We start from the raw sequence: 57,671 nt of genomic DNA, 5'->3' as shown, positions 1-57,671 counted from the left end.
ATGACGACTAATTCTCCATTTGCTTTGTACTAGGCGTAAATGAGCGACAATAGGATTAACGAAACATTCATATCCAATGCTTTGAACAACTTCTTTCGTCAACGCATGCGGTACAGCTAATAAAGAATCAATCTTTAATTCTTCGCGCTCTAATATTGCATTTAATATTTGGCGCCATACTGTCACGGCGTGCGGTTTTTGTTTCTTTAAAAATAATGCGTCCAAATTATTTAAAACGATGTCGGCCTGATCATGTAAAATCGGATTAAGGAATAATTGTAATTTTGAAGTTTGAATAGCAAAATCTCCATCTATAAATAGTAATACATCACCTATCGCATGTTTTGCGCCAATCGCACGGCCAACATCGTTCCCTAGTAGCTCTGTATGCTTGATTACTTTACACCCTAAACGATCAGCAACCTCTTCTGTACCATCGTTACAACCGTTTGCTACTACAATAATCTCTATTGGATTTAATCCTTTTGCCGATTGGATAACATCTGAAATCGTTTCAGCTTCATTACATACAGGTATAATGACCGATAGTGACTTAGCCATTATTTTCTTCACGGAACCACTTAATAGTTTCTTTCAATCCTTCTTCCCATGTTACTTCTGCTTGAAACTGAACAAGTTCTCTTAATTTCGCAACATCTGGTCTTCTATTTGGAATTTCTTCAAAGCCATGTGGGTACACCTCTTCAAAAGGAACTTGAACAATCTTTGAAGAGGATTTCGTTAGCTTTTTAATTACTTCTGCCACTTCTTTTATACTCTTTTCATTCTCAGAACCTATGTTAATAATTTCACCATTTACCTTCTCATCCATTGCTCGAATTGTTGCCTCTACCGCATCACTTACATACGTAAAGCAACGTGTCTGCTCTCCATCCCCATATACGAGAATGTCTTCTCCTTGCAAAGCCGCACTAATAAATCGCGGGATTACCCCTGCATATGGACCATCTTTCGCTCTTGGACCATAAATATTAAAATAACGAACAATCGTTACCGGTAAACCTTCTAATGCATATCCCAAACATAATGTCTCTTCTAATGTTTTACACACTGCATAACTCCAGCGTATTTTAGAAGTTGCCCCGTATAATCGATCTCCCTCTTCAGAGAAGGGTGGCTTTGCCTTACCATATACTTCTGAAGTAGAAGCAAAGACCACTTTCTTCTTTTCTTTTAGCGCTGCTTGTAAAATATTTCTCGTTCCATCAAAATTTGTTTCAATAAGCTCTATACTCTTTTCCATTGTCGTTTTCACGCCTAAAATTGCTGCTAAATGAAACACTACATCATGTTGGTTTACTAATTCATAAATAGAATTTTTATCTAAAACACTTATTGGAATAACTCGAATTTCTTTCATTAACTCATCATGATATTTATTTTTCCCTTTATAGAAGTTATCAACGATCGTAACTCCATAGCCTCTTTTCACCAGCTCTTCAGCTAAATGTGAACCAATAAATCCTGCTCCACCTGTAATTAAACATTTCTTACTCATACACTCACCTTCTTTATAATTCCACGTGTATCTATTACTCGCTTCATTCCTTTAAAAAGCTTCCAATCGATATTAGAGTGATCAGTTAAAATTAAAATACAACCCGCTTGTTTAACCACTTGTTCATCCAAAGAAACAGATTGGTACACCTTATCTTCAAACTTTGCAGAAGAAATATATGGATCGTGATATTCGATTTCATATCCTTCTTTTAGTAACAATTCAATAATTGGTAAAGCCGGTGATTCTCTCAAATCATTTACATCTTTCTTATATGCAATTCCTACAATTAAAACTGATGCAGGTGATTGCACCATACCTTTTACTTTCCGGACTATTTTCTCTGGCATTTCTTCATTAATCACATGTGCAGCCTCAATTAATTGACTAATTTCCCCATTTCTTTTTATTCTCCATTGGAAATATAAAGGATCTACTGGAATACAATGTCCTCCTATTCCTGGTCCTGGCCAATATGGGGTAAATCCAAACGGTTTTGTAGATGCGGCTTCAAGCGCCTCATAAAAATCAATTCCTAAACTTTCACATAGTGTGTTTAACTCATTTACTAAGGAAATATTGACTAGGCGCTGAATATTTTCAAATAACTTACACATTTCCGCTACTTTCGGAGAACTAACTGGAACAACTACATCAAATGTAGTGCTATACAACTCCTGAACTTTTTGTTTACACTTTTCTGTTTGTCCACTAATAACTTTTGGAATCGTTTGAACAGAATAGTGACTGTTAGCCGGATCAATTCTCTCAGGGGAATATCCGATATAGAAATCTTCTCCTACCTTTTTACCTGTTTGAGAAATAATAGGAATGATAACTTCCTCGAGTGTACCTGGATATGTGGAGCTTTCAAAAATGAAGGTTTGTCCTTTTTGAAGGTTTTGTTGTATATAATGTGAGGCTGAAATGAGGGCACTTAAGTCTGGTTCTCTTTGTTCATTAATCGGAGTCGGGACAGTAACAATAACATAATCACTATTTTGAAAATCAGCAATGCCTTGATCCGGTGTGTTCACTATTAATTTTTTTTTTACCAATAAACTTTGTAACTCTTTAGAAGAAACATCCGGAATATAGCTTTCTCCTTTTATAATTGATTCTATTTTTCTAATATCTTTATCTAACCCAAGTACTGTATGCCCTCTCTCTGCAAAATGGACTGCTAAAGGAAGGCCAACATACCCTAAGCCAATAATAGCTACTTTACTACTATTCATTTGTATTCTCTTCTTCCCTTCTCAATTGTTGAATGATATCTCTATCTCTATCTCCATCTGTAAAGCCACCGCGTTCGTCTGTACATTGTAATAAATACGCAATCGCCTCAATTTGATCACCGAAAATACGATCAAATGCTGAAATACGCCCATTTACAAATTCGTGTTGCTCTGGACGTACTCGATTTGTTTTTATAACATCTACTAACTCTACTGCTGTAATAGAGAATCCTTCTAAAATAGCTTTCACCTGAGCTAATGGAGGAATCACAAGAGAATCATAACCAATTTTCTCTATTACTTTTTTATGCATAGCGTGTGGTACTGCTGTTAATGAGTTATTCCATAAATCTGGTCGCTTCGCTATCAAATTCACAAAATATTTTCCCATGCTAATTGGATCTGCTGGATGAAACATATCTAATAAACACTGTAAATCATTTAATGCCACATCACTTCCATCTTCAATAGCACGCAAAAATAGAATTAAATTTGTTGCTGGAATAACAAAATCACTATCAACAAATAAGCAAATATCTGCCGTAGCATACATGGCCCCTATCGCCCGTGCTACATTATGCCCAAGCACTTCCTCCAACTCAACAACAATAACATTCTCTAGCTTTACTTGTTTAATGGTCTTTACGGCAGCTCCATTCACAACAACTATAATTTCATCTACACCTGCTTTTTTCACTTCTTGTATAACAGACCTTATAGTTGTTTTCTCTTCTGATACTGGGATAATGGCACTATATTTCGCTTTTTTCTTTTGTAATAAAACTGGTTTATACTTTCCTACAAACTCCCTATCTTTATTGCCCTCTGAAAAACCACCGCGATTACCGTATGTTTCGATTACATATTGTAAAGCTCGCAAATGATCACCCATAATACGACTAGTCGCTTTCGGATAAGGAGAGCCAGGTGATGTGCCCGTATGGACAGGACGAACTTTATTTGTGTAAATGACATCAACTGAAGCCATATCAGAAATATCTACTCCTCTAGACATCGCCATCGCTTGAAATAGTGCTGGATCCGCTAAATTCCACCACCCTAGTTCTTCAATCACTTCACGACTTATCGCATGTGGTATCGCAATTAAAGATCCTACAACAAATTCTTTTTTGTTCAAATAACGGTTTAACATATATTTTCCAACCGTCGTATAATGCGGTCTCATCTTCAAATAAACGGACCATGTTAAATTATTTAAAACAATCTCATGTCCTTGCTGTATTCCTTTAATAAAATTGTATAATTCTTCACTTTTCATGACGATATCGCCATCTAAAAATAAAACAATTTCACCTTTTGCTTCTCTAGCACCAATTGCCCGTCCCACATCATTACCAAGAGAATATCTATAATAAATCACACGGCAATTATGCTGTAACGCTATTTCTTTCGTACCATCTGTCGATCCATTATCTACTATGATAATTTCATATGGTTCCAACTTCCTTACTTCTACTAAAACTTTTGATAAAGTACTTGCTTCATTATGCACTGGAATAACAACTGACACTCTCATACTTGTATCACACTTACCCTTCCAAGCGAACATAAGCAATAATCGGAATACGTACAACTACATCTTCTGGTGGTCCATAAGAAGGAGAAGTACGAACAATTACTGCCCCATCCGTCACAGATAAAAGAACGCCTGCAATGATTTCTACAGCTGTCACAACTTGCACTAGTTCACCAACATGGTTACGTAATTCATCAGTAAATAACATATATAACTCTCCTTTCTTACGCTTCTTTAATTGATATAATACTTGTAAATGGTAATAAAACTTCTGTTCCTATTCCTTCTTGCAGTGTTAAGAAATCATCACCAACTGCTACAATCACACCCGTTAACTGTCCAACTGTCACAGTAATCTCTACGTTTTTACCCAAATACTGCTCTGCAATTTCTTTAAAAGGTGATGTATTACATTCTTTTAAAATGTTACAAATAATAGATTGAAATCTACTTGATTCAATAACTTCTTCCGTAGCTTGCTTAGAGTTTCTTTGAATAAATCTCGCGAAGTTTTGTGAAAATAAAAGTCTCTCCACAGCAGGCAATAACTTATTATCTAAAAAATAATCTAATTGTCTATTAAACAATCTCGATAGCTTTTTCCAATACTTACCGAACAAACACATACACTTCTCCTCCTATTATTTTTAAAGTATAAAAACACATCCATACATCTTAATGTATACAGAGCAGGCTTTTTTTGTGATAGGTAAGGCATACATTTTTCAAAGAAACCATCTTTTCTAGTCACACAAAAAAGATAGATGGTATCCCATCTATCTTTATGTATATTTTAATTTTTAATTGTAACAATGGCAGCTGCACTATAATAAACCGCTCGTGGTAATTCTGCCTGTTCACTTATAGAAGCTGTAACAAGTGAACCACCACTTGCCGAGAAATACTTAACAGCTTCTAAAGGAATACCATCTTCTTTTACATCAATATGCGTTCCATCTCGCCAATCTATTTTCTGCATTGTTGCTGAAAAATCGCCAGCCACTTTACCAATTTCTTCACCATCCATCCCTAAAAAGGTCCATTCCCACTTTGTTAAACTTAGTACTTGTTTCAACTCTCCAATTTTCTTTCCATCTATATTAGAAAAAGTATAGAAGTTTCGTACTCCCATCTCCTTTTGAACACGCAATAATCTTTCTCCCGATTGATTATATAAATAAAATTGTTGCTTATGTAGTCCCTTTAAAAGAAAAGAAAGTACAACTTGCCATACACGTTGAATAACAAAATCATACTCTTCTTTTAAAAACCCTACTGTATTTCCATCTAATCCAAAGTACGTTATTACTTGAAATACCCCTACCTCTTTACGAACAACAAATTTTTTTTGCTCAAATAATTCAGAAGTCTCTATATTATAATTTTCCTGTTTAAGCATTTTCGACCTTCGTTTTTCCATAAAACTATATATTAATAATCCAAATGCTGGTAGTACAACACTTATTAATTTGAGATTTTCTTTCTCAGAAGTGAATAGCATCCCTTTTTTATATTCCATCACTAATACAATTGCGACGATAATCCATACAATGACAGATACAAAAAATATGCGTTTTGCATTACGTGCGTGATGCTTATGTATACTCATATCCCTCCCCCTTTTCCATTTATCCCGCTATTCGCCGGGCAGTAAGACCCCCACTTCAAAATTCGGCGAAAGCAAAGAAGTTAGGTGGGGGATCGACTGCCCGTAAAAGCCCGATTGGTGAGGGCTAATAATCAGTGGGGATGAAGAACCCCCCCACTGATTAAAGTTTCACTTTATTTCATTATCTCATTGCCCCCTACACTTCCTCAATAAAAAAAGACTATCCAAAAGGATAGCCTCTTACACTTCAATATTTCGCAACATTGTGTAAATGTCGTTATTCACTTTACCAAATGATTTAATGTTGTTTTGAATGTTAGATAATAAAACGACATACACACTTCCGTTTTTACTAAATCCATTTAAACAATTCCATCCTGGCATTACACCGTGATTCGAATAACTTCCCGGATCTACATACCAACCAAATCCGTAATCTTTTTTTCCGCCTGTAAACATTTGATCATAGCTCTCTTTTGAAATTAACTTTCCAGAGAAGAGTGCTTCATTAAATAAATATAAATCATGTGCACTTGTATATATATCACCACAACCATATAGTTGTGACATACTTGGAATATTAGGTGTTGTCATATTGTTATTTACTATTTTATAACCTGTCGATGGAAACCTTGTTTGCTCTAGCGCTTTGCCGAAACCAGACTGCTTCATACCCGCAGTAGCAAAAATATGTTGTTTAATATATTCTTCTAACGGTTGTCCACTTACCTTCTCAGCGATGTAGGCAAGTATCGAATAGTTCGAATCGGAATACTTCCATTTCTCTCCTGGACCCCCAACACGCTTTTGCTTTCCTATTCGTTTTATCAATTCTTCATGAGAAATATCCTCTGTTCCCTGCTCATACTCTGGAATTCCTGATGTATGTGTTAGTAAATGTTTTAACTGAATACCATTACCTTGAGGGAAATCTGGAATATACTTTGCAATCGTATCCTCTACGTTTAATTTATTTTGATCCTTTAATTGCATAATAGCAGTCGCTACAAATGCCTTTGAAATAGAACCAATATAAAAAGTTGTCTCTGAATTATTCGGTACTTGTTTCTCTTTGTTCGCCATACCGTATCCTTTATTCAAAAGAACTTTTCCGTTCTTCACAATAACAGCCGTCCCGCTAAATCCTGCGTTTTGTAAATATTGATCTAATTGAGCGTTTTCATTAATTTCTTGAGGTGGTCCCTCAGCAGGCTTCTCCACAGCTTGTACTTGCTTTACTTGTTCTTCCTGCTCTTTTTGTTTTTGTACTTCTCGCTTCTTTTTTTCTTCTGCTTTCTTTTTTAGATCTTCTTGTTTCTTCATTTCTGCCGCTGCTTTTAAAGTTTCTTCTTTCTTATTATGCGCAACAATTTTTGTATACATGAAATATACAAGTGAAAATAGTAAGACGAGAATGATTGTTCTTTTTATGTATACAATCGGCCGACGTGCTTTCCCATTCGCATTATTTTTTTCCTGATCCATGATTGCTTTTTTCCCCTTATTTACCGATAATTTAATTCCACTACACAAGATTCATTCCGTATCTTTTTCATAGATTTTTGACATTCCATTCGACGTCATCCCTACTTTATCACGCACTGCACATATTACCAACCTATATGTATAAAAAAGAAAAAGAAAATTTACAAAAGTAAGATTCCCGTTAAATTGTTAACAAAAAAAGAGGATATCCTCTAAAAAATGATGTTATCAATCTTTTGGGATATCCTCTTATCTCATTATTTATACGTGTTTTTTCATATCATCGGCAACAGATTCAACATTTGTACCTACGATAACTTGGACACTCGTGTTACTTAATTTCATAACACCTTTTGCACCAGCACGTTTTAATGCTGCTTCATTTACTTGACCAGCATCTTTCACTTGTAAGCGTAGACGTGTTGCACAGTTATCAATAACTGTTAAGTTTTCTTTTCCACCTAAAGCTGCTACGTAAGTTTCACCAATTGAACCTGCAACAGGTGCGTCACCCTCTTCAGCTAGCTCGTCGTCATCTTCGCGACCAGGAGTTTTTAGATCGAACTTCTTAATTAAGAAGTAAAATACAACGAAATAAATTACTGCGTAAATTAAACCGACTCCCGCTAGTAATACTGGTTTTGTTGCAATACCGAAGTTTAAGAAGTAATCGATTGCACCGGCACTAAATGTGAAACCATCGTGAATGCCAAGAGTTGTTGTAATAAATAGAGACAGACCTGTTAATACAGCATGAATACCATATAATACTGGTGATAAGAACATGAATGAGAATTCAATTGGTTCTGTAATACCAGTTAAGAATGAAGTTAATGCTAGACCACCTAACATACCTGTAACCATTTTACGTTTTTCTGGTTTAGCAGCCGCAATCATTGCGAAACATGCTGCTGGTAAACCGAACATCATAACTGGGAAGAAACCAGTCATAAACATACCCGCTGTTTTATCTCCTGCAAGGAAGCGAGCAATATCACCATTTACAACATTACCTGCTGCATTTGTAAAGTCACCAAGTACGAACCAAAAGTATGTGTTCATTACGTGGTGTAAACCGATTGGAATTAATAGACGGTTTAATAAACCAAATAGACCTGAACCAACTGCCCCTAAATTAACAATTCCATGAGCTAATGCATCGATAGCATTTTGAATTGCTGGCCAAATTTGTGCGAATAGAATTCCTAATAGTAACATCACAACCGATGTAACAATCGGAACGAAACGTTTTCCAGCAAAGAACCCTAACCATTCTGGAAGTTTAATCTTATGGAATTTATTATAAAGAAGTCCTGCTATAACACCGACAATAATACCACCTAAAACTTTCATATCCACTTTAGTCGATAATTCGGCTGCCTTAGATACCTGTGTCATTGTATCTGCAAGCTTAGATGGATCTACATTAGCGCTATTACCTATTAAATCTTGAACTTTGCCTAATTTATCTTGTAATTCTACAGTAGAATATCCCTTACTAAGTGCATCAATACTGTTTTTCATAACTAGATAACCAATTGCACCTGCAAGACCTGCTGCACCACTACCATCAACAGACAAACCGATTGCAATACCAATTGCAAAAATAAGTGCTAAATTATCAAAAACTGCTGCACCGGCCTGTGCCATAACAGGAATATCAAATACATCTGGTTGTCCTAGACGAAGCAATAATCCTGCTGCTGGTAGCACTGCGATTGGAAGCATTAACGCTTTACCAATACGTTGTAGAAACTGCAACATTTTAATTCCCCCTAATTCAATTTATGAAATCGTTATCATTATAAGTACGCCTTAGAAAACGCTTTCTATTTACATAACCATAATAACATATAGTTGTATAGATGTGTAGTTTTTATTTTTGAATTTTTTATGGATAAATCTCCTATTTCCAAACTGTTATATAAAAGGAAAATTCTCCTTTTTTAATATAGAATACTCGAAACGAAATACCTACTATAGAACATGTAACTTTCGTTTTATCATTCCACCTTTTCATGTTATTATTTATTTCCGAGCATATCGGGAAAAGTAAACGTAGTTAATTCGAAATAGGAGCGTTGGTACTATGCAGTGCATTGAAACAAACAACTTACAACAGTTGTTAGAACAAGTAAAACCATATACGAAAAAAGGAAAGCTTGCTACTTATATCCCCGAACTAGGAAATGCAAATCCAGACGATTTAGGGATTGCCATTTTCCATAAAGAAACAGAATATATCCATGCTGGCAACTCACAAACACTATTTACTCTTCAAAGTATTTCAAAAGTAATTACACTTGCACTTGCTCTTTTAGATCGTGGTGAAGAATATGTATTTTCTAAAGTTGGAATGGAACCAACTGGTGATCCATTCAACTCTATTATTAAGTTAGAAACAACAAGTCCATCCAAACCACTTAATCCAATGATTAATGCGGGAGCACTAGCTATTACAAGCATGTTAACAGGAAAAGATAATGAAAAAAAAATGGAGCGCATCCTTCATTTTGTACGTGAAATAACAGATAATCCTACCATTAATTATTCTTCTAAAGTTGCCAATTCAGAATTAGAGACAGCTTACTTAAACCGTTCACTTTGTTACTATATGAAACAAAACGGAATTATCGATTGTGACATCGAAGAACTTATGGATTTATACACTCGACAATGTGCAGTTGAAGTAAACTGTATCGATTTAGCACGTATCGGCTTAATTTTTGCGATGGATGGATATGATCCATATAAGAAAAAACAAATTATCCCTAAACATATTACAAAAATCTGTAAAACATTTATGGTTACGTGCGGTATGTATAACGAATCTGGTGAATTTGCGATTCGCGTTGGTATCCCCGCAAAAAGCGGCGTAGCTGGTGGCATTTTCGGCTGCGTAAAAGGAGAAATGGGAATTGGCATTTTCGGACCGGCTTTAGATGCAAACGGAAATAGTATCGCTGGTTTTAAAATTCTTGAACTTCTTTCTGCTCAAGAAGGTTGGAGCATTTTTTAATTCAGAGTTATCCTGCTATACTAGCAGGATTTTTTTCATTTCATAAAAACCTCAACTTTATCCGCTATCCATCCCCTTACAAAACAGTACTAAAAGTTTCTCTATATCATGCATATTTGCTCCCCCCTCCTGAATAATATAGTACAACCTAGCGCTATATGTGGAGGTGTGAAAGATGAAACTAATATTTCAAATGGAAAAACAGCCTGTTCTTGAAAAAACGATTCTTCTTTTTATATTGAGTATTGTAGAAAGCTTGAAGTTAAAAGTGGTTTCACTCGATGAAGCTCACCGATACATATTCAATTTAGAAGTACTTGAACTACTAATGGATCGGAACATCGATGATCAAGTACTTGAACTTATTCATTTCGGAATGGGACTTGAAGACATTCATCATGTGCTTCCTGAAGAACTTGAACATACTATCGAAGAATTAAAGTGGCTCTGTATTCAAGTTTTAAGTGAGTACAGTATGCATGAAGAATCGGAACAACTAATTGAAGATATACGTTGAAAAAGCACCTATGTAGGTGCTTTTAATGTTTTTTTAAACTATTTTTATACGCCTCAATATTTACTGGTAGCTCTTCCTCTTCTAAAGTATGTTCATTTACATCTTTATGAATAAACGCACCTTTAGGCGGTTGATGGTCATGCCCTTTTTTCTTATGATCAAACGCTTTTCCGCGTCCCATACGGATCCCCCTTTCTTTAAAAGAAATCCGTATTAGTATGGAGAAAAGTACGTCGATATATGCAATCCTTTGCCATATTTCCAAGGAAATACTCGAACATTATTTTCTGTTCTCCTCACAATAACTGATCTATCCCAATAAGAATTAATAGTAAGCCCGCAATAACAGTAGCCCATTTCCCTAAGTATTCTGCTAAAAATCGTTTTCCTACATAAGCAAAACCACTAATACAAATAAAACTAAACACCCCAGAAATAGTTGCTGTAAGCCACAGATTCAAGTTTGTTACCCCAGCGTCAAATCCACCTGCAATATTATTAATAGACAACGCAACCCCTAAAACAATTGCTTCTGAAAAACTAATTGTTTTAGAACCATCAAAATCTGCTTTTTCTGGATCACGTAAAATTCCCATAAGTACATTACCATCTTTAGAACCTACAGTATTTCTTTGCCCCAAGAAAGGCTGGCACAAAATAAACACACCGATTATACCTAAAACGATTGCTCCAATTAGGTTTGCAGTAAACTCTGAAATAAATAACGCTATCCAGTTCCCAAAAAAGCCAGCTAATAAAGTAAATAAAAAACCAAAAAATGCGATGATAAAATTGTTAAGCCACGAAATTCGAATTTTACGAATGCCATATGCAATCCCAACACCTGCATTATCTAAATTAGAAGCAATACCGATTAAAAAAATTGAAAATAGACCTGCCGTACCCATAAACAGCCACCCCTTTTTCTCACTTTTCAATGCATATTATGAAAATGTTGAGCAACTGTGCCTGTCTGTTTCATATACATGTAAGAAATGCTCAACATTTTTTCAACAATAAAAAAGGAGTGCCTTCACTATGCCTAAAGAAAACCCAAATGAGCGGCTTAGTACATTAATAAAAAAACTTTTAAAAGAACGTGCCTTATCCATGCGTCAATTAGGAATGCATACAAATATTGATCCCGCAACAATCTCAAGAATTATGAATGGTAAACAACCGCCAAAACAAAAACATCTACAAAAATTTGCAGAGTGTTTGCAAGTTCCACCCCAATTGTTATTTGATGAAATGTATCCTGATTCTCCTCACATTAATAAAGAAAAGACGGATATGTACACATCTCTTGATACAATTCAGCAAACGCTGCAATCCTCTAACTTATTCGATTTCGACTATACAACAACTCGCGTAAAACAAGAACTTGAAAACTATGAACGCTATGCTCAGACAACAGAAGGTGAAAAACGTATTCATGAAAGTTTCGCGAGTAAATTAGAACAAATTGATAGCGCTGGTCCTTTTATTGAACAATTAACCGATATGTATCAACAATTTTGCAATGAAACTATCTCAAAAGAAGAGCGTGCAGTTCTTGGAGGCGCATTACTGTATTTCATTTTATCGACAGATATTATTCCCGACTATCTCTTTCCAATTGGCTATTTAGATGATGCGATTGCTGTTGAATTAGCGAAAGAGAAATTAATCGAACTAAAACGAAAGACATAGAAAAATAAAGAACTATTTCAGTTGTTTCTGTTCAACTCTGAAATAGTTCACTAAAAAATCGTACAAGTATACATACCTGTACGATTTCAACACACTAATCTATTTTTTCGTGTGACACCATTCATATATAAATGCTGTTATTACTTTTGTAAATTCAATTAACTGTTCTACTTCAACTTTCTCATTTATTGAATGAGCTTCTTCTAATGTACCTGGCCCGTAAATAACAGCTGGAATATGAAATTCACTAAACCAACCACCATCCGTTACCGTTGCAGACATATCTAAAATTGCATTTTTAGATAGAATTGATTCGTGTACTGAGCTAAGAGTTTTTACTGCTGCATGTTCACGATCTACTTCTAAAGAAGGGAAAATTTCGCCACGGTCCACAATCATTGATTCTCCGCCCCACTTAAATTGTGGTGGATTTTCACTTAACCATGGATCGGCAGCCGCTACTTTCTCAATATACTCTTCAATTTCTTTTATTATTTGTTCATGTGTTTCATTCGGATAGAAGTGCACCGTTATCCATAACCGGCACTCATCCGCAATAAACGCTGCATGCCGTCCGCCTTCAATAACAGCTGGGTTAATTGTTGTGGTTCCAGATGGATAACCTTCATATGTTTTCATAACTGCCCAATGACGCTCTAATTCTTGTAAACTTTGCACAATTTTCATCATTTTTTCAATCGCACTCGCTCCGAATAAACGTCCTCCAGCATGAATCATTTGCCTGCGTGTTGCATCATGAAACGTCTGGGGGCTTTTCACAGTAATCCATCCAGTAATTACGCCGCCCTGTCCTTGCATATGTAAATCACTTGTATCCACTACGACTGCAAAATCAGCATCATAACCTCTTTTGCAGCATTGAAGTGTACCTGCTTCTCCAACTTCTTCCCCAATTACTGATTGAAAGATTAAATCTCCAGGTAATTCAATGCCAGCTTCTTGTAAAAGTTGAATAGCAAATAGTGCTCCAGCCAGTCCTCCTTTCATATCCGCCGCACCACGTCCAACTAACCAACCATCTTTTATAAATGGCTCAAACGGATTGGTTTCCCACGCTTCATCTGCTGATACTTCAGCTACATCCACATGTCCATTAATAATAAGACTTTTATGTGTGTCACTTTCTAGCCCTTTTCTCACCCCAACAACGTTCGGGTCATTCGGATATACATCCCATTTATCAACACTAAAATTTCGTTTTTTTAGAAAATCTGCAACAAATTCTTGCGCCTCATTTGTGTTTCTCGCCGGCGGTGCTGGTGTTTCAAAACGAATTAAAGTCTTTGTAAGCTCTAGTAACTCATCTTTTCGTAAATCAATCTGTTCTAATAGCTGTGAAACTTCTTGATTCATCGCTAGTTCCCCTTTGCATACATAGTATGTTTCCAGCTTTATTGTCACAAAAAAAGAGACTGTTTACAATTTTACAGTCTCTTTTTTTAGCATAAGTTTCTAATATATTTATAAACTTTCTGCCTCTGTTGTATTTGTTTTTTCAATATGTTCTACCTTACGTGCCTTATTTCTTGTCGCACGGTAAAACAGTAAACAAACAATCATAAATGGAATACCACAATATAATGCCATTCTTTGTTCTGGAATAAAAGCCATACCAACAATTACTGTTACATTTAATACTAACGCAAGCAGTGGTACGAATGGATACAGCGGTGTTTTAAATTTCAAGTCCTTCACATCCCCGCCCTGCTTAATGTATGACCTTCTAGCCAACAAGTTAGATAGAGCAATAGATGCCCAAACTAATATCGCCCCGAACCCGGCAATAGAAAGTAGCCATAAATAAACTGTATCTTCCGCATAAATACCTGATAGTAATGAAAGGCAACCTACAATTGTACTTACAATCAATGCATAAATAGGAACACCATTTTTAGATAACTTACCGAAAATTGGACTAATCATTCCTTGATTAGACATAGACCATAGCATACGAGAAGTTGCATATAATCCTGAATTCGCAACGGATAGAACCGCTGTAATAATAACGAAATTTATAATATCGGCTGCATAAGGAATACCAATTTTATCAAATACAACTACGAATGGACTTTCTATCACTCCCGCTTGCTGCCAAGGGAATAAGCCTGCAAGAATGAAAATAGATAATACAAAGAACACAAGTATACGCCAAACTGTATTATTAATTGCCTTCGGAATCGTTTTCTCTGGATTTTCACTCTCTCCAGCTGCAATACCAACTAGTTCCGTTCCTTGGAAGGAAAAATTAACTGCAATCATCGTAATTAAAATGGCTGATAATCCATTTGGAAACAACCCACCATAATCAGTAAAGCTAGAGAACATCGGTGCTGGTTCATTTCCTTTCATATCTAGAAAACCAAACATTGCTGCCCCGCCTAAAATAATAAATGCAATGATTGTAATTACTTTAATACTTGCAAACCAAAATTCAACTTCTGCAAAACTTCTTGAAGATAACGCATTGATAGCAAAGAGAAGCACCGCAAACGCTACACACCAAATCCATGACGGTACATCAGGAAACCATCGTTTCATTAAAATACTAACTGCAATCAGTTCAATACCTATCGTAGCAGACCAGTTTAGCCATGACATCCAGCCGACTACATAACCCGCTGCAGGGGAAATGTGCTTTGTAGCATACGTTTGATAAGATCCTGCGTCAGGCATCGCAACAGCTAACTCTCCAAGACAGAGCATCGTTAAATACATAACAAATCCTCCAACAAGATACGCTACAATCGCTCCTCCAGGCCCAGCTTCATGAATTGTATACCCAGATCCTAAAAAAAGACCGGTACCAATAACTCCTCCAAGTGCAATCATAAAGATGTGCCTGCTTTTCAATTCCCTTTTTAACCCTTGGTTTTGATCCATCATATAAATCCCCCCTTTTCACTTTGGAAACCCATTTCATGTAAGCGTTTTTAAAAATGTTCATAATAAGAATAATTATTGAAAAGAGCAAAATACATAGTATCAATCACTACCTGTTATTAAAAGATCATCCCTCACTGTTATTAATAACTTTTTATCAGCGATAGCTTGTCCTTCTACTACTTCTAATGATTCGATATATCCACTGATTCCTACTTTAATTTCTACTTTCTGTTTATCTATTGTTTCAATTAACGCTAATTTCTCCCACTCGTATACGTAAGAACTTTCCGTAACAAATAACTTCTCTACTTTCCCGTAACAAGGACTATACACGCCTTCTATAACCATCTTCACTTTATAAACTCCTCCTTCTTATTAATCGGTACTGAAACGTTGCATATCCCTCCTTTAGAGATTTCAACTATTATTTATGCAAAATGCGTACCAATCTCCAATTCCTATTTAAAATGAAGGTTTCTCAAAAAAAAATCTTCATAACCGCAAAATTTTTCTATCATTTGAGAAGTTTTAAAGGGAAAATAGCAAAAAAATTTTGCGATTTTATAAGAATTTTAATAAAATTATAAAAAGTCAGTCTTCATAGGGTGAAATGAGGAGAAGATAATCTATGCGTACAGAAGAAATTAATTTTAAACAGATCATTGAAATGAATATGCTATATGAAACTTTACTCAATGAGCTCGATATCGGGATTCATATTATTAATGAGGAAAGTAAAACGATTATCTATAACCGCAAAATGATGGAAATTGAATCAATGGAACGCTCAGATGTGCTATATAAAAGTCCTTTAGAAGTATTCGCATTTGAAGAAAATAAAAATAGTACTCTAATAGAGGCATTAAAATTAGGAAAAACAAACAAAAATATAAAACAAACGTATTTTAACAATAAAGGGCAAGAAATTACAACAATTAACAATACTTTCCCTATAATAGAAAACGGAAAAATTAAAGGCGCTATTGAAATTTCAACAGAGATTAGCCATTTCAAACAAACAATGAAAACGAACCTTTCTCGAAAACAAAATAATAAGTTTACCTTTGATCACATAATCGGTGATTCTAATGCTATTCAATCTGTCATTACAGAAGCAAAGAGAGTAATTCGTACATCCTCATCCATACTTCTCGTAGGAGAAACAGGGACCGGTAAAGAACTATTTGCACAAAGTATCCATAATGAAAGTCAACGTTCAACAAAACCATTTATTTCACAAAACTGTGCCGCTATACCTGATACACTCATGGAAAGCTTATTATTTGGTACGAACCGAGGTGCATTTACAGGAGCTATCGATAAAGCTGGTTTATTTGAAGAAGCAAATGGAGGAACTTTGTTATTAGATGAGATCAACTCATTAAGTCCAGCACTTCAAGCGAAGTTACTACGAGCTATACAAGAAAAAACAATACGAAGAATCGGAGGCACACAAGAAAAAGAAATTGATGTTCGTATTATAGCAACTATTAATGAAGATCCTCTTGAAGCTATTACACATAATCGATTACGGGAAGACTTATATTACCGATTAAGCGTCGTTACTTTATGTCTCCCGCCTTTACGTGAACGAAAAGAAGATATTCCTGATCTTGTGCAGCACTTTATCGAAAAGTACAACATTCAATTTGGACTTGGCGTAACGGATCTAGATGTACATGTAAGAGAATTCTTGTATGCATATGATTGGCCTGGAAACGTACGAGAATTGGAACATATCATTGAAGGTTCGATGAATTTAGTTGAAGATGAAAATATTATTACAGCGTTTCATCTTCCCGCTCGCTTTCGTGAACAAATAAAAAAAGAATTCAATATGCAACCTTCCCTAACTAATAACGAGGATGATGCACCTAAAACGTTAAAGCACACAATAGAGACAATGGAGAAGAACTACATCAATCAAATTCTGACAGAGTATCACGGTAATATCTCACAGGCTGCAAAGTTTTTAGGATTAAGTAGGCAAAACTTACAATATCGAATTAAAAAATTGCATTTACACATATGAAATGAAACTTTAATCAAATATAGGATGAATCCGCTTCCAAGTGCAAATGAAAATTGGGAAAATATGCTACAATAAACATATAACATACTAGAAAGGAACGATATATATGAGTAATGATAACAAATTAAAGTTATTACAATACTTAGCCTTCTTCCCTACCCTTGTATGTATGATGTTACTAGTTGATATGAATGCTTATCCTTATGCAAAACTATTAGCAACAATTAGCGGCTCCTTTGCAGCTATTATGCTTGCTACTTTTTGGAATTTGAAGATACGTATGAAGAAAGAAAAATCTTCTTAATGCCAAAACAATAAAAAAATCGAGCTTACACAGCTCGATTTTTTTATTGTTTATTAAAATTCAACATTCTCCAAATACAAACCACTCGCCTCAGCAAGACAATTAATTTGATTACGTTGTTTTTCCTCTAAAATATTTGGGATTGCGTCCGCATCTAATTGTCCTAATCCAACTTCAATTAATGCTCCAACAATTTTTCGTACCATGTTATGAAGGAATCCGTTACCACTTACTCTAATTTGTACAAATCCTGCTTCTTCCATCACTTCAAGTGTATATACTTCTCGAACCATAGACTTTTTCTTTGATTTCGCATTTGAAAAAGCAGTAAAGTCATGTGAACCAACTAAATGTTTCGCAGCTTCTTTCATGCTTTTCACATTTAATTTTTTATTCACATGCATGCTGTATTTACGCATAAATGGATTTGTATGCTCTTCATTCCAAATTTTATAAAGATATGTTTTTGCTTTAGAATTATAACGGGCATGGAAGCGATCTTGTACTTCTTCTACATTTGTAATGCTAATATCGTTGGGTAAATATTGATTTAAATATTTTTTCACTTTATGTTCCACTAACTTCTCATCACTTTGAAAGTTAGCAACTTGATTCAAAGCATGTACACCCGCATCTGTTCTACTACAACCGATAATTTCAATTTCTTTTCCGATCATTTCAGATATGACACTCTCGATTTTTCCTTGAATTGTATTATCGTTATTACCGAGACGTTGCCATCCTTTAAAACGTGCACCATCGTACTGAATCGTTAATTTATAATTATTCATTTTACTCTCCTTCATAGAAAATATTCCCTCATATCGTGAGGGAATATGAATACACTTTACTTTCTAACAAGCTTCACTACATTTTCTACATGGGCTGTATGTGGGAACATATCAACTGGTTGTACATATTCCACTTCATAACTCTTCATTAATGCTTGTACATCACGTGCTAATGAAGAAGGATTACAAGATACGTAAACAACTTGTTTTGGTTTCACTTTTAAAATTGTTTCCAGTAATTTATCATCGCAACCTGTACGGGGTGGATCGACAACAATTACATCTGGACGCCATCCTTCTTTTACCCATTTCGGTAACCATTGTTCAGCTTTACCTGCTTCATATTTCGTATTTGTAAATCCGTGACGCTTCGCATTTTTTCTTGCATCTTCAATCGCTTCTGGAATTACATCCATACCACGTACTTCCGCTGCATCATTTGCAAGCCAAAGACCGATTGTACCAACACCACAATAAGCATCTACAATTTTCTCATCGCCTGTTAAAGCAGCTGCTTTTTTCGCTTCATCGTATAAAACAACTGTTTGTTCTGGATTTAACTGGAAGAATGCACGTGCTGATAATTCAAATGATAAATCACCTAGTGTTTCTTGAATTACTTCTTTTCCAGCTAATTTAAATGTTTTATCACCGAAAATAACAGATGTTTTACGCCAGTTTACGTTTTGCATAATTGATTTAACAGCTGGCATCTGTTTTTGTACTTCTGCGATAAATTGATCTTTATTTGGTAATTCTTCTTTTGTTGTAATAAGTGTAACTTGTACTTCCCCTGTTTGAACTGCAGTACGTGTCACAATTGTGCGTACTAAACCTTTTTGTTTTTTCTCATTGTAAATAGAAACATTTAATTTTTCTAATATACGTCTTACAACTTTTGTCGCTTCATTCGTTGCTTTATGTTGAATCATACAGTGAGCAATATCAATTAACTGATGTGAATTTTGCTTATACAGCCCTGTAATAACCTTTTCGTCTTTACGTCCCACTTGTAATTGACTCTTATTACGATAATGCCATGGGTTTTCCATACCAAGCGTTGGACGAATTTTTTCTTCCAAGCTGTTGTTCATATACTTCTCGAATGCTTGTACGACGATATCACGCTTTTGATTTAATTGTTCTTTATAATCTAAATGTTGCAGCTGACAACCGCCACACTCTTCATATACCGGACATGGTGCTTTCACACGATGTGGTGAAGCTTTACGAACTTTTTTCACTTTCGCTTCAGCGAAGCCACGCTGAATTTTCGTTGTTTCAGCAACAACTTCTTCTCCTGGTAATGCCCCTGGAATGAAAACAACTTGTCTCTTAAAATAACCAACGCCTTCTCCGTTAATCCCAAGACGTTTAATTGTCACAGGAAACGTTTGACCAACTTCCAACTTACTCTCATGTTGCTTTTGTATCATTATTACACCTCTACTCTATACTTTTCCATAAATATAACGCTGCATAACTGCAGTATGGTTCACACTCTTGTTTCACTTTTTCTAAAAATGCATCATCAGGTTTATCATCTAATTGAAATACACCTTGCACTGCACGCTGAATCCCAATGTCCGCTTTCGGAAACATATTTTTCCGTCCAAGCCCGAACATTAAAAAATTTTGCACTGTCCATGTACCAATCCCCCTAATTGGTAACAATTGTGCGGAAACCTCTTCATCCGCCCTGGTTTCTATACTCGCTAAATTTAATGTACCGCTGACAATACTTCGACCTAACCCTACTATATATTCAGCCTTTCGCTGACTAAACTTCTGCTCCCTCAATTCTTCTATTGAAATATTTGCTACTATTTCTGGAGTGGGGAAAAAGAATACACCGTTCTTCTCTGTTCCATATCGTTTCACAAACTGTTCTGTTAACACAGTAGCAAATTTCAAATTTATTTGTTGATGAATGATACAGCGAAGAAGACAAGCAAAATAATCAAACTCTAAAATAATTGGAGTATAAGCATATGTTTCAAATAGTGGACGTAATGATGTGTTTAAAAAATGATTTTGTATATCTTGAAACGGTTCATTCCAATGAAAAATGGCCCTCATTCGTTTCATGACTTTCTCTTGATCTCCTGCCTGACTAGAGATCCAAAACTGTGGATTTTGAACAGTACCAATCCCTTGCAAGCGAACAACAATCTGTTCCTCGTCTATACAAAGCGGGACATAAATGACTTTCTCATCTAATTGAATGACGTTAAGAGGATCAAAAGATAAACGTTTTAATACCTCTTCAAAATGATACGGATACTCTAACGTAACATGTTCGCTCCACATACGTTTCCCCATCCTTTTTACACATCATTATAGCATGAGAAAACCGCAAGCATACATGCTTACGGTTGATTGCTTTTTACTAAGTCATCTAGACTTTTAAAATGATACCCTTTCTCGCGCAAATCATCAATGATTTTCGCAAGTGCTTCTGCATTATCTTTTGATATTGCATGAAGTAATAAAACAGATCCTGGATGAATCATCGTCATTACATTATTATGTGCATATTGCCATCCTCTTTGCTCGTCCACTTTCCAATCCAAAAATGCGAGTGACCAAAATACATTATAATAGCCCATTTCTTTCGTAAGAGCCAACGTTCTTTCACTAAATACGCCGCGCGGCGGACGTACATATTTTACTTCTTTTTGCCCAGTTACTTTTTTAATCTCTTCCGTTACACTCGTTAATTCTTCACGAAGTTTTGCATCATTTACCGTTGTAAAATCAGGATGACTCCACGAATGATTTCCAATAATATGTCCTTCATTCTTCATTCTTAATAACAAATCTTTTTGTGTTTTAATATAATGACCCGTTACAAAGAAAGTTGCCGGTACTTTTTTCTCTTTTAATACATCTAAGATTTTCCCTGTGTATCCATTCTCGTACCCATTATCGAATGTTAAATAAATATCTTTTTTCTTTGTATCCCCTAAATAAAACCCACCATTTTTTTGTAGTAAATCTGTGTATAACTTTCCTGCATCTGGTACTGTTTCATTTTTAGGACGCGGGATTCCCCAGTTATGTGGAGTATTTGTATAAGCTAATGCTGAAACTGGAACAAGTGCCATCATAATTGAAAAAATGAGACCGATATATAACCATTTATATTTCATAAATAGTCTCCTTTCCATATATAATCGTACTTGTAGTTTCTGTTGCCGTGCATTCTTTCATGCTGAACATGTTTTTCTATATATACCAAAAAAATGCATCTCGAATCATTCGAGATGCATTTTTGTTTACTTAAATACTGGCTCTTTAAAGCTAGCTAATTTTTCAAGTGATGTTTTATCAACATCTGCATGTAAGCTATTACCATGAGAATCCATCGTTACAACTGCTTTAAATCCTTCGATACGTAAATGCCACATTGCCTCTGGAATACCAAATTGTAAGAAATCAACATCTTTTACTTCTTTAATACATTCGGCATAATATTGCGCTGCACCGCCAATTGCATTTAAATATACACCACCGTGCTCTTCTAAAGCCGCTAATGTTTTTGCACCCATACCACCTTTTCCAATGACAGCGCGAATACCGAATTTCTTCATAATATCGCCTTGGTACGGTTCTTCACGAATACTTGTCGTTGGACCTGCCGCTTTAATTTGCCAGTTTTCATTTTCATCTTTCACGACAACTGGACCACAGTGATAAATAACTTGTCCTTTTAAATCTACTGGACAATCGTTATCCATTAAATGCTTATGGATTGCGTCACGACCTGTATACATCATGCCATTAATTGTTACAACATCACCAACGCGAAGTTCACGAATTTGCTCTTCTGTAATTGGTGCTTGTAATACAATCTCACGTTGCTCTGTTTTTTCTTGCGCTTCTTGCTGAAGTGTATCCTCACCTTCTTGATATAGCCAATCCATAATTTCACCTGTTTCAGGATGGATTGTTACGCCAAGGCGGCGATATGCCCAGCAATTATACGCAACAGATACGTAGAAACTAGCTGGCAGACGATTATACACGCCAATTTTACAACCAAGTAAAGTTGTTTCTCCGCCAAATCCCATCGTACCAATGCCAAGCTTATTCGCATTTTCTAATACGTACTCTTCAAGTTTTTGTAACTCTGGTACTGGATTGACATCATCTAATGTACGGAATAATTGATTTTTTGCTAATTCGTAACCTGATGTGCGGTCTCCCCCGATACCAACACCAATTACACCTGCACTACAGCCTTGACCTTGCGCTTGATATACAGCATGAAGAAGGCATTTACGAATCCCTTCTAAATCACGGCCAGCGCGTCCAAGTCCTTCTAATTCACACGGTAAGCTATACTGAATATTTTTATTCTCACAGCCACCACCCTTTAGGATTAAGCGTGCATCAATATAATCTTTTTCCCATTGTTCAAACTTAATAACCGGTGTACCTGGTCCTAAATTATTTCCACTATTGTCTCCAAAAAGAGAATCAACAGAATTGGGACGAAGTTTACCATCTTTTGTCGCCCGCTCAAGCGCATTATAGATAGCTTCCTTCAAATGTAATTGATTCACACCAACTGGTGTATAAATTTTAAACGTTGGCATCCCTGTATCTTGGCAAATTGGCGAGATGTTATCATCAGCCATTTTAATATTATTCGTAATTGTGCCAAGTGCCATCGCAGAACGAGTCCCTGCATTTTCTCGTTCTTTCGCTTGTTGAATCGCACGACGAACATCTTTCGGTAAGTTCGTTGACGTTTCAACAATTAGTTGATACATGCTTTCTTGAAGCTTTTCCATTGTTACTTCCCCCTCAATTGTGAACGCTACCAAAACGTTATGAGCTGAAAATTCCATCGTTATGCTCTTCAGCTTTTTATTTGTTTCACGCTATTAAAGCATAAATGAAATTTTTCACAACTTGATTATACCTTTTTTTCTACCGTCCTTCTATTATCCATACAGAAAAAGGCTGCCAATTTTGCATTGGCAGCCTTTTTAATATATTATTCGTCTTTTTTAAATTGCTCACATTTTAATTCTAATTCATCTAACATCGCAAGAAGACGATCTACATCTTCTAACTCTACTTCTTCAGGTTCAATTGTATCAATTACTTCAATGAACATATTTAAACGTTCTTTTAAATATACTAGTTGTGAATCTTTATCTTCAATTGCTTTTCCCATGAAGGCACTCTCCTTTTAATTCGAGATGCTTTTATTATACCGCAAAAATGATTGCTATGGGCATGAAATTTCATCAATTTGTCACAGCCATTCATTCAAATGTAAGCCCTCTCTCTTTTTTCACAAAAAAGTTTCACTTTATAAAAAGTACATATTCTTCTATTATAGAGAATGGACAAATTGTTATTTCAATAGTCAAAGGAGTATTTCATATGACGATATCACAAAAAATGAAGCCGATTACTCCTTCTTACGATCCATGGGAAGCGTATATGGACCTTGAAGAGTACGGCAAACTACTATTAACAAACGTTGAGTTTACAACGACAACGTTATGCAATATGCGTTGCGAGCATTGTGCTGTTGGTTACACATTACAGCCGAAAGATCCAAATCCGCTTCCTATGGAACTTTTATTAAAACGATTAGATGAGATTCCTCATTTACGTTCTTTAAGTATTACTGGCGGAGAACCAATGCTTTCAAAGAAATCCGTCGACAACTATGTAACACCACTCTTAAAATACGCTCATGAACGAGGCGTTCGCACTCAAATCAACTCAAACTTAACTATAGATTTAGCACGTTACGAACAAATTATTCCTTATTTAGACGTATTGCATATATCTCATAACTGGGGAACAATTGATGACTTCGTTGAAGGTGGATTTGCAATGATGGAACGTAAACCTACTTATGAACAACGTGCAAAATTATTTGAACGAATGATTACAAATAGTAAAGCTCTATCAGATGCAGGTGTACTCGTATCAGCCGAAACGATGTTAAACAAAAGGACTCTACCGCATATTGAACATATTCATCGTCAAATTGTCGAAGAGATGGGCTGTAAACGTCATGAAGTTCATCCAATGTATCCAAGTGACTTCGCGAGTAATCTAGAGATCTTAACAAAAGCTGAAATTCGAGATGCAATTGAGCATTTACTAGAAATTCGCGATGAAAATGTATGGATGTTATTTGGAACTTTACCTTTCTACGCTTGTAGCGATGACGAGCGAGACATCGCCACATTTAAGAAATTACAAGAAAGCAAAAATGTAACAGTTCGTAACGATCCAGATGGTCGTTCTCGTTTAAACGTCAACATTTTCGATGGAAATATTATTGTAACTGATTTCGGTGACGTTCCTCTTCTAGGTAACGTACAAACAAACACACTACAAGAAGCGTATGACAAATGGAGTGCTTCAAAAACAGCACAATCATTAAGCTGTCACTGTCCTGCAGTAAAATGCCTTGGACCAAATGTTCTTGTAAAAAATAGCTACTATCCGACAGAAGACTTCTTATCAAAAACAGCAAACATAACATTTTAAAGTTCAACTTTAATCAGTGGGGGTTTTGTTCATTCCCCACTGATTATTAGTTGAACCAATTGCCCACAAATAGCGGGATAAATAAAAACGTCAGCTTATAAGCTGACGTTTTTTCATATTATTGCGAGTGAGAAGAAGAAATGAATTTAAAATACAAATGATCATGAATTGGAATAGCAGCTCCGATTCCTTGTGAGGTAATATTTTTTACTACAAGCCTCTTTTGATTTCCTTTTAACACAAGGTACACTTCTCCAAATGTTACTTTTCCTTTTTCATTTACTGCTGGTGTATAAGCGTATAAATATCCAAGTTGACTCGGACTAATATTATACACACGCTCATGTCCAGTACCATAACCAATGGTCGTTTTAAATGCAAGTGGCAATTGTACTTTTTCAAGTGCTTTGAGAAGCATCATTTTTTTCACATCCGCAGTATTTTTCATATCTGCTGTTAAATCACCTTCAACCGTCTTTTGCGTTTCTTGCTTATAGCGTAGCGGATATAAGCGATCTCCTCCGCGATTATCGTACACATTGCGATTTACTTGTTTATATTCCCAATTAATCGACGTATCAACCGATTCATAATTTAAAGCCCATTGACCTAGATAAATCTTCGCTCGGTACCCTACCGCAAGCGGCGCATTCGAAATTGTCGTTTCATTAAACATTCGAATTAAGTCCGGATTTTCAATTTTAATATTTGCTGTTTTCAATAGTTCTTGAGCAAACTTACTCGGTTGTAAGCGCGGCAAATCTTGCGCATCATTTGGAAACGTATTGTCTTTAGAAATATTTAAAACAGATGAAGGCATTTTTGTTTCTACCGTTGTCTTTGCAAAACTCATGTTAGGAAATAATAGAATAAACGAGACCATAGTTGAAAGACATATGCTGTATACTCGTTTCACCTGTCTGGCTCCTTCCTATGTAAAGGTATATATACTACTTTGTTTATTGTTTTCTCTCAATACAATTGTTATGCCTATTTTTCATAATAAATAAAAACCAATTCCCATAATGACATACGCCGCTAATAAAGTACCGCCTTCAAACCAATTTGTATCTCCATCATTTGAAATCGCAATCGTTAAGAAAACAGCTGTAATCATAGAAACAAGTTCTGGTATTGTAAATACTAAAGGCATCCTTTGTGCAAGGAACATAGAAAGCAGTACTAATACAGGAGCAACAAACATGGCAATTTGCAACGTAGAACCGACTGCAATTTCAACTGCAATATTTACTTTATTTTTATACGCCATAATAATTGCAGATGCATGTTCCGCTGCATTCCCAACAATTGCAACGATAATAACCCCTATAAATAACTCTGACCAACCAAATGACTTTGCAACTGTCTCAAATGTATGCACAAGCGCCTCTGACACATAAGCGACCGCAATTGTCGCTATTGCTAAAATGAGTAGCGCTTTACCTTTCGACCACTCTGGTTCTTCCTCATGAGCTACTTCATCCGTTTTATGTTGATATACACCACGATGCGTAACGAGCTTAAATAGCAGTGCAGCAAGGTACATAATAATCATAATGATAGAAACACCGATACTTAATTGATACGTCTTCCCAGCATCCATCTTCATTGAAAAAATCTCTGGAATAACAAAAGCTACTACTACCGCAAAGATTAATAAAGCTGAATTATGCCTTGCATCATATACATTAAAACTTTGTCTTTTGTATTTAAGCCCTCCTATAAAGAAGGATAGCCCTCCTACTAATAATAAATTCCCAAGTACAGAACCCGTTAAAGAGGCTAATACAACCTCAATTAATCCCGCCTGAAGTGCAAAAATCGAAATAATTAGTTCAACAGCATTACCAAAAGTAGCATTTAATAATCCGCCTATTCTAGGTCCAGAGACAATTGCCAAACTTTCTGTCGCTCTCCCCATAAAACCCGCTAAGGCGATAATAGTAATGCAATACACAGCGAACATAATTGTTTGAGGCCAATGAAGCATTTTTCCAAGTACAGAAAGTGGTACCCCGATCAGCGCTACTATAAGAAATATTTTATTAAACATGCTTTTCATCCTTCCATCGTATGTATTTCTCCTCGATATTATTATTATTCTTCTCCTAACTTGTCCGATTTCATCACAATTACGTTTAAAAAATCGGATTGAAGAAAACAGTATAAAAGATATTTAAATTATCTTGTTTAAACGGAGAAAACAATAAATTATGAACAGGGGTTAAAAGCATGCATTTAAAAGAAAAAATTGAAACTATTATTTGCGGTCAACGAACTGGTGTATTATCTACTGTACGTGAAAATAAACCTCATAGTACCTTTATGATGTTTTTCCACGAAGATTTTGTGTTATATGTTGCAACAGATCGGAAATCAAAAAAGATAACAGATATCGAAAACAATCCAAATGTACATGTACTACTTGGACGTGAAGGAAAAAAATTAGATGAAGATTATATTGAAGTTGAAGGCTTAGCCTCCATCGAGGAAGACTCCACATTAAAAAACAAGTTTTGGAATAATAGCTTAAAACGCTGGTTACTTGGTCCTGAAGACCCTAATTACGTATTAATAAAAATCAATCCCGACACAATTTATTACATCGATGGTGCTGGTACGACGGAGCCCGAGTTTTTACGACTATAAAATAAAACAAGCCCCCTTTAGGTGGGCTTGTTTTGTCGAAAAGTTCTTCTGAAAAAAACAATAAAATAGGTGGAACTTTCTAAAGATTCTGTTATATAATAGCAGTAACTTAAATAAACTGTATTAAAACAGATTGAGAGGAGAAATCAAATTGATGAAAAGAGAAGAACGCAAAAACATGATTGAGTTTATTGAAAAGAAAAAAGGGATTGAGCGTGATGAATTATTGTTTATGACAGACGATGAAGTAGAACATATTTATAATGTAACGTACTTTTTGTATGAAGAAATTGCAGAGTAGTATAATAATCCCCACCTTATTAGAAATATAAGGTGGGGATTATTTCGTTATTTGCGGAGCGGTAAAATCCCACTGATTAAAGTTTCGCTTTATACGTGAGAATGGTTTTCATGTATAATAATGTAAGATTGGAGGAATTTTACTATGAGTTCATGGCTCTTATTCGCACTATTATCAGCAATCGCTGCTGCCCTTGTATCTATTTTCGGAAAGATTGGTTTAGATGGAATCGATGCCAATGTTGCAACAACGGTTCGTTCTATTATTATGGCATTATTTATGGTGGGCGTTATTATTATCCAAGGTAAATTTCAAAATATCGGCGACGTACTGCTAAATAAAAAAGCACTGCTCTTTATCACATTAAGTGGGGTTGCAGGTGCTTCGTCATGGCTATTTTATTTTCTTGCCCTTAAAACAGGGAAAGTTTCACAAGTGGCTCCTGTCGATAAATTAAGCGTCGTATTTTCTATCATCCTCGCGATGATTATACTCGGTGAAAAGTTAAACTTTATGACTGGCGTTGGTGTAGTCTTTATTACAGCTGGTGTATTATTTATTGCTTTCAGCTAAAAAAACCGCTAATAGCGGTTTTTCTTTTTCTTTATATAAAACCATACAATACATGTAACAACTACTGAAATGAATAAAATCCATACTCCGTAATGATGTAGGCTATACTCAACGAAACGCCACTTCTCTCCTAACTTCCAACCAAGTCCAATAAAAACACTTATCCAAATAAGCGCACCACCGTAAGCGTACAAACAAAAACGCCAAAGTGTTAAATTCGACATCCCAGCAAAATATGCTGTTAAATGACGTACTCCCGGGATAAAGTAACCAATCATTAAAAGAAATGGTCCATATTTTTCAAATAAAATATGCGTTTTTTCAATGTGATGTTCTTTAATTCTAATCTTCGGTCCATATTTTTTTAAAACAGGGAGTCCAAGTTTTAAACCTAATATGTAGCTTAATGTAATACCTAACATCGCACCAGCCATCCCGCTTAAAAAAGCAGCAGTTCCTGACATAACTCCTTTAGAAACATTATAACCAACGAAGGTCAATAAAAACTCGTCTGGTATCGGTAATCCAACAATTCCACCGGCCAACGCTATAATAATTCCAAAATACCCATAATGCGCGATTAACTCGCCAATATGTTGTTCCATTCGGAAAACACATCCTATGCACGATCGTTATTCCACATTGTGCCCTTTCTATCTTTCAGACAAACATGGTATACATATTCACTATACATTGTTTTTATAATGAACTCTACTTCTATCCATTCCTTTAGCAGGAAGAAAGTGAACCATTAATCAGTGGTGATTTGTTCATCCTCACTAATTTTTAGCACACACCAATTGTGCGCCCGACTCCCTCCTACTTCCCTTGTATTCACCGCTTTTTAAAGTGCTAGTCTTATTATCTGTAAATAGTGGGATTAAAAAATAAAAATTCATATGCTTGTTTTTTTGTTACAATAAAGGAAAGTTACTTTTCGCAACGGTTTAACTCTCAGGAAAAATGATATATCTAGCAAAAACATAGTTTGGTCGATATAATGCAACTTCTACCTATTAAAAGAACATACACCCTTTACATACAACATCATTTTTCTAAATTATACAGGGGGAACGAACATGACCATTGAAAATCAATTTATCCAAAAGGTTTACTATAAAACATTTTTAACAGAAGAAACTTCTACTCCAGTATCAGAAGTACTCGGTGAAGCATATATAAATGAATCTACAAATGAATTCTCCAACATTTCTAATATCCGCTTTGCTCAAGGTGAATTTTATTACCAAAATAAAGACTTTGAAGCAGCGATATTTAAATGGGAGAAAGTAAATAACGAACTTGCACTTTGGGCAACCAAAAATATTGCAGATTCTTATTTTGAACTAGGATTCTTGCCAAAAGCAGAAGAGATTTATCAATCTATTCAAACGGAAGATACAACTCTTACAATGGAAGTTTCCTTACAACTTCTTTCTCTGTACATCGAACAAGATCGTTTAGGTCTAGCATTTAAGACGATTAGTGAGGCCGTTGCATTTCAACCTGACTATCCTAATATTGCTGCAATTGCTCGCTCATTCTATGAAAAACAAGAAGATTGGAATAATGCTATCGAACTTGCCGTTCAAGAAGGAATTCGAACAAAATCGTTACACTGGTTCGATACTTTAATCAATTATGTGAATCAAGGATTCACGAAACAAATCAAACCAGAATATTTCTATGAATCTTTAAAAGCATTATATGCAATTGATCAAGTCCAATTTAAAGAACTTGTTATTGCGCTTTGGAACAGCTATCAAAATGAAAACTTGCATCTACCTTGGATTCAAACAATAAATCATTTATTCTTACATATTGAAACAGACAACAATGACGATTGGCATGAAATTGTTGAACGCTATCAAGATACGTACTTTGAGTTAATTACTGGTGAGCATTTCATGCATGAAATGCAGGGACTTGTACCAGATTTATTAACCAATTGGTTTAGTTTAACGAAAGCAAAAGATGCCCTATTTGTCTCTGCTGCAGTGTTAGCATGGAATGAAGTTTCACCTACAACTTTAGAGTCATTACTCGTAAAAAGTGCGGGAGCCCTACTTTCTAATTCAACAGCTGAAACAAATGTAAATATGGAAACAGTTTCTCATTTATTCGAAACAATTGCTGTATGGGCTGAAAAAAACGATGTGGATTTAAGTCATCAATTTACGTTACTCGTTCACGAACTGTGTGATTTAAATGTTACACAATTACTAATAGCGGGAACTAGTGACCAGGATAAATCATCATTCATCAATTCTATACTAGGAGAGAACATCTTAACTGAGACTGTAACAACTCCTATTCTATTTAAAGATGATAGCCAAACTGAAATAACAGAATTCACTGCGTTAGATGTACACAATATACCTAGCTTTGATGAATTCCATCAAAGAATGGCTACACCTTCCGAATCAGAACTTGAGAAAAAATGTATAGAAATTAAGTTACCAAGTAGATTTTTAAGAAAAAATAAATTTGCATTTCTTGTTACGCCACCTGTTCAAGGGCAAGTGGATAAAAATAGCTCATATTTTGAATACTTACAAGCAGCAGATAGCCTTATTTACGTATTAAATTCTTCTTCACCATTACATGGTGAAGAACTTGATACATTACTTTATTTACGTGAACAAGTGCCAAATTTACAAATTCATTTCGTATTACACACAAATAATACGACCAATAACGAAAAACTAATGAGTAAAATTAAAGTCCATTTCCCAAATGCACAGTTCTTCCCATACTCTCCTTCACAAGAGAGTAGCCAGCAACTTGGAGACGTGACAGAGTCTATTCTTTCTAATCTAGCAGAACGTAACATGGAACAAGAACGTATAGAAAAACTAATATGGTTTACTCAAAAGACAATCGCATACCTTGTAAATGAACGTGTGGAGTTAGAAAATACATTAGTGAAATCCGTACGCTGGAATAAACATATCTCAGTTAAATTAAATGGATTTATTAACAACCTTACTGCTCTTGAAAAAGATAAAATTCGTTCTATTACAGAATCTTATCTTTTAACGAAAGAAGAAATCACACGAGATATCCATTCTCAAATTCCTGAATTATTACAGAGTTGTTCTGACCTCGTTCAAGAAGATAGCGACTTCAAATTAGTTCATGAAGAATTAAATACTGCGATGAACGAACGAGTTCAAAAACATGTACAACAAGTGCTTCTTCCTAAATTTACTGGTTCTATTCAGGAATGGATTGAAACAGCTCATAATGAATTTATTCAAGCTCAATCTTATTTAGATGAAATGAGTGAAACGTTTAATAAATTATATAAAGAAGAACGCATGAAACTTCCTTGTGATTTCAAATTACTAGATGACTGGCATCGAGATGTTGTACGCATGACAAATAGAATTACAGTAACGAACATCAATATTTTATTACGCTTTACACCGACACAATTTTTCTTAAAAAGTGCGGGAAAACTATTTGGTAACATGCAAAAAAATCAGTCTATGCTCGCAAACAAATATAAACAATACATCGAAACGGAAGACTATACGGAAATTGCTCAAACAATCTCAAAACAATTCTTCCTTCAATTTGAAGTATTTGAAGGCGCATTAGAACGAGATATCATGATGTTCTTTAAAGATCCACTTAGCATATTGAAACAAAATGTAGAAGCAGCTCAACTTGAAATACAGGAAGACGAGCAAACATTAGCAACATTAAGAAGCAACCCAGAAACTTATCACGATCCGTTAGCATTCTTTAAACTGCAACTATTGCAACACAAATTCGTTTTAAGTACAAACAAAAACAATGAAGACGTCTATGAATTTAATGAGTCTCCTACGATTTAACATAAAAAACCAAGCAAATTTCAGTTTGCTTGGTTTTTTACTTTAATTCATTATTTTCATATGTTCAAATGGATAATAAATTGCCGCTAATTCTCCTAATACATCTTCTCTATCAATAAGTCCTAAACCATTTCTACTATCTCTGCTTATTAAGCGATTATCTCCCATAACAAAAATCTTATTTTTAGGAATTGTAATCGGTCCAAAGTCCTCTGTTAAATTCATAAGTTTTTTTTCAGCTTGTTTTTTATTACTATACAAATACGCTTCCTGTGTCACTTCATGATTCACATATAATTGATCATTTCTCACCTCGATTACATCGCCAGGCAAACCAATAACCCTTTTCACATAAAAATTATCCGTCTTCACAACAATAATATCTTCTCTCCCATAACTTTCAAACTGCTTTGCTAACTTATTAACAATCAGCTTATCCCCATCTTGTAACGTCGGCTTCATGGACGCTCCTTTTACAGTCGTAGGAAAAAACACAAAAATTTTCGCTAAAAACACTAACAAACATGCAATTGCAATTGTTCCAAAGAATTCACGCAAACGTTTTTTCTTTTGCATCATTCCACCATCTCATCATCTTTTTACTTTTATTATAAGGAATTCAACTGTAAAATTTCCACAAAATTCTGAATTATAAAATTGTAATATTACAAACTTAAAAATAACATCCTCATAAATTTATTATTTTTATATACCATAATCTATATTTATCTCACTATTTGCGAACAGTAAAAAAGATACCCTCAAAATAGTCTATCCACTATTTTGAGAGTATCTTTTTATATTCCCACATATACAATACACATTTGAGCCGCTACATATGTAAACCAAATCCAAAGTGGTTCATACTTTAATTTGCGTCCTCCAATATCTGTCACGCCTATAATAAAATCAGAAATCACAAATAGTAAACCACCAAAAGCCGGTATCCACCATATTCCTATATTCTCATAGTATAGGGCGAATGCAAAGCAAGCCATTCCTCCAACCCACAATCCGTAAATTAGAGCTCCTATCGTAAACAATTTATCTTGTTTATCATTTCGTATAAAAAAGAACCATCCTATAATTAGAAAGAGTCCGTATACGAGTAAACCAATCCAAAAACCATTCCATGAGATGCCTGTTTGCAAAAATGCTTTTACATAAAAACAATGCGCAAGGGCAAAAGTAATCATACCTCCAATTAATCGATGACCAATTGGAATCAAACCTGCCATAAATAAATCTCCTACAGTTGATAATGTCATACCTAGTGCAACCCACGTACTATACGCTACTGATGGATCTTGTAACCATATCCAAATTGCACTTGCTGTTAAAGAAAAACTAAGAATAAGACGCACCGCTAAAGGTAACGGCATATTATTTCTTGTTTTTTTTGTCTGTCCTATTGCGTACATTGCACCAATTAAAAAAAGAATGATTTGTCCAATTAACACCATGTAAAGTAGATTCATAACATGTTCTCCTCAATAAATGCTTTTTGTATCTTTTTTCGTTACACCTAGTCTATTATCCTTTTTCTATATAAAAAAAGAAGAACAGTACTGTTCTTCCATTGTAATCGTTTTCCTGTTATCTATGCTACTTGTTTTTCGTTCGCCCTTTTCTGCTTAGCTGTCGTCCGATTCACCACGATAATTCCCGCGGCTACACATGCCAAACCGAATAATACAAATGAATGAATTGCTTCTCCTAAAATCATGCTCGATAATAACACACCAAATACGGGTATAAAGAACATGTACATTGATACTTTTCCAACCTTGTTATACTTCATAATTGTATTCCAAATGCAAAAGCCTGCTGCGGATAAGAAAGATAAGTAGAGAAGCATAAGTATTGCATGTACACTAAATGTAAATGGCATGGCTCCAACTTGCAAAACCCCTATACATAATAGCCCGATAGAACCAAAAATCATTTGGTATGCTGTCATATAGCCAACATCTAATGTTTTGCTACCTTCTTTCGCCAATATGTTTCCATATGAATACAACATTGCTGCACTAAGAAGTAATAAGCTACCGATTCCGAAATGGAATGACAAACTACCATCACTCGGTACATTTACTAAAATGACACCACAAAAGCCAATAGAGACCCCAATTATTTTTCTCATATTGAGAGCGTCATCTTTATATAAAAAGTGAGCGAGTAAAATTTGAAAGAATGATGATGTTCCTGAAATGATAGCTCCTTCAATGCCAGAACTATAACTCATTCCAATATAAAAACATATATATTGAAGAAATGTTTGAAATAAACCAATTTGTACTAACTGTTTCCCCGTTCCTTTTTTGAAGCTCATATCTTTTCCTAACACTTTAAAGAATAATAAGAGCATGACTCCAGATAAAAAGAAACGATAACCAGCAAATAATATTTGCTCCCCAACTTCTTGTGGCTGAATTCCAAGTTCAGCATAACTTAATTTAATAAATGGGAATGCGCTCCCCCATAAAAAGGTCGCTACTATTGCAGCAATTAGTACGCCAATCGGATGGGTAAAAAATTTCTCTGTCTTCACTTGTTGTCTTCCTTTCCGATCTTTATATGAACAATATTCATATATACCAAAGGAAGTGTGAAAACACAAGTTTTCAGTTTATACGCAAACAAAACATATCATCTAACGAAAACATATGATATACTATAGAATAATTACAACATAATAACTATTAAAATCAGATTCAACAGAAATGCTGCTATCCATTATGGATGGCAGCTTTCGTCGTTTTATAGGGGTTTCGATTTTGATTCTTTTTCTCAATAAGAATTTGGAAGGAGCGAGTAGAATGAACTCAGAAGTAAAAACATTACAAGTACAAAAGTCTATTTCTCATCCCTCTTTATGGGATACATTAAAGAAACATCATGAACTTATATTTGCAATCGCATCTGGTATTTTCATTTTAGCTGGTTGGTTATTCACAAAGAACGATGCAATGAATGTAGGCATTACTTGCTATATCCTTGCTTATATAGTTGGTGGATATGCAAAAGCGAAAGAAGGTATTGAAGATACCATTGAAGAGAAAGAGCTAAATGTCGAAATGCTCATGCTCTTCGCTGCTATCGGTGCTGCAATCATTGGCTACTGGGCAGAAGGCGCGATTTTAATCTTTATCTTTGCACTGAGCGGTGCGATGGAGTCTTATACATTAAGTAAAAGTCAAAAAGAAATTTCAGCGCTTTTTGATTTACAACCTGAAGAAGCATTACGTATTTCAAATGGAACCGAAGAACGTGTTCCTGTTGGACGATTACAAATTAACGACATTATTTTAATTAAGCCAGGTGAGCGCGTTCCTGCTGACGGTACGATTCATAACGGTGAAACAAATATCGATGAAGCAGCAATTACTGGGGAACCTATTCCAAATGAAAAAAAATATGGCGATGAAGTATTTGCCGGTACTGTAAATTTACGCGGTGCTATCGAAGTTAAAATTACGAAGCCGAGCGATCAAACATTATTCCAAAAGATTATCCGTCTCGTCCAAAGTGCACAAAGTGAAAAATCACCATCACAACTATTCATCGAAAAGTTTGAAGGAACATACGTAAAAGGTGTACTACTCGTTGTTGCGCTTATGATGTTCGTCCCTCATTTCTTACTTGACTGGAGCTGGAATGAAACGTTTTATCGCGCTATGATCTTACTTGTAGTCGCATCTCCTTGTGCACTCGTTGCTGCCATTACACCAGCAACGTTATCTGCAATTTCTAACGGAGCAAGAAATGGAATTCTCTTTAAAGGTGGCATACATTTAGAACGCCTCGCTTCAGTAAAAGCAATCGCTTTTGATAAAACAGGTACATTAACACAAGGAAAACCTACCGTAACAGATGTATATGTTCGAGAAAATATGACCGAAAAAGAAGTACTTTCTATTACAGCAGCAATTGAAAGTCACTCAACACATCCTTTAGCTGAATCTATTGTTAAATATGCACAACATGCGCATGACATTACATTAAAAAAACCAGAAAATGTTGAAGATGTAACTGGTTTTGGGCTAAAAGGAATACTCGAAAACAAAGCTTATAAAATAGGTAAAGCTGATTTTATCGGTGAAGAAACAAAGACATTTCATAATGGTATTTCTGCCTCACTTGAAAAAGAAGGTAAAACTGTCGTTTATATTAGTGATGAAGAAGGCATTCTTGGACTTATCGCTTTAAAAGATACACTTCGCCAAGAAACAATAGCTGCTATTCGCGAATTACAAAGCATCGGTGTCGAGGCAATTATGATTACTGGAGATAATGAAGAAACGGCAAAAGCTATTGCCTCTGAAAGTAATATAAAAGAATATTACGCATCATGCTTACCAGAAACAAAAGTTGAAACGATTAAAAAGCTAAAGGAAAAATACGGGACAGTAGCAATGGTCGGAGATGGTATAAATGATGCCCCTGCACTCGCTACTGCTAGCATTGGTGTAGCAATGGGAGAAGGAACAGACGTAGCTTTAGAAACTGCAGACGTTGTACTTATGAAAAACGAATTATCTCGACTTTCTCAAGCGATCCGCTTATCAAAACGAATGAATCGTATTGTAAAGCAAAACGTAATCTTTTCACTAGCTGTAATTGCAATGCTGATTTGTTCAAACTTCTTGCAATTTTTAGCTCTTCCATTCGGTGTTATTGGGCATGAAGGAAGTACAATTCTTGTCATTTTGAATGGCTTACGATTATTAAAAGGAAACAAATAAGAAACGGGTCCCTCATAGAGGACCCGTTTTTTTTAATGGTAGCTATTATGCCCGTTCGCACTCCCACTCGTTTTATGCTTTGGATGCGAACTACTCTTTTGTTTATTGTTATTTTTATTGTTGTGATTCTTTTTATTATTACTCATGAAATATCCCCCCTGTTCTCTATTATTATGGAACAAGAGCTCACTTTTCATTACGGGAATTATTGTCACCCGTCCTATAATGATGGAGTAAACCATTAATTTCACCGCCAAGTAAAATGACCCATCCAGTCAAATAAAACCATAACATTAAAATAATAATACCACCGAGACCACCATATGTATTGGCGTAATTCGCAAACTTATCTACATAATAAGCAAATGAGTACGATACCACAATCCATCCTACAGTAGCAAATGTTGCTCCTGAAATGACTTCTCTTCTTTTTAACTTTCGATCTGGTGCAAATGTATATAAAAAACTAAACAATGCAAATAGCACGAAAAAACTCGCTACTAATCGCGTAATACTCCACACGTAAGAAAAACTATCCGATAACCCAATTGCTTTAAATACCGCTGCTCCAATGACTTGTCCAAACACTGGAACAATTAGCGCAAACACAATCATAAAAATAATCGCTAATGTAAACACAATGGATAAAGCTCTCGTTTTAATAAAGGAACGTGTTTCTGTTACATCATACGCACGATTAAAAGCATTCATAACCGCATTTACCCCGTTTGAAGCAAACCATAGCATTGATAATAAACCAAATGATAATAAACCACCATTTTGCTCATTTACAACTTTATCAACGTTTACTTCAATTAAAGACATTGCATCTTCGGGTACGTACGGTTCTAATAAGTTGAGCACACTTTCTGTTTGAAGGTCAATGAATCCAAGAAGCGTAATTAAGAAAACAAGCCCAGGAAAAATCGCAAGCAAGAAGAAATAAGCGAGCTGTGCTGCCAAGCCCGCTACATCATCGCGCATCGTCCGGTCATACAAATCTTTACCAAACGAATAAGTACGATTTCTTCTCACCTTTTCTAAAATTTTTCTCATATATATTTAAACGCTTTTCTTCTCTTCTTTATCTTGCTTCAACTCAATGTACGCTTCAGTTTTTTTTTCCTCTACATTTGAGTCTTTCATAAATAGTTCACGCGCTTCTTTCATACCGCCCTCTTCAGCAACTATTGGCTCTTCTTCTGCTTTCAGCTCATCTACCTTTGAAGATACAGCTTGAATTTCAATCGTTTCTGGCTTCTCTGCTGGCTCAACCTTTTTCTTACTAAAAATTTCTTTCGTTTCTTTTAACGTCTCTACAACAGACGGCGTCAATTTTTTAATTTCTGCTACTTTCGCTTTTACTACATTGAAGTCAGCGAGTTCGCGTCCTTTATCTGTAACAGTTTGCACTTTTTCTTTTATCTTCGCATTTTCACCGATTTCAATCATCTTTGTTTTTGCTTTTTCCGCAGTATTTTTTACTTTTTCACGGTTTTCCTTCTTCAACATAGATACAGCCACACCTGCAGCTACACCAATCGCAATGTTTCGAGCAATATTATTTTTCTTTGCCATATTCCTTCACCCTTTCATTTCTTATGTTAGAAAGTATTTCTTTCTAAGCTTCCTCATATTCCTTGTTCATTTCGAATGAAAGCTAATAGCTTTGCACACCCTTCTGTTACAAGGTCATATACTTCTTGGAAATTCCCTGTATAGTAAGGGTCGGGAACGTCTGTCCAGCCACCGTCTGGAACAAAATCGGACAGTCTACCAATATAGCCTCCAGTTTTACCTAAACTTTTTAAATCTGCTATATTCTTGTTGTCCATGGCAATAATATAATCAAACTTTGTTAAGTCTTCTTTTTCTACTTGCCTTGCTTTAATTCCTTCAAAAGTGACTGCATTTTCTTTTAAAATTTTTTGTGTTCCTTTATGTGGCGGATGGCCAACATGCCAATCTCCAGTTCCTGCAGAATCAATGACAATTTTCTCCTCGAGTCCCTCTTTTACGACAAGATCTCGAAAAATTGCTTCTGCCATCGGTGAACGGCAAATGTTCCCAAGACAAACAAACAATACTTGAACCATATTTTTGTTCTTCCCTTCTTGGTGCATTTCTTTATATATACTTATAGTATAAACAACCAATTATTAATTATAAAGGAAATCCCTACTAATTTAATAGGATTGAAAAGATTCATTAACGAAAATGATAAAAAATGTTAAGATATCCTTATGTTATTTTAAAGGGGGACACTTCGGTGGATTTATCCGTAAAGTCAGAAGAAAACGTTGAATATATGGTCGAAGCTATTAAAGAAAAATTACGTATGGTTAATGCTGGAGCGATGAGAGCTGCTAGCTTTAATGAAGAAATGTACGAAGACTTACGTGACATTTATGAGCATGTTATGAAACGTGAAACATTCAGCATCAGTGAAATGCAAGCTATTACAGAAGAATTAGGTACATTAATTAAAAAGTAAAAAAAGCCTCGTTTATATGAGGCTTTTTTTTATTTCCAACAAATTCATGACAACTCTTCTCTTTCCCTCAACCAACTGTAAAATACTGTACAATGGAAGTAGAACCTCACCTTAGATTTTTTCTCCATACATACTACTCACAAATAATAGCAACACTACCATTGCTAACTGTTTTTACTGGAGGTGCTTACTTATGAGCAATTGGTACAGTAAGACGAAAGATCAAACATTAATCGACTTAGAAACAAACGAACAACACGGTTTAACAGATGAAATCGTAAATGAACGTTTAAAGCAATACGGTTCTAATGAATTAGCTACAAAACAAAAACGCACGTTATGGCAGCGTATTTTCGCCCAAATTAATGACGTCCTCGTATATGTCCTTATTATTGCTGCCCTTATTTCTGCCTTTGTAGGTGAATGGGCTGATGCAAGTATTATCGCGCTCGTTGTAGTTTTAAACGCTGTTATCGGTGTCATCCAAGAATCGAAAGCAGAACAAGCTTTAGAGGCATTGAAAAAGATGGCGACACCTAAAGCTATCGTCAAGCGAGATGGTGAACTAAAAGAAATTCCATCTGAACAAGTCGTTCCAGGTGATATTGTCATGCTGGATGCAGGACGTTATATCCCATGTGATTTACGGCTTATCGAAACCGCAAATTTGAAAGTTGAAGAATCTGCTCTAACTGGTGAATCCGTTCCTGTTGATAAAGATGCAATTTACCACCCTTCTATGCAAAGCGATGAGCAAGTACCACTGGGCGATCAAAAAAATATGGCCTTTATGTCGACACTAGTAACATATGGGCGCGGAGTCGGTGTCGCTGTTGAAACGGGAATGAACTCACAAATTGGTAAGATTGCTACCCTTTTACATGAAGCCGACGATGATATGACACCACTTCAAAAGAGCTTAGCACAAGTCGGAAAGTATTTAGGCTTTGTCGCTGTATCTATTTGCGTCATTATGTTTATCATCGGTTTTTTACAAGGACGAGATACTTTAGAAATGTTTATGACTGCTATTAGTTTAGCCGTTGCAGCTATTCCAGAAGGCTTGCCGGCTATCGTTTCCATCGTTCTTGCAATTGGTGTGCAGCGAATGATTAAACAAAATGTTATCATTCGTAAACTACCAGCTGTCGAAGCTCTCGGTTCTGTCACAATTATTTGTTCAGATAAAACAGGTACGTTAACGCAAAATAAAATGACCGTTACTCACTTTTATAGTGATAACACATACGACCACTTAGAAAATTTAAATGCAAATAATGATGCGCAACGTCTATTGTTAGAAAATATGGTGCTATGCAACGATGCGTCTTACGGTTCCGATTCACAAACAGGGGACCCTACAGAAATCGCCCTTCTTGTTGCCGGAAACACTTTTAACATGCAAAAAGATCATTTAGAAAAGATACATGAACGCGTTAACGAGCTGCCTTTCGATTCAGATCGTAAAATGATGTCAACCGTTCATACATACGATGAAAGCTACTATAGCATGACAAAAGGTGCTATTGATAAACTCTTACCTCGATGTACCCACATATTTAAAAACGGTAAAATCGAGGTTCTAACAGATGCTGATAAAAATCAAATATTAGAAGCTGCCGGGGCAATGTCTCAAGAGGCTTTAAGAGTACTTTCATTTGCATTTAAACAATACAATTCAAACGATGTGGTTATAGATCATCTTGAAGAAAATCTCATCTTTATTGGTCTTGTCGGTATGATTGATCCACCGCGAACTGAAGTAAAAGATTCAATTACAGAATGTAAAAAAGCCGGTATTCGCACAGTTATGATTACTGGTGACCATAAAGATACCGCCTTTGCAATTGCCAAAGAACTTGGCATTGCTGAAGACATATCTGAAATTATGATTGGAACTGAATTAGATAACATTTCAGATACAGAGCTAGCAAGCAAAATTGATCACTTAAATGTATTCGCTAGGGTCTCTCCAGAGCATAAAGTAAAGATTGTAAAAGCATTACGTGCAAAAGGAAATATCGTTTCTATGACTGGTGATGGTGTCAATGATGCTCCATCTTTAAAGCAGGCTGATGTTGGCGTAGCGATGGGCATTACAGGAACAGACGTTGCAAAAGGGGCAGCGGATGTAGTGTTAACAGATGATAATTTCTCATCTATAGTGAAAGCTGTTGAGGAAGGTAGAAATATTTATCGTAACATAAAAAAATCAATTCTCTTTCTACTCTCTTGTAACTTTGGAGAAATTATCGCTTTATTTTTAGCTATTTTACTCGGTTGGGCAACTCCACTACGACCTATTCACATTTTGTGGGTCAATTTGATTACAGATACACTGCCTGCATTATCACTTGGGGTTGACCCTGAAGATCCAGATGTGATGAAGGAAAAACCACGACATGCGAAAGAAAGCTTATTTAGTGGTAGCGTTCCTTTTCTTATTTTCAATGGAGTTGTCATTGGACTTTTAACGCTAACAGCCTTTATCATCGGGGCAAAATTCTATACCGGAGATACAAATTTATTTCCTCTTTTCCCAGAGAAAATTGATGAAGATGCTCTATTACACGCTCAAACAATGGCATTTGTCGTTCTTAGTTTTTCTCAGCTCGTTCATTCATTTAACTTGCGTTCAAGAACGAAATCCATTTTTTCAATTGGGATCTTTACAAATAAATATTTAGTCTTCTCCCTTCTTATCGGTGTTCTTATGCAAGTGTGTATTATCTCCATCCCACCTCTTGCAAATATATTCGGTGTACATGCATTAACGATGCGAGATTGGGGATTTGTTCTCTTCTTAAGTATCATTCCACTTGTTTTGAATGAGATCATTAAATTAGTAAAGAGAAACTAAAAGGCAATGAGGATTATTCCTCATTGCCTTTTCATTTATTTCACTATTTGTGGGAGATGTCCCCGCTGATTAAAGTTTCACTTTACCCTTGTAATTCTTTTTTTATGTTCTCAGTTAATGTAGCCATACGTTTGCGGCTTTCTTCACGCTCACGTTTATTTTGTTCTTCAATTTGTTGCGTTTCTTGCATACCTCTTGAAATAATGTTCCAAGTTTCCTCAAGTGTTTCCATCTTAATACTAGAAGAACCTGATAATCTCGCTACTTCCACACTTTGCGTTGCGATATTTTGTGCATTTTTCTTAAGTAATTCATTTGTGCGGCGATCAAGTTCAGCCATAGAATCTGCAACAAGCTTTTGACGTTTCGCATTTACCGCTTGAATAATACCATTTTTAAAGATAGGAATCGTTGTAATAAATGCTGTATTGATTTTACCAATTAATTTATTATTACCACGTTGAACCATACGAATTTGTGGTGCTGTAAGTAGCGCAACCATACGTGCTTTTTCTAAATCATCAATACGCTGCTCTAAAATTTCAACAGAGTTTTTCAGTGATTCTAATTCAATACCTGCTAATTGGTCATTGTTACGCACACGCTCTTCGTACATTGGAACCAACTCTGTATTTAAACGCTCTAATAACATTTCCCCTGCTACTACATACTTTTCTAAGTCTAAATAATATTTCAAATTTTGCTCATATAAACCATCTAACGTACCGATTGATTTTTTCATTTCATCTTGATACTTTGTAATTTCTACGTATACTTTATCCATTTCGCGACCCATTGTTTGGTACTTACTAAAGATCTGTTCAATCATTTTATCAGCTTTTTTGAACATACGTGAGAAGAAACCGCTTTTCTCTTCCGCAAAGTCTTTGCTATCGAATCTGTCCATAATTTTACCAAGCTGTTTTAATAATTCTCCAGAGTCTTCTATTTTTGATAAAGACATTGTATGTAAAATTTGATCAGCGAAACGTGAAATTTCCATAGATGGTTCTTTTCCAAGCTCGATTAATTCTAACTGATCTTTAATATCTACTGCATTATAAATACGTTGTACTTCTGCATCTTGTCTAAGTTGTAAACGAACATCTTGTGCCGTTTGCTCATTTAATTCTGTTTTCGAATCTAGTATGACTGGGTTATTCATATGGTATTCTCCCTTTCCTTATAAAAATGGACGAAATAGTCCTTTTATTGTTTGTGATAAATTTTTATAGGCTGATGAACCATGAAACTCAAGATCGAAATTAACTTCTTCAAGCCAATGGGAATCAAATGCTCCTGCTTCAATATACGGTTCGATATCGTTTCTTCCCGTTGGATTGAAATGGAATACATCTACTCCAATTTGATTTAAAAATAGTAATAAAACAGCATCTGAACGGCTTAATTCTCCGCTCTTCTCATTATTAAATATAACAATTTTCGGTACTTCTTGCGAGTAATCAAATTTCTCAAGTTGCTCTAAAATGTTCGGCGGTATTTGAGAAAGCTGTGCGAAAACATACAGTGCTACATCTTGTTTCGTCTCTTTCGCAATGGGTTTACACATTTCACTTTCGCACGTATGGATGATCGCCTCTGCAATACCATGTTGCAATCCTTCTGGCAAACGTTTATGTGGCCACCAATGACTGTTCATAATTAAATCAGGGTGTAATTTCCCCCCGCGGTCTAACGCATCTCGGTAATGATATTGGAAATTCGCTTTTTGTTCTTTCGTAAACGGAAATGTATTAATTAATAAACTGTTATCAAATGATGTAATAGCCTTTAATCGCTGAAAATATTCTTTATCATTTTTTGAGACACCTGATATTTTCGCAAATAAAGAAGGGATATAAATGTGTTTATTTTCAACAAAGAATGTTGGACGCACAAATGCCTTTTCTTTCGTAATTAAAAAGAGTTCATCATACGTTGTTTTGAGCGTACGAGCTACAGGCGTATAGGAACGAAATTGCCATGGCTTGTACAGCAGTGAGTTATCGTGGTGAAGTACTTGTTCAATTTCTTTTGAAGCCTGATACGCTACTGTCGCAACTCGCTCACGGCGGCGATCTGGAAATGGCTCAAGAGAAATGCGACCTGGATGAGACACAACAAAACTTCTTCCTTCCTCATCAACATTCTCAAATCCATCTTTTCCTTCTGGGTGATAATAAAGTACATCGCAACCGAGCATAATAAGAAAGTATAAGAAATATATACGGCTTTCCTGTGCATCACCGTACCAAATAATGCGCGGCATTTGTTTCTTATAATTAATCGTAGAGAACCACTTCGCTACGTAATTGTCACTTAACTTAATCATATCGATTAAGAAACGACGGAACCCTTCTGTTTTTAATGATTGGTTATGTTGTTTTTCATACAATTTCAATACAGAAATAAACGTCGTATGTATATAATGCTGTAAGTCAGGATTGTCTACTTGTGGTAATAGTTGTTTTCCAGACAGATGGGCGACAAGCCTATTTACTGTAAGGCCATTCGGTGCTTCTTGATGTAATGTAAAAACCTCTTGAATATGGCGCAGTTTTTCGGGATCAATCACCTTATTTAAATTTTGTTCATGCAAAACCACGATCCCTTTCACTTCGCTATAATCAAATAGCTCATTGAAATATTCATCTACATCATTAGGAACACCAAGAATACGAGTTGCTATATAACTAAACTTCATCTCATTCTCTGTCAGTTCATATTGTGGGCGTTTTTCTAAAAGCGCTTCAAATTGCTTTAAATCTGATTCGTCTTTTAATGCACATGGTTGAAGTGTAAAACGTGAAAACACAACAGTTCACCTCCAAAAACATTTACTTTTTTTATAAAGTCTCTCTTCTATTATAAACTATTTTTAGTTATAAAAAATGGGCGCTCGCATAACGAGCAAACCCATTTCAATTATTTATGATTATTTTTAGTAGCTGCAACTTCTTCTTTAGCTTGTCCAGAATTCTTCATGTAGTGAAGTATAAACGTTGCTCCAAATGCTACAACTAAAATGATAAAGAATAGCATATGACTTATTTCAATATGAATAACAGACAGTAACATTTTTGCTGCAATAATTAAGATTAAAATATATGCTGTCGTTTCAAGTTCTGGAATACGCTCTAACAATTTTAAGAATACACCAGCGATACCACGCATCATTAAAATACCGAGCATTCCACCTAATAATAGAATCCAAACTTCATTTGATACACCAAATGCAGCAAGTACGCTATCTACAGAGAACGCGATATCCATTAATTCAACCATCGCAACTGTTCCCCAGAAGACGCCAAACATTCTGAAGAGAATACTGTTTTGGTTCATACCATGAGCTTCCTCTTCTTCTGCATTACCTTTTCTTTTATCAATGAAGTATTTAATTGAAAGCCAAGCTAAGTAAAGTGCACCTAACACTTTTACCCAAGCTAATTTAATTAAGAACATTCCAATTCCAATCGCAATAAATCGGAATACATAAGCTCCAATAAGTCCATAGAATAATGCCTTTTTACGTTTTTCTTCCGGAAGGTGTTTTACCATTACTGCTAATACAAGTGCATTATCAGCAGATAACAAACCTTCAAGTACAACAAGTGTACCTATTAATCCCCAAGATACTGGATCTTGCAACACTTTAATCCACATGTCCAAGTCGAAAAACTGAGCATACGTATCAAGGATCCCTTGCAAAATACTCATCTTACCTTTATCCCCTATTCTTTGCTAGATTTATAGAAAGGTCAAAAAAAGGAAACGAATATCGTTTCCCTTCTTATGCATCCAAGCCATACGCTCTTACAAGCGCACCTAAGCCACCTTGGAAACCGCTTCCTACTGCATTAAACTTCCACTGTCCATTATGACGGTATAATTCACAAAAGACAACTGCTGTTTCAATGGAGAAATCTTCCCCTAAATCAAAACGAAGAACTTCTTCACTAGTTTCTTCATTCGCTAAACGAACGAATGCGTTTCCAACTTGTCCAAAGTTTTGATTACGGCCTTCTCCATCATAAATTGTAACTGTAATAGCAATTTTGTGCACATCTGCCGGAACTTTCTTTAAGTCCACAACAAGTTGTTCATCATCGCCTTCACCTTCACCTGTCCGGTTATCCCCTGTATGCAGAACAGATCCACAAGGAGACTGTAAATTATTATAGAAAATAAAATCGGTTTCCTTCGTACATTTTCCGTTCGCATCTAATAGGAATGCTGATGCATCTAAATCGAAATCTGATCCACCGTCATAAGATTTAATATCCCATCCAAGACCAATTACTGCTTTTGTTAAGCCAGGGCTTGTCTTACCTAAATCAATCTTCTGTCCTTTTTGCAATTGAATAACCATTTATATTCACCTCTATATTTTATATCTTTAAAAATATATCCATCAGTAAACACCTGTTTCACCGATGGATATATAAAATCTATTACTCTACATCTAAACCGAAATTATTACATAGAGATGCTAATCCGCCCTGGAACCCACTTCCGATTGCATTGAACTTCCAGTCACCTGCATGACGGTATAATTCCCCTACTACAACAGCTGTTTCAATAGAGAAATCTTCTCCTAAATCGTAACGAATTAACTCTGCATTCTTTTCTTCATCTAAAATACGTACGAAAGAGTTAGAAACTTGTCCGAAGTTTTGGCTACGACCTTCTCCATCGTAAATTGTGATTGAGAAACAAATACGTTCGATATGTGCAGGTACATTTTTTAAATCTACTTTAATCGATTCGTCATCGCCTTCACCTTCACCAGTTCGGTTATCTCCTAAATGCTCGACAGCACCATTCGCACCTTTTGGATTATTATAGAAGACGAAATCCTCTGCACCTGAAACTTTACCGTTAGCACCTACTAAGAAAATACTAACATCTAAATCGAAATCGTTTTGTCCGTCATAACGATTCGTATCCCAACCAAGTCCTACAAGAACTTTTGAAAGACCTGGATTTGTTTTTGTTAAGTCTACCTTTTGTCCTTTTTTCAATGAAATTGATGCCATATTCAATTCCTCCTCGGTTTATTTTATTAATAACGTGATACAATCTCACTTAAGTTTTTATCTTGTGTGCCTTCTCCAACAGCTGAAAACTTCCATTCACTTCCGTGGCGATACATTTCACCTGCAATTAGAGTCGTTTTGCCAGCATAATTATCCGATAAATTATAGCGTGCTAATTCTTCACCAGTTTGCGGGTTTTGAATACGAATATATGCATTACGAATCATCCCGAAATCTTGACGACGATTTACACAGTCATAAATATTTACAACGAATACTAAACGATTAATACGGCTTGGAACTTTATGTAATTCTACGAAAATTGTTTCGTCGTCACCAGCGCCTTCACCTGTTAAATTATCTCCTGAATGAATAATACTACCACAAGTAGAAAGTTTGTTTCCGAAGTAAACTAAATCGTTTTTGTTTAAAAAGCGATCCCCTTCTAACATAACAACAGATGCATCACAATCTACATTTGGTTTACTTCCAAATAATGAAGACAGAAACCCACCTGATTGTCCAATTGGATCCCAGCCTAAGCCAACCTGTAGTTTTGCTACTTTTGGTTGTCCTTTCGTTAAATCGATCTTTTGACCTTTTTCTAAAATAATAGGCATGAAGTTTCTTCCTTTCTACAAAGCATTTTCCAAATCGGAAAATATTGTATTCTCCCCTTATATTGTAGCATTATTTACCTAGTGATAAAAAGGATAAATTCTCAGTTATATGAAAACATTCATATAACTTATTTATGCTAATGTAAGAAGTGGTAAATAGCACCAACCATTCCTGCGCAATTTCCGTTTTGTGCAAGTTCAATCTCACAATTATTATAAATCTCTTTATTTAAATATTTTTCTACCTCTCCTTTTACTTCTTTTAAGAACTGCTTTCCCCTATCAGTAATTCCTCCACCTATAACAATCATTTCTGGATTAAAAATATAAGCAAGGTTACTAATTCCAATCGCTAAATGTTTAAAGAAAACCTCAACTGCTTGCGTAACTTCTCTATCTCCTTTATCATACAGTTCGAAAATCGTTTTTCCATTCCAATCACTTTCACCTTTATATTTTCGCACAAGACAAATTAACCCTGAAATGGAAGCGACCTCTTCAAACGGCCTTCCTTCTATCAACATATTTCCCCATTCGCCAGCACTAAACGAATGCCCTCTATATAAATCTCCATCTATAAAAATTGCTCCTCCAATACCAGTTCCAAGAGTAAGCATAATAAAATTTCTTTTTCGGTTTCCAATACCTTTCCATTTCTCTCCCAAAGCTGCACAATTCACATCATTTTCAATGGACACAGGAACTTGTAATACCCTTTGCAATCTATCAATAATAGGAATAGTCGCGTAGTTCGGAATATGCTCCACCCCTCCCGTTACAACCCCTTTATGAATATTAACAATTCCCGCAGTACTAATACCAATTCCCGAAATCGTATGCTCATTCATTAATTTTTTGGATAGAAGAATAAGTTTTTGAATGATTTGTTCCCCGCCCAAATGAATTTCTGTTGAAACTGTTTTATGCTTTAATACCGTCCCTGTTTCTGAAACAATCCCATATTTAATTTGCGTACCACCAATATCAAATGCAATATATTCTTTCATCTGCTGTCACTTCCTCTACTGTAATGAGTGTAAAATTCCCACCACTCTACTATTATAAAGAATTTACACTAACTCTTTTCTCTCTTCAGAAATACACCACCTTTTTCTATATATAGTTTTTTTTGCATAAAACTCTTTTTCCTATGAAATATTACAAAGGGATGTATTTTAGATGGAATATTAATTTTCAGGAGGAAATCAATGACAAAAATCTTCATTTTAGCATCAACTCTTTCTTTATCTTTTTTTAGTGGTTTAAATATCGGTAATGCAGCAACAGACAACTTCTCTTCAGTAACAAATGCGATTGTACAAAATAACGATCATTTAGCAGAAGGCAACTCAAAAGATAATAATAAACCACCAGGAAACAATGGTTCTCAGGACGATAGTGGTTCTGGCGGCAATGACTCGGGTGGCAACGGCTCGGGTGGCAATGGTTCTGGCGACAACGGCTCTGGCGGCAACGACTCTGGCGGCAGCGGTTCTGGCGGCAATGGCTCGGGTGGCAATGGTTCTGGCGACAACGGTTCCGGTGGTAACGGTTCTGGTGGCAATGGTTCTGGCGGCAGCGGTTCTGGTGGTAGCGGTTCTGGTGGTAACGGTTCTGGTGGTAACGGTTCTGGTGGTAACGGTTCTGATGGCGGTGGTTCTAGTGGCAATGGTTCTGGTGGCAGTGGTTCTGGTGGCAACGGCTCGGGTGGCAACGGCAACGGCTCGGGTGGCAATGACTCGGGTGGCAATGACTCGGGTGGCAGTGGTTCTGGCAGCAGTGGCTCTCAAGGCGGCAACCGCGTTAAAGACGATAGCGGTTCTCAGGGTGGCAATGGCTCTCAAGGCGGCAACCGCGTTAAAGACGATAGCGGTTCTCAGGGTGGCAACGGCTCTCAAGGTGGCAATGTAAAAGATAATGCGAAAGAACAAGGCGATAAGTTACCTAATACGGCAACACATTATCCTGCATCTATTTTAATGGGACTTTCAACATTCCTAATCGGTATGTTACTATTTATTCGCCGTAAAAACGCAAAATAAAAACACATCCTTCCATCTAAAACATACATGAAACAAATTGCAAAACTAAAAAGGACTTTGGATTGCATTTTATTATGCAGCCCAAAGTCCTTTTTATCATCTATCAAAAAAGCATTAATACGCTTTTCCCCAATACACCATTTGTTTAGCTTCTTTACCACAACAAATACATTCGTCAGCTAAATGCTCTTGCTCAAAAGGCATACAGCGAGAAGATACTCCAACTTCTTCTTTTAGTTTCTCTTCACAAGCTAATTCTCCGCACCACATTGCCTTAATAAATCCTTGCTTTTCATCAGCTACTTTTTTCATCTCTTCGAAATTCGTCACACTATACGTATTCTCATCGCGAAATACTTTTGCCTTATTAAATAAAGAATTATGAATTTCCTCAAGTAGTGCTGGAATACGCTCTTCTAATTGATCTATTGATATAAATTCTTTTTCTTTCGTATCTCTTCTTACAAGTACAACTTGATTCTTTTCAATATCTTTAGGACCAACTTCTAATCGAATTGGAATACCCTTCATTTCATACTCATTAAATTTCCAGCCTGGTGTTTTATTACTAGCATCTATTTTTACTCGTGCAACCTTTTGAATATGTTCTTGTAACTCTGTTGCTTTCGCTAAAACTCCTTCCTTATGCTGCGCAATTGGTACAATAACAACTTGCACTGGTGCAACTTTAGGAGGCATTACAAGACCATTATTATCGCTATGAACCATAATAAGTCCACCTATCATTCTTGTTGATACACCCCAAGATGTTTGGTGTACATATTGCCACTTACCGTTGCGATCTAAAAATTTAATATCAAATGCTTCAGAGAAATTCGTTCCAAAGTTATGGGATGTTCCTGTTTGAAGTGCTTTCCCATCATGCATTAAACTTTCGATCGTATAAGTTGCCTTTGCTCCTGCAAACTTTTCTTTTTCTGTTTTTTGCCCTTTAATTACTGGTATCGCTAAATAATCTTCACAGAAAGAAGCATATAGATTTAAAATATGTAACGTTTCAGCTTGCGATTCTTCTGCTGTTTCATGAATTGTATGGCCCTCTTGCCATAAGAATTCCGTTGTACGAAGGAATGGTCTCGTTGTTTTCTCCCAACGAACTACTGAACACCACTGATTATATAGCTTTGGCAAATCATTATAGGATTGCACAATTTTTGAAAAATGCTCACAGAATAAAGTTTCAGATGTAGGGCGTACACAAAGTCTCTCCGCTAATTTTTCATCCCCGCCATGTGTCACCCATGCTACTTCAGGAGCAAATCCTTCTACATGATCCTTCTCTTTTTGCAATAAGCTCTCTGGGATAAACATTGGCATATATACATTTTCATGACCAGTTGCTTTTAACTTTTCATCCATAACTTTCTGCATATTTTCCCATAAGGCATAACCGTACGGACGTAGAATCATACATCCTTTTACACTTGAATAATCAACAAGTTCTGCTTTTTTTACAATATCTGTGTACCACTGTGCAAAATCCTCTTCCATCTTCGTAATCGCTTGTACTTGTTCTTTTGCCATAGTCAATCTTCCTCCTTTTGGAAATACAAAAAAGCCCGTGTCCCTAAATAGGGACCGAGCTTTGCCGGCGTTACCACCCTGATTCATGCACAAAAATTGTGCATGCTCTCTTTTTAATAACGGGAAATTCCCGCTGCATATGCAGAACGCAAAGGTAGGTTCCATATCGCCTTTTTAAGAATCTTTCAGCCTAGCGGATTCTCTCTCTGCTAAAAAGGTTGAACATGTACTAGTCCTTTTTCATCGTTATAACGAAATAAATTTGTTGATTATCATAATACAAATTCTTTTTTTAAACAATAGCTAATTTTCTCATTTTTATATATTCTTTTCATTTTCTGCAGTTTTATACGTAGCTTTTTCGCGAGATTTTTACCAGTTGATGTGCAATCATACCGATAAGTGTACCAAGTAGAACGAAGAAACCAATAAATCCATATCCCATTCCTTCCCATCCACCAATCAACATCATTGTAACGGGAAAGGATGCTAAGCAAAGAAGTATTAAACTAAGTGCAAATATAATATCGAACTGTTTGTTTGGAAACCGTTTCTTTAGTAAATACGAAATAGTAAATACAAGGATAATCGTAATTCCGCCAATTATGTAAAAGATACTAAATCCATCTAGCCAATCCATAGTATTCCCTCCTTCCATCCATTCCCTTATACTTAATTATATGTTTAATCTTTCTGAAAATAAATAATAAATTTTTACCTAGAAATATATTTTTATTACTAGGTATTAATAGTAATATATAAGAATAGGCTTTATATAATCAGGAGGGAACTTTATGGATAAAGCATTAACAAATCACGTCATTATTTTATCTTTCGATTGCTTATCAGCTTTAGATTTTCCTATATTACAAAAACTCCCTAATTTTCAAACATTAATAAACAAGGGCGCGATGGCGAGAAAAGTGGAACCTATTTATCCTTCTGTAACATATCCAAGTCACTCAACAATCGTTACTGGAAACTACCCTAATAAACATGGCGTAGTTAGCAATACGTTACTTCAACCTGGACGCGAGTCACCAGATTGGCATTGGTACCGAAAATCCATTAAAGGAACAACGTTATACGATGAAGCACATAAAGCAAATTTAACGACAGCTGCCCTTCTATGGCCTGTTACCGGCAGAGCAAATATTGATTACAATTTACCTGAAATTTTTCCAAATAGACCGTGGCAAAATCAAATCTTAGTTTCATTATTTAGCGGTAGCCCACTATATCAATTAGATTTGAATCAGCGTTTTGGTCATATAAGAAATGGCTTATCACAGCCTGAACTCGATGATTTCGTACTTGCATCTGCTGTGCATACAATCCAGACGAAGAAGCCTAATGTCATGTTTATACATTTCACCGATTTAGACACTCAAAGACACTATCACGGCTTTGAATCTAACGAAACAATAGCTGCTATCCATAGACATGATGAACGGCTAGGAAAAATTATTCAAGCTTTAAAAGACAGTGACCTATACGAAGAAAGTACAATTATCGCTCTCGGTGATCATAGCGCTTTAAGTGAAAACAAAGCCATTCAATTAAATGTACTATTTCATCAAAATGGGCTTATATCTATAAATTCAAAAGGAAAATTAGTAGACTGGAAGGTCTATTGCCAAAGTTGCGACGGCTCTGCCTATGTATATGTGAAAGACAAAAATGATACGGATACAATTCGAAAAGTACAACTACTACTTGAAGAGTTACTTCAAAATAAACAAAACGGTATTGAATTTATGCTTCATGATGAAGCTGCAAAAGACTGCGGTGCAGATGGTAATTGTTTATTTATGTTGGAAGCACAAGAAGGATATTATTTCACTGAAAACTATACAGGCGATTTTATAAAAGAAATTACTGAAAAAGATGTTACGCCCAGTAAAAAATATACATTTGGTACGCATGGATACTCTCCAACAAAACCTAACTATGAAACAATTTTTATCGCTGCTGGGAAAGGGATAAAAAGCGGCGTTACCATTCCGTACATGAGACTTATTGATGAAGGTCCAACTATCGCTAGACTACTCGGTTTACACTTAGGTGAAACAGACGGATCAATTGTAGAGGATTTACTTCAATTGTAAAGAACTGTGTATATATGTAAAAGTTATGTAAAAATCATCACTGTTTCTCTTTTTATAATTTTTATTTTTGTACACTGTTAGTAGAACAATTTAAGGGGGAACATTATATGAAAAAAATGTCCAGACAAGAAAAAAGCTGGATATTATACGATTGGGCGAACTCGGTATATTCGCTCGTCATTACAACTGCATTATTCCCAATTTACTTTAAAGCAGCTGCAAAAGAAGCCGGACTATCTGGTGCAACTTCAACGGCATATTGGGGATATGCAAACTCTTTCGCTACACTTTTAATTTCTATACTTGCTCCTATTCTCGGCACAGTTGCTGATTATAAAGGATTTAAAAAACGATTTTTCACATTCTTCTTTGGACTCGGTATCGTATTTACAAGTATGCTAGCAGTCGTCCCAACATCTCAGTGGTACTTATTACTAGGCTGCTATATGCTCGCATTAGTCGGTTTTGCGGGAGCAAACATTTTTTATGATGCATTTTTAGTAGATGTTACCTCTAAAGATAGAATGGACCGAATTTCTACAAGAGGCTTTGCATTAGGTTATATTGGAAGCACAATTCCTTTTATCGGTTGTATCGCTCTTATTATTCTTGCTCAAAAAGGAACTATCCCTTTATCAGTCGGCATTGCTAGTCAAATTTCGTTCGCAATAACAGCTCTTTGGTGGGGATTATTTACAATTCCAATGCTAAAAAATGTAGAGCAAACACATTATATTGAACGTCATCCAAGACCAATTGCAATGAGCTTCAAACGCCTTGCTGATACTTTTAAAAATATTAAAGAATATAAAACTGTATTTATGTTCCTAATCGCTTACTTCTTCTACATTGACGGGGTCGATACAATTATTACTATGTCTACCGCTTACGGAACAGATCTCGGTATTAGTGCAACGAATCTATTAATCATCTTATTTGTCACACAAATTGTAGCTTGTCCATTCGCCTTATTATACGGAAAGTTATCAGAAACATTTACAGGTAAAAAAATGCTATACGTCGGTATTATTATTTATATCATTATCTGCATATATGCTTATTTCTTAAAAACGACACTCGATTTCTGGATTTTAGCAATGTTAGTTGCCACTTCTCAAGGTGGTATTCAAGCACTTAGTCGGTCCTATTTTGCAAAACTAGTACCAAAAGAATCTGCAAATGAATTCTTCGGATTTTATAATATCTTTGGTAAATTCGCGGCAATTATGGGTCCAGTATTAGTCGGTGTTACAACGCAATTAACAGGAAAAACCAACGCTGGTGTCCTTAGTATTATTGTACTGTTCGTTATCGGTGGATTCTTACTAACTAGAGTTCCCGAAAATGATACGTCCGTTACACCACCTAGTCCAAAAACTAAAACGCTATAAGAAAAAGATCCTCTTCTCATGAGAAGAGGATCTTTTCTTTATTTTTAGCGATAACGTCTTACAATTAAAAATTCTACAGCCGGCTTTACAACTATCGCAGCGCATAACGCAAACAAAAGCGGTATGTTATGAAAATCAATCCATTTATTAAAACCTACCGATGCGAAAAACAAACCAAAAATTAATACAACAAGTACATAATACGTAACATTTGCACTTATTTTTAATACATGTTTTTCTACATCTTCTTTCTCCTCCGTTGTCCCTTCCACATTATGCGATGCCAAACTTTTAAACATATAATGTAATGCGATGCTACAAATAAATAGTGCATACCAGTTTACTTGAAGTTCAGTTAACCAATAATAAAGTGCAAACACTAACGTACTTATAGCTACTAATGCCGTAACTACAAGGCTTATTTTCTCTTTCCCCAACAACTACTCCCCCTACAACTTGTACAAAAATAGTTTATCAACAGTTGTTCCTAATACTTCAGCTAAACGGAATGCTAACGCTAAGCTTGGATCATATTTATTATTCTCAATTGCATTTATCGTCTGTCTAGAAACTTTACACTTATCAGCCAATGCACCTTGTGAAATATTGTTTTCAGTGCGTAATTCATAGATTTGATTTTTCACACCATTTCTCCTAACCTGTAAACTCGTTTTTACATCATCAGTATATAGTTGGGGCATGTCATTGTCAAAAGATTGCCACAAGAAAAGGGAGCAATCCTGCTCCCTTACAATGATTATTTCGAAGCTAACGAATTTGTTAGTTCCTCTTTATTAGCGACATCTTCTTTATTTATTTGCATGCGTAGAACTGGCCCTATCGCAAATAAAATAAGTGCCATTGCTATACAAAATACAGTAACTAGTGAGGTCATCTCCTTCAATCCTCCAGCTAGTGAAGTTCCGATTAACATTGCCCCCATAAACAGTGGTAAAATTGTTCCATTTACTCTTCCAATCATATTTTCTGGTACAAGTTGAATCATAAGCGTACCGACAACGATATTAACACAAGCTAAACAAATACCTGTTCCAAACCTCATGAAACTAGTAATCCAAAATGATGTAGATAGCCCTTCTACTAAAAATGACATTGCTAATATGCTCATACCGAATACAAACATCTTTTTCGGGTTCACTTTTGAAGCGAAAACTGCAGCAACAATACCACCGATTAACATACCTATCCCATCAGCTGCGGCTAAATATTGAACTGCTTCCTTTTCCATTCCAAGACGCTCTATTACAAGAAACACTTCTAATGGATTCGTTAATCCAACAGCTAAGCCCATAACGGTGAAAGTGATCGTAATCATACGTAAATTTTTCGTATGAAGAACGTATTTCCATCCTTCTTTTATATCATTTTTTAATAAATCTCTCGCCACTTGCTCTTGTTCCACCCATTTTGGTAAAAACGAAAGAGCAATAGCAGATAACAAAAATAAAATGATTAAGCTATATAGTGACGTAAATAAACCAAGTTGTGTATACACAAGTGATCCTACCACTGGTCCAAAAATCATAAATAATGACTGTAATGTTTGGTTAAATGCAATCGCATTTGCTACCTGCTCTTCTTTTACGTAGCGCTTAAATATACGCGAAGATGATGGCTGAGAAAATTGGCCTACGATCGCGGAAATGAGTGTTGCAAAAAATATAGCCTGCCAATAATCCAGCTTTAACAACAAGACAATTCCTACAATAGACAGTACACTTAACACATCTCCAGCAACCATCGTTCTTTTCGGATTCCAGCGATCAGCTAGCGCCCCACCGATAAACGAGAAAATAAAAATAGGTGCATATTCCATAACCGATAACAACGAAACTGAAACTGGATCATTATTCGTTCGCTCCATTATGAAATACAAAAGAGCCATATTTCTGATCCAAATTGCAAATTGTTGTAAAATATCAGATGCCATAACGAGCATAAATGCTCGGTTTTTAAATAAAGCGTTCATTTTCATTCCCCTTTCATAAACCGACCGTTCGGTCTAATTTGTTTTGTAAGAAAAGCAACTGACTTATTATTCAGCTGCCATTCCTTTTAACAATACATCTATTGCCTTTTTATAAATACGTTGCAGCTCTTTATAATCTAACTCGTAGTAAAGTACTCCAAGCCCTGATAATAATCCATTCACAATATACATAAGGTCGCGCGTACTATCTTCACGAAACTCTCCAGACTGTATACCTGCTTCAATTAGTTTCTCAAACATAACATATGATTCTCTAGTTAAAGCCAATAGTTCATCCAA

General features: G+C 35.6%; 59 protein-coding genes and 1 other annotated feature (2 of these 60 running past the window's edge). Of the genes, 16 read left to right on the top strand and 43 right to left on the bottom strand.

Annotated elements, in window-relative coordinates; genetic code table 11:
• The 10 genes from DT250_RS21555 to DT250_RS32710 form a co-directional block, all read right to left on the bottom strand.
• Nucleotides 1-561, bottom strand: the beginning of a protein-coding gene (locus tag DT250_RS21555; protein ID WP_046958170.1) for a glycosyltransferase family 2 protein. Its footprint begins 987 nt before the window's first position; 561 of the gene's 1,548 nt are visible here — the first part of the coding sequence; its start codon is at nucleotides 559-561; its stop codon lies beyond the left edge, outside the window.
• Nucleotides 554-1,519: an NAD-dependent epimerase/dehydratase family protein gene (locus DT250_RS21550; RefSeq protein WP_098668605.1), complete on the bottom strand. Its 966-nt coding sequence runs from the start codon at nucleotides 1,517-1,519 to the stop codon at nucleotides 554-556. The genes DT250_RS21555 and DT250_RS21550 overlap by 8 nt, the downstream gene beginning before the upstream one ends.
• On the bottom strand, nucleotides 1,516-2,757 hold the full coding sequence (locus DT250_RS21545; protein WP_046953683.1) for a nucleotide sugar dehydrogenase: 1,242 nt from the start codon (nucleotides 2,755-2,757) through the stop codon (nucleotides 1,516-1,518). Before DT250_RS21545 ends, DT250_RS21550 begins: the two co-directional genes overlap by 4 nt.
• Nucleotides 2,750-4,294 (bottom strand): glycosyltransferase family 2 protein, encoded by a 1,545-nt coding sequence (locus DT250_RS21540; RefSeq protein ID WP_149213699.1) that lies wholly within the window; start codon nucleotides 4,292-4,294, stop codon nucleotides 2,750-2,752. Before DT250_RS21540 ends, DT250_RS21545 begins: the two co-directional genes overlap by 8 nt.
• A gap of 13 nt (nucleotides 4,295-4,307) precedes the next feature.
• The gene (locus DT250_RS21535) at nucleotides 4,308-4,502 is read right to left on the bottom strand and encodes an LSm family protein (RefSeq protein WP_000899469.1); all 195 of its coding nucleotides are present in this window, start codon (nucleotides 4,500-4,502) and stop codon (nucleotides 4,308-4,310) included.
• A 16-nt stretch (nucleotides 4,503-4,518) separates the two neighbouring features.
• A complete protein-coding gene (locus DT250_RS21530; protein WP_046953685.1) occupies nucleotides 4,519-4,920 on the bottom strand; it encodes an LSm family protein in 402 nt (133 codons plus the stop codon).
• 167 nt (nucleotides 4,921-5,087) lie between these two features.
• A complete protein-coding gene (locus DT250_RS21525) occupies nucleotides 5,088-5,903 on the bottom strand; it encodes a hypothetical protein (protein WP_046953686.1) in 816 nt (271 codons plus the stop codon).
• Nucleotides 5,904-6,143: 240 nt separating this feature from the next.
• Nucleotides 6,144-7,388: a serine hydrolase domain-containing protein gene (locus DT250_RS21520; protein WP_046953687.1), complete on the bottom strand. Its 1,245-nt coding sequence runs from the start codon at nucleotides 7,386-7,388 to the stop codon at nucleotides 6,144-6,146.
• A gap of 261 nt (nucleotides 7,389-7,649) precedes the next feature.
• Nucleotides 7,650-9,152 (bottom strand): N-acetylglucosamine-specific PTS transporter subunit IIBC, encoded by a 1,503-nt coding sequence (nagE, locus tag DT250_RS21515; RefSeq protein WP_048567302.1) that lies wholly within the window; start codon nucleotides 9,150-9,152, stop codon nucleotides 7,650-7,652.
• Nucleotides 9,153-9,294: 142 nt separating this feature from the next.
• Complete coding sequence (locus DT250_RS32710; protein ID WP_074651593.1) at nucleotides 9,295-9,408, bottom strand: transcriptional regulator; 114 nt, start codon at nucleotides 9,406-9,408, stop codon at nucleotides 9,295-9,297.
• Nucleotides 9,409-9,477: 69 nt separating this feature from the next.
• Here DT250_RS32710 and glsA point away from each other — a divergent pair, with 69 nt between their 5' ends.
• Both glsA and DT250_RS21500 read left to right on the top strand, forming a co-directional pair.
• The gene (gene glsA / locus DT250_RS21505) at nucleotides 9,478-10,407 is read left to right on the top strand and encodes a glutaminase A (protein WP_001149862.1); all 930 of its coding nucleotides are present in this window, start codon (nucleotides 9,478-9,480) and stop codon (nucleotides 10,405-10,407) included.
• A gap of 175 nt (nucleotides 10,408-10,582) precedes the next feature.
• Nucleotides 10,583-10,924, top strand: coding sequence for a DUF3969 family protein (locus tag DT250_RS21500; RefSeq protein WP_000766602.1), 342 nt, complete (start codon nucleotides 10,583-10,585; stop codon nucleotides 10,922-10,924).
• Nucleotides 10,925-10,946: 22 nt separating this feature from the next.
• Here DT250_RS21500 and DT250_RS31765 read toward each other — a convergent pair whose 3' ends face one another.
• On the bottom strand, nucleotides 10,947-11,105 hold the full coding sequence (locus DT250_RS31765) for a hypothetical protein (RefSeq protein WP_000532409.1): 159 nt from the start codon (nucleotides 11,103-11,105) through the stop codon (nucleotides 10,947-10,949).
• Between the two features lie 115 nt (nucleotides 11,106-11,220).
• Nucleotides 11,221-11,832 (bottom strand): manganese efflux pump, encoded by a 612-nt coding sequence (locus DT250_RS21495; protein ID WP_149213695.1) that lies wholly within the window; start codon nucleotides 11,830-11,832, stop codon nucleotides 11,221-11,223.
• Between the two features lie 130 nt (nucleotides 11,833-11,962).
• On the opposite strand from DT250_RS21495, the gene DT250_RS21490 reads away from it, so the two are divergent.
• Complete coding sequence (locus tag DT250_RS21490) at nucleotides 11,963-12,616, top strand: DUF1232 domain-containing protein (RefSeq protein ID WP_001123723.1); 654 nt, start codon at nucleotides 11,963-11,965, stop codon at nucleotides 12,614-12,616.
• Nucleotides 12,617-12,715: 99 nt separating this feature from the next.
• Here DT250_RS21490 and DT250_RS21485 read toward each other — a convergent pair whose 3' ends face one another.
• The 3 genes from DT250_RS21485 to DT250_RS21475 all read right to left on the bottom strand — a co-directional run bounded on the left by DT250_RS21485 (nucleotide 12,716) and on the right by DT250_RS21475 (nucleotide 15,874).
• The gene (locus DT250_RS21485; protein ID WP_149213694.1) at nucleotides 12,716-13,990 is read right to left on the bottom strand and encodes an acetylornithine deacetylase; all 1,275 of its coding nucleotides are present in this window, start codon (nucleotides 13,988-13,990) and stop codon (nucleotides 12,716-12,718) included.
• 108 nt (nucleotides 13,991-14,098) lie between these two features.
• Nucleotides 14,099-15,520, bottom strand: a complete 1,422-nt coding sequence (locus tag DT250_RS21480; RefSeq protein WP_000969239.1) for an amino acid permease — start codon at nucleotides 15,518-15,520, stop codon at nucleotides 14,099-14,101.
• 99 nt (nucleotides 15,521-15,619) lie between these two features.
• Nucleotides 15,620-15,874, bottom strand: coding sequence for a biotin/lipoyl-containing protein (locus DT250_RS21475; RefSeq protein ID WP_000784766.1), 255 nt, complete (start codon nucleotides 15,872-15,874; stop codon nucleotides 15,620-15,622).
• 274 nt (nucleotides 15,875-16,148) lie between these two features.
• On the opposite strand from DT250_RS21475, the gene DT250_RS21470 reads away from it, so the two are divergent.
• The gene (locus DT250_RS21470) at nucleotides 16,149-17,552 is read left to right on the top strand and encodes a sigma-54 interaction domain-containing protein (protein ID WP_088061645.1); all 1,404 of its coding nucleotides are present in this window, start codon (nucleotides 16,149-16,151) and stop codon (nucleotides 17,550-17,552) included.
• A 106-nt stretch (nucleotides 17,553-17,658) separates the two neighbouring features.
• A complete protein-coding gene (locus tag DT250_RS21465; protein WP_149213693.1) occupies nucleotides 17,659-17,856 on the top strand; it encodes a hypothetical protein in 198 nt (65 codons plus the stop codon).
• 53 nt (nucleotides 17,857-17,909) lie between these two features.
• Here DT250_RS21465 and truA read toward each other — a convergent pair whose 3' ends face one another.
• The 6 genes from truA to DT250_RS21435 all read right to left on the bottom strand — a co-directional run bounded on the left by truA (nucleotide 17,910) and on the right by DT250_RS21435 (nucleotide 23,835).
• The gene (truA, locus tag DT250_RS21460) at nucleotides 17,910-18,647 is read right to left on the bottom strand and encodes a tRNA pseudouridine(38-40) synthase TruA (RefSeq protein WP_075313210.1); all 738 of its coding nucleotides are present in this window, start codon (nucleotides 18,645-18,647) and stop codon (nucleotides 17,910-17,912) included.
• Between the two features lie 56 nt (nucleotides 18,648-18,703).
• Nucleotides 18,704-20,083, bottom strand: a complete 1,380-nt coding sequence (gene rlmD / locus DT250_RS21455) for a 23S rRNA (uracil(1939)-C(5))-methyltransferase RlmD (RefSeq protein ID WP_000615214.1) — start codon at nucleotides 20,081-20,083, stop codon at nucleotides 18,704-18,706.
• A gap of 10 nt (nucleotides 20,084-20,093) precedes the next feature.
• Complete coding sequence (locus DT250_RS21450) at nucleotides 20,094-20,957, bottom strand: DNA-3-methyladenine glycosylase family protein (RefSeq protein WP_000269433.1); 864 nt, start codon at nucleotides 20,955-20,957, stop codon at nucleotides 20,094-20,096.
• Nucleotides 20,958-21,016: 59 nt separating this feature from the next.
• Nucleotides 21,017-21,799 (bottom strand): delta-lactam-biosynthetic de-N-acetylase, encoded by a 783-nt coding sequence (gene pdaA, locus DT250_RS21445; RefSeq protein WP_000875960.1) that lies wholly within the window; start codon nucleotides 21,797-21,799, stop codon nucleotides 21,017-21,019.
• Nucleotides 21,800-21,925: 126 nt separating this feature from the next.
• On the bottom strand, nucleotides 21,926-23,446 hold the full coding sequence (fumA, locus tag DT250_RS21440; RefSeq protein ID WP_000413499.1) for a class I fumarate hydratase: 1,521 nt from the start codon (nucleotides 23,444-23,446) through the stop codon (nucleotides 21,926-21,928).
• 206 nt (nucleotides 23,447-23,652) lie between these two features.
• Complete coding sequence (locus DT250_RS21435) at nucleotides 23,653-23,835, bottom strand: SE1561 family protein (protein ID WP_000513547.1); 183 nt, start codon at nucleotides 23,833-23,835, stop codon at nucleotides 23,653-23,655.
• Between the two features lie 212 nt (nucleotides 23,836-24,047).
• Here DT250_RS21435 and yfkAB point away from each other — a divergent pair, with 212 nt between their 5' ends.
• Nucleotides 24,048-25,175 (top strand): radical SAM/CxCxxxxC motif protein YfkAB, encoded by a 1,128-nt coding sequence (gene yfkAB, locus DT250_RS21430; protein WP_000156029.1) that lies wholly within the window; start codon nucleotides 24,048-24,050, stop codon nucleotides 25,173-25,175.
• Between the two features lie 118 nt (nucleotides 25,176-25,293).
• Here the strand turns inward: yfkAB and DT250_RS21425 are convergent, their stop codons facing one another.
• Nucleotides 25,294-26,091 (bottom strand): YfkD famly protein, encoded by a 798-nt coding sequence (locus tag DT250_RS21425; protein WP_088061643.1) that lies wholly within the window; start codon nucleotides 26,089-26,091, stop codon nucleotides 25,294-25,296.
• Nucleotides 26,092-26,172: 81 nt separating this feature from the next.
• Nucleotides 26,173-27,228, bottom strand: coding sequence for a calcium/proton exchanger (cax, locus tag DT250_RS21420; protein WP_142291666.1), 1,056 nt, complete (start codon nucleotides 27,226-27,228; stop codon nucleotides 26,173-26,175).
• A 179-nt stretch (nucleotides 27,229-27,407) separates the two neighbouring features.
• Here cax and DT250_RS21415 point away from each other — a divergent pair, with 179 nt between their 5' ends.
• From DT250_RS21415 to DT250_RS21405, 3 genes are all read left to right on the top strand, one after another.
• A complete protein-coding gene (locus tag DT250_RS21415; RefSeq protein WP_000550224.1) occupies nucleotides 27,408-27,824 on the top strand; it encodes a pyridoxamine 5'-phosphate oxidase family protein in 417 nt (138 codons plus the stop codon).
• A gap of 154 nt (nucleotides 27,825-27,978) precedes the next feature.
• The gene (locus DT250_RS21410; protein ID WP_000817786.1) at nucleotides 27,979-28,125 is read left to right on the top strand and encodes a BH0509 family protein; all 147 of its coding nucleotides are present in this window, start codon (nucleotides 27,979-27,981) and stop codon (nucleotides 28,123-28,125) included.
• Nucleotides 28,126-28,269: 144 nt separating this feature from the next.
• On the top strand, nucleotides 28,270-28,698 hold the full coding sequence (locus tag DT250_RS21405) for an EamA family transporter (RefSeq protein ID WP_000100307.1): 429 nt from the start codon (nucleotides 28,270-28,272) through the stop codon (nucleotides 28,696-28,698).
• Between the two features lie 8 nt (nucleotides 28,699-28,706).
• Here DT250_RS21405 and DT250_RS21400 read toward each other — a convergent pair whose 3' ends face one another.
• The gene (locus DT250_RS21400; protein ID WP_046953695.1) at nucleotides 28,707-29,303 is read right to left on the bottom strand and encodes a DedA family protein; all 597 of its coding nucleotides are present in this window, start codon (nucleotides 29,301-29,303) and stop codon (nucleotides 28,707-28,709) included.
• Between the two features lie 474 nt (nucleotides 29,304-29,777).
• Between DT250_RS21400 and DT250_RS21395 the strand changes: the two genes are divergently transcribed.
• A complete protein-coding gene (locus DT250_RS21395; protein ID WP_149213692.1) occupies nucleotides 29,778-32,540 on the top strand; it encodes a tetratricopeptide repeat protein in 2,763 nt (920 codons plus the stop codon).
• Nucleotides 32,541-32,582: 42 nt separating this feature from the next.
• Here the strand turns inward: DT250_RS21395 and lepB are convergent, their stop codons facing one another.
• The 3 genes from lepB to DT250_RS21380 all read right to left on the bottom strand — a co-directional run bounded on the left by lepB (nucleotide 32,583) and on the right by DT250_RS21380 (nucleotide 35,091).
• Entirely contained in the window at nucleotides 32,583-33,119 is a 537-nt protein-coding gene (gene lepB, locus DT250_RS21390) for a signal peptidase I (RefSeq protein ID WP_087982334.1), read from the bottom strand.
• A gap of 218 nt (nucleotides 33,120-33,337) precedes the next feature.
• Nucleotides 33,338-34,018 (bottom strand): lysoplasmalogenase, encoded by a 681-nt coding sequence (locus DT250_RS21385; RefSeq protein WP_149213691.1) that lies wholly within the window; start codon nucleotides 34,016-34,018, stop codon nucleotides 33,338-33,340.
• A 122-nt stretch (nucleotides 34,019-34,140) separates the two neighbouring features.
• Nucleotides 34,141-35,091, bottom strand: a complete 951-nt coding sequence (locus DT250_RS21380) for a DMT family transporter (protein ID WP_149213690.1) — start codon at nucleotides 35,089-35,091, stop codon at nucleotides 34,141-34,143.
• A 268-nt stretch (nucleotides 35,092-35,359) separates the two neighbouring features.
• Between DT250_RS21380 and DT250_RS21375 the strand changes: the two genes are divergently transcribed.
• Nucleotides 35,360-37,285 (top strand): heavy metal translocating P-type ATPase, encoded by a 1,926-nt coding sequence (locus DT250_RS21375; protein WP_149213689.1) that lies wholly within the window; start codon nucleotides 35,360-35,362, stop codon nucleotides 37,283-37,285.
• 186 nt (nucleotides 37,286-37,471) lie between these two features.
• Here DT250_RS21375 and DT250_RS21370 read toward each other — a convergent pair whose 3' ends face one another.
• Genes DT250_RS21370 through DT250_RS21360 form a run of 3 tightly spaced genes read right to left on the bottom strand, consistent with a single transcriptional unit; the run spans nucleotide 37,472 to nucleotide 39,381 of the window.
• Nucleotides 37,472-38,341, bottom strand: a complete 870-nt coding sequence (locus DT250_RS21370; RefSeq protein ID WP_001226530.1) for a YihY/virulence factor BrkB family protein — start codon at nucleotides 38,339-38,341, stop codon at nucleotides 37,472-37,474.
• Between the two features lie 6 nt (nucleotides 38,342-38,347).
• Nucleotides 38,348-38,863, bottom strand: a complete 516-nt coding sequence (locus DT250_RS21365; protein WP_001085384.1) for a DUF4075 domain-containing protein — start codon at nucleotides 38,861-38,863, stop codon at nucleotides 38,348-38,350.
• A 53-nt stretch (nucleotides 38,864-38,916) separates the two neighbouring features.
• Nucleotides 38,917-39,381, bottom strand: coding sequence for a low molecular weight protein-tyrosine-phosphatase (locus DT250_RS21360; RefSeq protein WP_000250910.1), 465 nt, complete (start codon nucleotides 39,379-39,381; stop codon nucleotides 38,917-38,919).
• Nucleotides 39,382-39,554: 173 nt separating this feature from the next.
• On the opposite strand from DT250_RS21360, the gene DT250_RS21355 reads away from it, so the two are divergent.
• The gene (locus DT250_RS21355) at nucleotides 39,555-39,779 is read left to right on the top strand and encodes a DUF1128 domain-containing protein (RefSeq protein WP_000366197.1); all 225 of its coding nucleotides are present in this window, start codon (nucleotides 39,555-39,557) and stop codon (nucleotides 39,777-39,779) included.
• A gap of 193 nt (nucleotides 39,780-39,972) precedes the next feature.
• Complete coding sequence (locus DT250_RS21350; RefSeq protein ID WP_149213688.1) at nucleotides 39,973-42,639, top strand: cation-translocating P-type ATPase; 2,667 nt, start codon at nucleotides 39,973-39,975, stop codon at nucleotides 42,637-42,639.
• A gap of 82 nt (nucleotides 42,640-42,721) precedes the next feature.
• On the opposite strand, the gene DT250_RS21345 is transcribed toward DT250_RS21350, so the two are convergent.
• The 7 genes from DT250_RS21345 to DT250_RS21315 all read right to left on the bottom strand — a co-directional run bounded on the left by DT250_RS21345 (nucleotide 42,722) and on the right by DT250_RS21315 (nucleotide 49,302).
• Nucleotides 42,722-43,804, bottom strand: a complete 1,083-nt coding sequence (locus DT250_RS21345) for a toxic anion resistance protein (RefSeq protein ID WP_001064402.1) — start codon at nucleotides 43,802-43,804, stop codon at nucleotides 42,722-42,724.
• A gap of 18 nt (nucleotides 43,805-43,822) precedes the next feature.
• Nucleotides 43,823-45,454: a YceG family protein gene (locus DT250_RS21340; RefSeq protein WP_000492830.1), complete on the bottom strand. Its 1,632-nt coding sequence runs from the start codon at nucleotides 45,452-45,454 to the stop codon at nucleotides 43,823-43,825.
• A gap of 110 nt (nucleotides 45,455-45,564) precedes the next feature.
• On the bottom strand, nucleotides 45,565-46,356 hold the full coding sequence (locus tag DT250_RS21335; protein ID WP_000025692.1) for a TerC family protein: 792 nt from the start codon (nucleotides 46,354-46,356) through the stop codon (nucleotides 45,565-45,567).
• A 73-nt stretch (nucleotides 46,357-46,429) separates the two neighbouring features.
• The gene (locus tag DT250_RS21330) at nucleotides 46,430-47,008 is read right to left on the bottom strand and encodes a TerD family protein (RefSeq protein WP_000236650.1); all 579 of its coding nucleotides are present in this window, start codon (nucleotides 47,006-47,008) and stop codon (nucleotides 46,430-46,432) included.
• Between the two features lie 82 nt (nucleotides 47,009-47,090).
• Nucleotides 47,091-47,675 carry a TerD family protein gene (locus DT250_RS21325; RefSeq protein WP_000146727.1) on the bottom strand — a complete coding sequence of 195 codons (585 nt, stop codon included), beginning with the start codon at nucleotides 47,673-47,675 and terminating at the stop codon, nucleotides 47,091-47,093.
• A gap of 26 nt (nucleotides 47,676-47,701) precedes the next feature.
• Nucleotides 47,702-48,295 carry a TerD family protein gene (locus DT250_RS21320; RefSeq protein WP_001121585.1) on the bottom strand — a complete coding sequence of 198 codons (594 nt, stop codon included), beginning with the start codon at nucleotides 48,293-48,295 and terminating at the stop codon, nucleotides 47,702-47,704.
• Nucleotides 48,296-48,432: 137 nt separating this feature from the next.
• Nucleotides 48,433-49,302, bottom strand: a complete 870-nt coding sequence (locus DT250_RS21315) for an ROK family protein (RefSeq protein WP_088609560.1) — start codon at nucleotides 49,300-49,302, stop codon at nucleotides 48,433-48,435.
• Nucleotides 49,303-49,503: 201 nt separating this feature from the next.
• On the opposite strand from DT250_RS21315, the gene DT250_RS21310 reads away from it, so the two are divergent.
• Nucleotides 49,504-50,337, top strand: coding sequence for an LPXTG cell wall anchor domain-containing protein (locus tag DT250_RS21310; RefSeq protein ID WP_149213687.1), 834 nt, complete (start codon nucleotides 49,504-49,506; stop codon nucleotides 50,335-50,337).
• A gap of 114 nt (nucleotides 50,338-50,451) precedes the next feature.
• On the opposite strand, the gene proS is transcribed toward DT250_RS21310, so the two are convergent.
• Nucleotides 50,452-51,882 carry a proline--tRNA ligase gene (gene proS / locus DT250_RS21305; RefSeq protein WP_088061622.1) on the bottom strand — a complete coding sequence of 477 codons (1,431 nt, stop codon included), beginning with the start codon at nucleotides 51,880-51,882 and terminating at the stop codon, nucleotides 50,452-50,454.
• Nucleotides 51,883-51,928: 46 nt separating this feature from the next.
• Nucleotides 51,929-52,135: a binding site (T-box leader), on the bottom strand.
• A gap of 93 nt (nucleotides 52,136-52,228) precedes the next feature.
• Nucleotides 52,229-52,522 (bottom strand): YesK-like family protein, encoded by a 294-nt coding sequence (locus DT250_RS21300; RefSeq protein WP_149213686.1) that lies wholly within the window; start codon nucleotides 52,520-52,522, stop codon nucleotides 52,229-52,231.
• 154 nt (nucleotides 52,523-52,676) lie between these two features.
• Between DT250_RS21300 and DT250_RS21295 the strand changes: the two genes are divergently transcribed.
• On the top strand, nucleotides 52,677-53,990 hold the full coding sequence (locus tag DT250_RS21295; protein WP_087982310.1) for an alkaline phosphatase family protein: 1,314 nt from the start codon (nucleotides 52,677-52,679) through the stop codon (nucleotides 53,988-53,990).
• 107 nt (nucleotides 53,991-54,097) lie between these two features.
• The gene (locus DT250_RS21290) at nucleotides 54,098-55,381 is read left to right on the top strand and encodes an MFS transporter (RefSeq protein ID WP_000738835.1); all 1,284 of its coding nucleotides are present in this window, start codon (nucleotides 54,098-54,100) and stop codon (nucleotides 55,379-55,381) included.
• A gap of 44 nt (nucleotides 55,382-55,425) precedes the next feature.
• On the opposite strand, the gene DT250_RS21285 is transcribed toward DT250_RS21290, so the two are convergent.
• The 4 genes from DT250_RS21285 to DT250_RS21270 all read right to left on the bottom strand — a co-directional run.
• Nucleotides 55,426-55,818 (bottom strand): hypothetical protein, encoded by a 393-nt coding sequence (locus DT250_RS21285; protein WP_000514014.1) that lies wholly within the window; start codon nucleotides 55,816-55,818, stop codon nucleotides 55,426-55,428.
• 12 nt (nucleotides 55,819-55,830) lie between these two features.
• On the bottom strand, nucleotides 55,831-56,082 hold the full coding sequence (locus tag DT250_RS21280) for a helix-turn-helix transcriptional regulator (RefSeq protein ID WP_074651450.1): 252 nt from the start codon (nucleotides 56,080-56,082) through the stop codon (nucleotides 55,831-55,833).
• Nucleotides 56,083-56,138: 56 nt separating this feature from the next.
• The gene (locus tag DT250_RS21275; protein ID WP_149213685.1) at nucleotides 56,139-57,371 is read right to left on the bottom strand and encodes an MFS transporter; all 1,233 of its coding nucleotides are present in this window, start codon (nucleotides 57,369-57,371) and stop codon (nucleotides 56,139-56,141) included.
• A 66-nt stretch (nucleotides 57,372-57,437) separates the two neighbouring features.
• On the bottom strand, nucleotides 57,438-57,671 hold the 3' portion of the coding sequence (locus DT250_RS21270; RefSeq protein WP_048541915.1) for a TetR/AcrR family transcriptional regulator. 348 nt of this gene lie beyond the right edge of the window; only the last 234 of its 582 coding nucleotides appear in the window; its start codon lies off the right edge, out of view; the stop codon is at nucleotides 57,438-57,440.

The sequence above is a fragment of the Bacillus sp. AR2-1 genome (assembly GCF_008368755.1).
GTDB lineage: Bacteria > Bacillota > Bacilli > Bacillales > Bacillaceae_G > Bacillus_A > Bacillus_A wiedmannii.
Note: the sequence above shows the minus strand (reverse complement) of the source record. Positions and strands in the feature narration are given on the sequence as shown.

Excerpts from the sequence above, each read along its gene's own strand:
- DT250_RS21550 (WP_098668605.1), bottom strand. The coding sequence starts at position 1,519 with ATGAGTAAGAAATGTTTAATTACAGGTGGAGCAGGATTTATTGGTTCA.
- DT250_RS21545 (WP_046953683.1), bottom strand. The coding sequence starts at position 2,757 with ATGAATAGTAGTAAAGTAGCTATTATTGGCTTAGGGTATGTTGGCCTT.
- DT250_RS21540 (WP_149213699.1), bottom strand. The coding sequence starts at position 4,294 with ATGAGAGTGTCAGTTGTTATTCCAGTGCATAATGAAGCAAGTACTTTA.
- DT250_RS21535 (WP_000899469.1), bottom strand. The coding sequence starts at position 4,502 with ATGTTATTTACTGATGAATTACGTAACCATGTTGGTGAACTAGTGCAA.
- DT250_RS21530 (WP_046953685.1), bottom strand. The coding sequence starts at position 4,920 with ATGTGTTTGTTCGGTAAGTATTGGAAAAAGCTATCGAGATTGTTTAAT.
- DT250_RS21525 (WP_046953686.1), bottom strand. The coding sequence starts at position 5,903 with ATGAGTATACATAAGCATCACGCACGTAATGCAAAACGCATATTTTTT.
- DT250_RS21520 (WP_046953687.1), bottom strand. The coding sequence starts at position 7,388 with ATGGATCAGGAAAAAAATAATGCGAATGGGAAAGCACGTCGGCCGATT.
- nagE (WP_048567302.1), bottom strand. The coding sequence starts at position 9,152 with ATGTTGCAGTTTCTACAACGTATTGGTAAAGCGTTAATGCTTCCAATC.
- DT250_RS32710 (WP_074651593.1), bottom strand. The coding sequence starts at position 9,408 with ATGAAAAGGTGGAATGATAAAACGAAAGTTACATGTTCTATAGTAGGT.
- glsA (WP_001149862.1), top strand. The coding sequence starts at position 9,478 with ATGCAGTGCATTGAAACAAACAACTTACAACAGTTGTTAGAACAAGTA.
- DT250_RS21500 (WP_000766602.1), top strand. The coding sequence starts at position 10,583 with ATGAAACTAATATTTCAAATGGAAAAACAGCCTGTTCTTGAAAAAACG.
- DT250_RS31765 (WP_000532409.1), bottom strand. The coding sequence starts at position 11,105 with ATGGGACGCGGAAAAGCGTTTGATCATAAGAAAAAAGGGCATGACCAT.
- DT250_RS21495 (WP_149213695.1), bottom strand. The coding sequence starts at position 11,832 with ATGGGTACGGCAGGTCTATTTTCAATTTTTTTAATCGGTATTGCTTCT.
- DT250_RS21490 (WP_001123723.1), top strand. The coding sequence starts at position 11,963 with ATGCCTAAAGAAAACCCAAATGAGCGGCTTAGTACATTAATAAAAAAA.
- DT250_RS21485 (WP_149213694.1), bottom strand. The coding sequence starts at position 13,990 with ATGAATCAAGAAGTTTCACAGCTATTAGAACAGATTGATTTACGAAAA.
- DT250_RS21480 (WP_000969239.1), bottom strand. The coding sequence starts at position 15,520 with ATGATGGATCAAAACCAAGGGTTAAAAAGGGAATTGAAAAGCAGGCAC.
- DT250_RS21470 (WP_088061645.1), top strand. The coding sequence starts at position 16,149 with ATGCGTACAGAAGAAATTAATTTTAAACAGATCATTGAAATGAATATG.
- DT250_RS21465 (WP_149213693.1), top strand. The coding sequence starts at position 17,659 with ATGAGTAATGATAACAAATTAAAGTTATTACAATACTTAGCCTTCTTC.
- truA (WP_075313210.1), bottom strand. The coding sequence starts at position 18,647 with ATGAATAATTATAAATTAACGATTCAGTACGATGGTGCACGTTTTAAA.
- rlmD (WP_000615214.1), bottom strand. The coding sequence starts at position 20,083 with ATGATACAAAAGCAACATGAGAGTAAGTTGGAAGTTGGTCAAACGTTT.
- DT250_RS21450 (WP_000269433.1), bottom strand. The coding sequence starts at position 20,957 with ATGTGGAGCGAACATGTTACGTTAGAGTATCCGTATCATTTTGAAGAG.
- pdaA (WP_000875960.1), bottom strand. The coding sequence starts at position 21,799 with ATGAAATATAAATGGTTATATATCGGTCTCATTTTTTCAATTATGATG.
- fumA (WP_000413499.1), bottom strand. The coding sequence starts at position 23,446 with ATGGAAAAGCTTCAAGAAAGCATGTATCAACTAATTGTTGAAACGTCA.
- DT250_RS21435 (WP_000513547.1), bottom strand. The coding sequence starts at position 23,835 with ATGGGAAAAGCAATTGAAGATAAAGATTCACAACTAGTATATTTAAAA.
- yfkAB (WP_000156029.1), top strand. The coding sequence starts at position 24,048 with ATGACGATATCACAAAAAATGAAGCCGATTACTCCTTCTTACGATCCA.
- cax (WP_142291666.1), bottom strand. The coding sequence starts at position 27,228 with ATGTTTAATAAAATATTTCTTATAGTAGCGCTGATCGGGGTACCACTT.
- DT250_RS21415 (WP_000550224.1), top strand. The coding sequence starts at position 27,408 with ATGCATTTAAAAGAAAAAATTGAAACTATTATTTGCGGTCAACGAACT.
- DT250_RS21410 (WP_000817786.1), top strand. The coding sequence starts at position 27,979 with ATGAAAAGAGAAGAACGCAAAAACATGATTGAGTTTATTGAAAAGAAA.
- DT250_RS21405 (WP_000100307.1), top strand. The coding sequence starts at position 28,270 with ATGAGTTCATGGCTCTTATTCGCACTATTATCAGCAATCGCTGCTGCC.
- DT250_RS21400 (WP_046953695.1), bottom strand. The coding sequence starts at position 29,303 with ATGGAACAACATATTGGCGAGTTAATCGCGCATTATGGGTATTTTGGA.
- DT250_RS21395 (WP_149213692.1), top strand. The coding sequence starts at position 29,778 with ATGACCATTGAAAATCAATTTATCCAAAAGGTTTACTATAAAACATTT.
- lepB (WP_087982334.1), bottom strand. The coding sequence starts at position 33,119 with ATGATGCAAAAGAAAAAACGTTTGCGTGAATTCTTTGGAACAATTGCA.
- DT250_RS21385 (WP_149213691.1), bottom strand. The coding sequence starts at position 34,018 with ATGAATCTACTTTACATGGTGTTAATTGGACAAATCATTCTTTTTTTA.
- DT250_RS21375 (WP_149213689.1), top strand. The coding sequence starts at position 35,360 with ATGAACTCAGAAGTAAAAACATTACAAGTACAAAAGTCTATTTCTCAT.
- DT250_RS21370 (WP_001226530.1), bottom strand. The coding sequence starts at position 38,341 with ATGAGAAAAATTTTAGAAAAGGTGAGAAGAAATCGTACTTATTCGTTT.
- DT250_RS21365 (WP_001085384.1), bottom strand. The coding sequence starts at position 38,863 with ATGGCAAAGAAAAATAATATTGCTCGAAACATTGCGATTGGTGTAGCT.
- DT250_RS21360 (WP_000250910.1), bottom strand. The coding sequence starts at position 39,381 with ATGGTTCAAGTATTGTTTGTTTGTCTTGGGAACATTTGCCGTTCACCG.
- DT250_RS21350 (WP_149213688.1), top strand. The coding sequence starts at position 39,973 with ATGAGCAATTGGTACAGTAAGACGAAAGATCAAACATTAATCGACTTA.
- DT250_RS21345 (WP_001064402.1), bottom strand. The coding sequence starts at position 43,804 with ATGAATAACCCAGTCATACTAGATTCGAAAACAGAATTAAATGAGCAA.
- DT250_RS21335 (WP_000025692.1), bottom strand. The coding sequence starts at position 46,356 with ATGAGTATTTTGCAAGGGATCCTTGATACGTATGCTCAGTTTTTCGAC.
- DT250_RS21330 (WP_000236650.1), bottom strand. The coding sequence starts at position 47,008 with ATGGTTATTCAATTGCAAAAAGGACAGAAGATTGATTTAGGTAAGACA.
- DT250_RS21325 (WP_000146727.1), bottom strand. The coding sequence starts at position 47,675 with ATGGCATCAATTTCATTGAAAAAAGGACAAAAGGTAGACTTAACAAAA.
- DT250_RS21320 (WP_001121585.1), bottom strand. The coding sequence starts at position 48,295 with ATGCCTATTATTTTAGAAAAAGGTCAAAAGATCGATTTAACGAAAGGA.
- DT250_RS21315 (WP_088609560.1), bottom strand. The coding sequence starts at position 49,302 with ATGAAAGAATATATTGCATTTGATATTGGTGGTACGCAAATTAAATAT.
- DT250_RS21310 (WP_149213687.1), top strand. The coding sequence starts at position 49,504 with ATGACAAAAATCTTCATTTTAGCATCAACTCTTTCTTTATCTTTTTTT.
- proS (WP_088061622.1), bottom strand. The coding sequence starts at position 51,882 with ATGGCAAAAGAACAAGTACAAGCGATTACGAAGATGGAAGAGGATTTT.
- DT250_RS21300 (WP_149213686.1), bottom strand. The coding sequence starts at position 52,522 with ATGGATTGGCTAGATGGATTTAGTATCTTTTACATAATTGGCGGAATT.
- DT250_RS21295 (WP_087982310.1), top strand. The coding sequence starts at position 52,677 with ATGGATAAAGCATTAACAAATCACGTCATTATTTTATCTTTCGATTGC.
- DT250_RS21290 (WP_000738835.1), top strand. The coding sequence starts at position 54,098 with ATGAAAAAAATGTCCAGACAAGAAAAAAGCTGGATATTATACGATTGG.
- DT250_RS21280 (WP_074651450.1), bottom strand. The coding sequence starts at position 56,082 with ATGCCCCAACTATATACTGATGATGTAAAAACGAGTTTACAGGTTAGG.
- DT250_RS21275 (WP_149213685.1), bottom strand. The coding sequence starts at position 57,371 with ATGAACGCTTTATTTAAAAACCGAGCATTTATGCTCGTTATGGCATCT.